This window comes from Aquimarina discodermiae (assembly GCF_040786235.1).
Classification (GTDB): Bacteria; Bacteroidota; Bacteroidia; order Flavobacteriales; family Flavobacteriaceae; genus Aquimarina.
In genome coordinates, this window is the sequence record NZ_JBFMKP010000022.1 from 1 (window position 1) to 57,671 (window position 57,671).

Annotated in this window: 44 protein-coding genes and 1 pseudogene (1 of these 45 running past the window's edge); 25 read left to right on the forward strand and 20 right to left on the reverse strand. The window is 34.4% G+C overall.

Features of this window, described 5'->3' with window-relative positions:
* Window positions 1-162: 162 nt before the first annotated feature.
* Window positions 163-1,524, reverse strand: a complete 1,362-nt coding sequence (locus ABW636_RS14805; RefSeq protein ID WP_367590844.1) for a S28 family serine protease — start codon at window positions 1,522-1,524, stop codon at window positions 163-165.
* 139 nt (window positions 1,525-1,663) lie between these two features.
* Between ABW636_RS14805 and lhpI the strand changes: the two genes are divergently transcribed.
* Both lhpI and ABW636_RS14815 read left to right on the forward strand, forming a co-directional pair.
* Entirely contained in the window at window positions 1,664-2,623 is a 960-nt protein-coding gene (gene lhpI / locus ABW636_RS14810) for a bifunctional Delta(1)-pyrroline-2-carboxylate/Delta(1)-piperideine-2-carboxylate reductase (protein ID WP_367590845.1), read from the forward strand.
* Window positions 2,616-3,674 carry a proline racemase family protein gene (locus ABW636_RS14815; RefSeq protein ID WP_367590846.1) on the forward strand — a complete coding sequence of 353 codons (1,059 nt, stop codon included), beginning with the start codon at window positions 2,616-2,618 and terminating at the stop codon, window positions 3,672-3,674. Before lhpI ends, ABW636_RS14815 begins: the two co-directional genes overlap by 8 nt.
* 64 nt (window positions 3,675-3,738) lie before the next feature.
* On the opposite strand, the gene ABW636_RS14820 is transcribed toward ABW636_RS14815, so the two are convergent.
* The 11 genes and pseudogenes from ABW636_RS14820 to gldJ form a co-directional block, all read right to left on the reverse strand.
* Window positions 3,739-4,968: a M24 family metallopeptidase gene (locus ABW636_RS14820; RefSeq protein ID WP_367590847.1), complete on the reverse strand. Its 1,230-nt coding sequence runs from the start codon at window positions 4,966-4,968 to the stop codon at window positions 3,739-3,741.
* Entirely contained in the window at window positions 4,965-6,278 is a 1,314-nt protein-coding gene (locus ABW636_RS14825) for an aminopeptidase P N-terminal domain-containing protein (protein ID WP_367590848.1), read from the reverse strand. The genes ABW636_RS14820 and ABW636_RS14825 overlap by 4 nt, the downstream gene beginning before the upstream one ends.
* A gap of 1 nt (window position 6,279) precedes the next feature.
* Entirely contained in the window at window positions 6,280-7,527 is a 1,248-nt protein-coding gene (locus ABW636_RS14830; RefSeq protein WP_367590849.1) for an NAD(P)/FAD-dependent oxidoreductase, read from the reverse strand.
* A 5-nt stretch (window positions 7,528-7,532) separates the two neighbouring features.
* Window positions 7,533-8,543 carry a 4-hydroxyproline epimerase gene (locus ABW636_RS14835; RefSeq protein ID WP_367590850.1) on the reverse strand — a complete coding sequence of 337 codons (1,011 nt, stop codon included), beginning with the start codon at window positions 8,541-8,543 and terminating at the stop codon, window positions 7,533-7,535.
* A gap of 14 nt (window positions 8,544-8,557) precedes the next feature.
* The gene (locus ABW636_RS14840; protein WP_367590851.1) at window positions 8,558-10,288 is read right to left on the reverse strand and encodes a DUF885 domain-containing protein; all 1,731 of its coding nucleotides are present in this window, start codon (window positions 10,286-10,288) and stop codon (window positions 8,558-8,560) included.
* Window positions 10,289-10,348: 60 nt separating this feature from the next.
* Window positions 10,349-11,932, reverse strand: coding sequence for an aldehyde dehydrogenase (NADP(+)) (locus ABW636_RS14845; protein ID WP_367590852.1), 1,584 nt, complete (start codon window positions 11,930-11,932; stop codon window positions 10,349-10,351).
* A 173-nt stretch (window positions 11,933-12,105) separates the two neighbouring features.
* Window positions 12,106-12,256: pseudogene (locus tag ABW636_RS14850) on the reverse strand (dihydrodipicolinate synthase family protein); the annotation flags it as partial.
* A gap of 304 nt (window positions 12,257-12,560) precedes the next feature.
* Complete coding sequence (locus tag ABW636_RS14855; RefSeq protein ID WP_367590853.1) at window positions 12,561-14,009, reverse strand: SusD/RagB family nutrient-binding outer membrane lipoprotein; 1,449 nt, start codon at window positions 14,007-14,009, stop codon at window positions 12,561-12,563.
* Window positions 14,010-14,012: 3 nt separating this feature from the next.
* Window positions 14,013-17,306, reverse strand: coding sequence for a SusC/RagA family TonB-linked outer membrane protein (locus tag ABW636_RS14860; RefSeq protein WP_367590854.1), 3,294 nt, complete (start codon window positions 17,304-17,306; stop codon window positions 14,013-14,015).
* A 720-nt stretch (window positions 17,307-18,026) separates the two neighbouring features.
* Window positions 18,027-19,307, reverse strand: a complete 1,281-nt coding sequence (locus ABW636_RS14865) for a UDP-N-acetylmuramoyl-tripeptide--D-alanyl-D-alanine ligase (protein ID WP_367590855.1) — start codon at window positions 19,305-19,307, stop codon at window positions 18,027-18,029.
* Between the two features lie 92 nt (window positions 19,308-19,399).
* Window positions 19,400-21,076, reverse strand: coding sequence for a gliding motility lipoprotein GldJ (gene gldJ, locus ABW636_RS14870; RefSeq protein WP_367590856.1), 1,677 nt, complete (start codon window positions 21,074-21,076; stop codon window positions 19,400-19,402).
* Window positions 21,077-21,930: 854 nt separating this feature from the next.
* Between gldJ and porV the strand changes: the two genes are divergently transcribed.
* The 6 genes from porV to ABW636_RS14900 all read left to right on the forward strand — a co-directional run bounded on the left by porV (window position 21,931) and on the right by ABW636_RS14900 (window position 28,483).
* Window positions 21,931-23,106 (forward strand): type IX secretion system outer membrane channel protein PorV, encoded by a 1,176-nt coding sequence (gene porV / locus ABW636_RS14875; protein WP_367590857.1) that lies wholly within the window; start codon window positions 21,931-21,933, stop codon window positions 23,104-23,106.
* A gap of 265 nt (window positions 23,107-23,371) precedes the next feature.
* The gene (locus ABW636_RS14880) at window positions 23,372-23,854 is read left to right on the forward strand and encodes a cytidine deaminase (protein WP_367590858.1); all 483 of its coding nucleotides are present in this window, start codon (window positions 23,372-23,374) and stop codon (window positions 23,852-23,854) included.
* A gap of 136 nt (window positions 23,855-23,990) precedes the next feature.
* Entirely contained in the window at window positions 23,991-24,989 is a 999-nt protein-coding gene (pdhA, locus tag ABW636_RS14885) for a pyruvate dehydrogenase (acetyl-transferring) E1 component subunit alpha (protein ID WP_367590859.1), read from the forward strand.
* Between the two features lie 6 nt (window positions 24,990-24,995).
* A complete protein-coding gene (locus ABW636_RS14890; protein WP_367590860.1) occupies window positions 24,996-26,609 on the forward strand; it encodes a pyruvate dehydrogenase complex dihydrolipoamide acetyltransferase in 1,614 nt (537 codons plus the stop codon).
* Window positions 26,610-26,802: 193 nt separating this feature from the next.
* Window positions 26,803-27,774, forward strand: coding sequence for a M20/M25/M40 family metallo-hydrolase (locus tag ABW636_RS14895; protein WP_367590861.1), 972 nt, complete (start codon window positions 26,803-26,805; stop codon window positions 27,772-27,774).
* A gap of 28 nt (window positions 27,775-27,802) precedes the next feature.
* Window positions 27,803-28,483, forward strand: coding sequence for an SDR family NAD(P)-dependent oxidoreductase (locus ABW636_RS14900; protein WP_367590862.1), 681 nt, complete (start codon window positions 27,803-27,805; stop codon window positions 28,481-28,483).
* 146 nt (window positions 28,484-28,629) lie between these two features.
* Here ABW636_RS14900 and ABW636_RS14905 read toward each other — a convergent pair whose 3' ends face one another.
* Window positions 28,630-29,007, reverse strand: coding sequence for a hypothetical protein (locus tag ABW636_RS14905; protein ID WP_367590863.1), 378 nt, complete (start codon window positions 29,005-29,007; stop codon window positions 28,630-28,632).
* A gap of 317 nt (window positions 29,008-29,324) precedes the next feature.
* Between ABW636_RS14905 and ABW636_RS14910 the strand changes: the two genes are divergently transcribed.
* The 9 genes from ABW636_RS14910 (at window position 29,325) to ABW636_RS14950 (ending at window position 35,739) form a co-directional block, all read left to right on the forward strand.
* Window positions 29,325-29,921, forward strand: a complete 597-nt coding sequence (locus ABW636_RS14910; RefSeq protein WP_367590864.1) for a SprT-like domain-containing protein — start codon at window positions 29,325-29,327, stop codon at window positions 29,919-29,921.
* Between the two features lie 13 nt (window positions 29,922-29,934).
* Window positions 29,935-30,555 carry a hypothetical protein gene (locus ABW636_RS14915; protein ID WP_367590865.1) on the forward strand — a complete coding sequence of 207 codons (621 nt, stop codon included), beginning with the start codon at window positions 29,935-29,937 and terminating at the stop codon, window positions 30,553-30,555.
* Window positions 30,556-30,560: 5 nt separating this feature from the next.
* A complete protein-coding gene (locus ABW636_RS14920) occupies window positions 30,561-31,640 on the forward strand; it encodes a mannose-1-phosphate guanylyltransferase (RefSeq protein ID WP_367590866.1) in 1,080 nt (359 codons plus the stop codon).
* Window positions 31,641-31,642: 2 nt separating this feature from the next.
* On the forward strand, window positions 31,643-33,100 hold the full coding sequence (locus ABW636_RS14925; protein ID WP_367590867.1) for a DUF389 domain-containing protein: 1,458 nt from the start codon (window positions 31,643-31,645) through the stop codon (window positions 33,098-33,100).
* Between the two features lie 35 nt (window positions 33,101-33,135).
* Window positions 33,136-33,675 (forward strand): GNAT family N-acetyltransferase, encoded by a 540-nt coding sequence (locus tag ABW636_RS14930; protein ID WP_367590868.1) that lies wholly within the window; start codon window positions 33,136-33,138, stop codon window positions 33,673-33,675.
* 40 nt (window positions 33,676-33,715) lie between these two features.
* Window positions 33,716-34,135 carry a GNAT family N-acetyltransferase gene (locus ABW636_RS14935; protein WP_367590869.1) on the forward strand — a complete coding sequence of 140 codons (420 nt, stop codon included), beginning with the start codon at window positions 33,716-33,718 and terminating at the stop codon, window positions 34,133-34,135.
* Window positions 34,136-34,351: 216 nt separating this feature from the next.
* Entirely contained in the window at window positions 34,352-35,032 is a 681-nt protein-coding gene (locus ABW636_RS14940; RefSeq protein WP_367590870.1) for a TapB family protein, read from the forward strand.
* A 98-nt stretch (window positions 35,033-35,130) separates the two neighbouring features.
* A complete protein-coding gene (locus ABW636_RS14945) occupies window positions 35,131-35,490 on the forward strand; it encodes a hypothetical protein (protein ID WP_367590871.1) in 360 nt (119 codons plus the stop codon).
* Window positions 35,491-35,505: 15 nt separating this feature from the next.
* Window positions 35,506-35,739, forward strand: coding sequence for a hypothetical protein (locus ABW636_RS14950; protein ID WP_367590872.1), 234 nt, complete (start codon window positions 35,506-35,508; stop codon window positions 35,737-35,739).
* Window positions 35,740-35,872: 133 nt separating this feature from the next.
* Here the strand turns inward: ABW636_RS14950 and ABW636_RS14955 are convergent, their stop codons facing one another.
* Window positions 35,873-36,763, reverse strand: coding sequence for a M57 family metalloprotease (locus ABW636_RS14955; protein ID WP_367590873.1), 891 nt, complete (start codon window positions 36,761-36,763; stop codon window positions 35,873-35,875).
* 872 nt (window positions 36,764-37,635) lie between these two features.
* Window positions 37,636-38,547: a M57 family metalloprotease gene (locus tag ABW636_RS14960; protein ID WP_367590874.1), complete on the reverse strand. Its 912-nt coding sequence runs from the start codon at window positions 38,545-38,547 to the stop codon at window positions 37,636-37,638.
* A gap of 500 nt (window positions 38,548-39,047) precedes the next feature.
* On the opposite strand from ABW636_RS14960, the gene ABW636_RS14965 reads away from it, so the two are divergent.
* Entirely contained in the window at window positions 39,048-41,357 is a 2,310-nt protein-coding gene (locus ABW636_RS14965; RefSeq protein ID WP_367590875.1) for a LamG-like jellyroll fold domain-containing protein, read from the forward strand.
* Window positions 41,358-41,394: 37 nt separating this feature from the next.
* Window positions 41,395-41,511 carry a T9SS type A sorting domain-containing protein gene (locus tag ABW636_RS14970; protein ID WP_367590876.1) on the forward strand — a complete coding sequence of 39 codons (117 nt, stop codon included), beginning with the start codon at window positions 41,395-41,397 and terminating at the stop codon, window positions 41,509-41,511.
* A gap of 460 nt (window positions 41,512-41,971) precedes the next feature.
* On the opposite strand, the gene ABW636_RS14975 is transcribed toward ABW636_RS14970, so the two are convergent.
* Window positions 41,972-43,084 (reverse strand): helix-turn-helix domain-containing protein, encoded by a 1,113-nt coding sequence (locus ABW636_RS14975; protein WP_367590877.1) that lies wholly within the window; start codon window positions 43,082-43,084, stop codon window positions 41,972-41,974.
* A gap of 639 nt (window positions 43,085-43,723) precedes the next feature.
* Between ABW636_RS14975 and ABW636_RS14980 the strand changes: the two genes are divergently transcribed.
* Together ABW636_RS14980 and ABW636_RS14985 are read left to right on the forward strand one after the other, a co-directional pair.
* Window positions 43,724-44,218 (forward strand): hypothetical protein, encoded by a 495-nt coding sequence (locus tag ABW636_RS14980; RefSeq protein ID WP_367590878.1) that lies wholly within the window; start codon window positions 43,724-43,726, stop codon window positions 44,216-44,218.
* Window positions 44,211-45,182 (forward strand): WD40 repeat domain-containing protein, encoded by a 972-nt coding sequence (locus tag ABW636_RS14985; RefSeq protein WP_367590879.1) that lies wholly within the window; start codon window positions 44,211-44,213, stop codon window positions 45,180-45,182. The genes ABW636_RS14980 and ABW636_RS14985 overlap by 8 nt, the downstream gene beginning before the upstream one ends.
* Before the next feature lie 538 nt (window positions 45,183-45,720).
* Here the strand turns inward: ABW636_RS14985 and ABW636_RS14990 are convergent.
* A complete protein-coding gene (locus ABW636_RS14990) occupies window positions 45,721-46,455 on the reverse strand; it encodes a DUF6261 family protein (protein WP_367590880.1) in 735 nt (244 codons plus the stop codon).
* 589 nt (window positions 46,456-47,044) lie between these two features.
* Here ABW636_RS14990 and ABW636_RS14995 point away from each other — a divergent pair.
* On the forward strand, window positions 47,045-47,785 hold the full coding sequence (locus ABW636_RS14995; protein ID WP_367590881.1) for a hypothetical protein: 741 nt from the start codon (window positions 47,045-47,047) through the stop codon (window positions 47,783-47,785).
* Window positions 47,786-47,882: 97 nt separating this feature from the next.
* The gene (locus ABW636_RS15000) at window positions 47,883-48,701 is read left to right on the forward strand and encodes a DNA alkylation repair protein (RefSeq protein ID WP_367590882.1); all 819 of its coding nucleotides are present in this window, start codon (window positions 47,883-47,885) and stop codon (window positions 48,699-48,701) included.
* Between the two features lie 378 nt (window positions 48,702-49,079).
* On the opposite strand, the gene ABW636_RS15005 is transcribed toward ABW636_RS15000, so the two are convergent.
* Both ABW636_RS15005 and ABW636_RS15010 read right to left on the reverse strand, forming a co-directional pair.
* Window positions 49,080-50,135 (reverse strand): alpha/beta fold hydrolase, encoded by a 1,056-nt coding sequence (locus ABW636_RS15005; RefSeq protein ID WP_367590883.1) that lies wholly within the window; start codon window positions 50,133-50,135, stop codon window positions 49,080-49,082.
* Window positions 50,132-50,782 carry a hypothetical protein gene (locus ABW636_RS15010; protein WP_367590884.1) on the reverse strand — a complete coding sequence of 217 codons (651 nt, stop codon included), beginning with the start codon at window positions 50,780-50,782 and terminating at the stop codon, window positions 50,132-50,134. Before ABW636_RS15010 ends, ABW636_RS15005 begins: the two co-directional genes overlap by 4 nt.
* Before the next feature lie 338 nt (window positions 50,783-51,120).
* Here ABW636_RS15010 and ABW636_RS15015 point away from each other — a divergent pair, with 338 nt between their 5' ends.
* The gene (locus ABW636_RS15015) at window positions 51,121-52,209 is read left to right on the forward strand and encodes a helix-turn-helix domain-containing protein (RefSeq protein WP_367590885.1); all 1,089 of its coding nucleotides are present in this window, start codon (window positions 51,121-51,123) and stop codon (window positions 52,207-52,209) included.
* Between the two features lie 103 nt (window positions 52,210-52,312).
* On the forward strand, window positions 52,313-53,215 hold the full coding sequence (locus tag ABW636_RS15020; protein WP_367590886.1) for a hypothetical protein: 903 nt from the start codon (window positions 52,313-52,315) through the stop codon (window positions 53,213-53,215).
* 179 nt (window positions 53,216-53,394) lie between these two features.
* Here ABW636_RS15020 and ABW636_RS15025 read toward each other — a convergent pair whose 3' ends face one another.
* Window positions 53,395-57,671, reverse strand: the 3' portion of a protein-coding gene (locus ABW636_RS15025; protein ID WP_367590887.1) for an alpha-2-macroglobulin family protein. The gene runs 1,822 nt beyond the window's last position; the window shows 4,277 of its 6,099 coding nt (coding positions 1,823-6,099); its start codon lies beyond the right edge, outside the window — the gene reads right to left on this strand; the stop codon is at window positions 53,395-53,397.

A 57,671-nucleotide genomic window follows, 5' to 3' on the forward strand; every position in this document is an offset into this window, starting at 1 on the left:
AGGTAATAAACTTAACTGATCTTGATCATAGGTCTTAAAAACTACTTTTCTACTCATTCTTAAAGTTAAAAAATAACTCAAAAATCTACAAAAAAAAGACTGCCTTTTTAGACAGCCTCTTATTATAACCCTCGAATATGATCAAAGGTTAATCAAATTTTATTATTTTGATACAGACTCCTCAGGTTTTGATATAGGAGATAATTCTACATCACTTCCTAGCCAACTTTGTAGTTTGTCGTATATTTTTTTCTGATCTTCTTGAGAAAAATGTTTAATTCGGGTTTTATGACTTCCTCCTTTTAAAACCATTTTTAAGGCATCAACGTTGGGTTTAGGAGTTGGAGCACATGCTCCCCAGGTATCATATTCTCCATTTATGTATAAAATGTGATTTCCTTTGTTCTCTACATAATCTCGTACATTTTTGATATACTCTGGATTATAAGTCATTTCGACATCTTTTGGAGCAAATCTCAAATTAGTAGGTTCAAATACGATTTTAATTAAATCTTTTACAGGAGTGGTGTCAAATCCATAATATCCTAACTCTAGCATATGTTGGTAATACGATGGGAGAAGATCGTGATATGTTTTGTCACTATAAAAGCTAATACCTACAATTTTGTCTACATATTTAAAAAGTTCTTCTGCAGAAGCTGATTCTTCTGGAATATCTTCACACTTTCCTCCCCATTGCCAAAATGAAAATGGAAACTCAAGAGCAGCATACTCCAAAGCTTCTTCTTGAGATACTTTCGTAAAGCCCATTTTCTTTTCAGTAGCGTGCTTTTCTATTTCTGCTAAGACTGCTTTTCTGTTAGATAATAATAGGCGTTGAAATTTTGTAACCTTTGCACGACATTCTTCGGTTCCCACACTGTTGATATGCTCTTCTGTTCTTGCATCTTCACGCCCATTAATTAAAGGAGCTACATATGGGACAGCGACATCAATATCTTCTGGATATTTAGATTTGTAGATTAGCACAGTTTCTCCTCCTTTACTAATACCTGTAGAAATCCATTTTTTAGAGTATAAAGATTTTAACTTGGTAACCAATCCATGATAATCTTCAATAGCTTGGTCATTGGTCAGATATTTCCAAGGCATTGGTTCTGGTCTCGATTTACCATAAAAACGATATTCTACAATTACCTGATTTGACTTTAGTATTTTGCTTAGTTCATTGGTTCTCTGTTTTGCAGAGTACCCTTCTGTTACAATTACGGTTGGTTTATTGTAATCCACATGAGATAAGTAAACATAATGATCAAAACTACCCGCAGTCGGATTACTATGGTCCAAAGGTTCTTTTAAGATCATTTGGTATACTTCTGCAAAATGATCACTTTTTTCTAAAGCTGTTATTTCTGCTGTAGGGAAAAGTTCTTTGATTTTTTGTAGAAAACTAACTTCTGTAACAGTTTGATCCGTCTCTTTCGATGCATGCTTAGAATCTTTACAGGATGTTACAGAAAGAATAGTTAAAAGAAAAATAAATAAGTATTTTGTTTGCTTCATTGCATATAAATTTTTAATGCTCCTAAGGTAGTTTAAGACACTTTTATTAGGTAATACTATATTATCTATATGTAATATGATTTTGACCCAAAGGAATGTTAAATTGTATTGAAAAATTAGATTTGATTACTTTTATCCTATGGATAAAATACTACAAATAGACTCGGACTATATAGAGAACAATACTAATTTTGTTGAGCTCATTACAGAACTTAAAAATAAATTTTCTTCTAATTCTACTCAGGTTCCGATGCGGCATCATCATGACTTCCCTAACCCGGTTGTTAAAGAGGATTCGACATTGTTACTAATGCCAGCTTGGAACCCTGGTCAGGAAGCAGGAGTGAAAATTGTAACTGTTAGTCCAGAAAATGGACAATTTGACCTACCGTCGATTCAAGGTACTTATTTATATCTTGATGCAGTAAAAGGAAGTATAAGAGCCATTATGGAAGCAAAAAGCCTAACGGCTAAACGAACGGCTTCTGCATCAGCATTGGCTTCTTCGTACTTATCTAGAATAGATGCTTCTTCTTTATTGATGATTGGTACAGGTGCACTTTCTGTAAATTTGATTAAAGCTCATGCAAGTGTACGCCCAATAAAGAAAGTTTATATATGGGGAAGAAGTGTTGATAAAGCCAAAAAGATTGCAGAAGACTTAAAAAGTGAAGATTTTATTATCGAACCTGTAGAAACAATAGAAGAGAAAATTCGACAAGTCGATATTATTTCTTGTGCTACTTTGTCTAGAACTCCATTGGTTTTTGGCGAGTATTTACAAGAAGGGCAACACCTCGATTTGGTAGGAGCTTATAAAAAGGATACCAGAGAAGCCGATAATAATTGTGTAAAGAAATCCTCGGTATTTATAGATACGTATCAAGGAGGACTTAAAGAAAGTGGGGATATTGTTTTGCCTTTGAAAGAAGGAGTTTTAAAAGAAGAAGATATTAAAGCAGATTTATTTGAATTGTGCTCTGGAGTAAAAAAAGGAAGAACAGATGCCCAAGAAATAACATTTTTTAAGTCTGTAGGACATGCCCTTGAAGATTTGGCTGCAGCAACATACTACTATAATAAATATACAAATGAGTAAAGTGTATCAAAACATTCTTAAGCACACCAAGTTTCAACCAAAAGAAAATTGGTTACAAATTAGGACTATTGATATGCATACAGGTGGAGAACCGTTAAGAGTAATCATCGATGGTTTTCCGGCACTAAAAGGCAATTCCGTATTAGATTATAGAAGGTATTGTAAAGAGAGATATGATCATCTTCGTACAGCATTACTCTTTGAGCCAAGAGGTCATGCAGATATGTACGGTTGTATTTTATTACCGCCAAATGACGATGATGGAGATTTTGGAGTTATATTTTTGCATAATGAAGGTTATAGTACTATGTGTGGTCATGCGATCATTGCAATCTCGACCCTGGCCGTAGAAATGAATTGGATCGATTTTTCTGAAGGAGAGAATATGATAAAAATAGATGCTCCTTGTGGTCGTATAATTTCTTATGTAAATGATAATGAAGTTAGTGGAGTACGCTTTTATTGCGTACCCAGTTTTGTAGTGGCATTAGATAAAAAAGTGGATGTAGATGGAATAGGAGAGGTGGTTTATGATTTGGCCTATGGTGGGGCTTTTTATGCATATATAGATATGTCCAAAAATAATTTTGATTTTGACCTTACACCAGGTTCATACAGGAAGTTGATCACAGCAGGTATGAATATTAAACAAGAGATTATGAAGGTTGATAACGAAATTATACATCCTTTTGAAGAAGATCTTAGTTTTTTATACGGAACCATATTCATTGGTGAAGCATTACATGAAGGAATCAATAGTCGAAATGTATGCGTATTTGCAGAAGGAGAGGTAGATCGTAGTCCTACAGGATCTGGAATTTCTGGTCGTATGGCAATTCATAAAAAAAGAGGTGAGATCGACTTTGGACAAACCATGACTATTGAAAGTATCACCAATTCTATTTTTAAGGGATCAGTGGTGTCGGAAGAAGATTATGGCCCTTTTAAAGCAGTAATCCCACAGGTAGAAGGAACTGCACACATTACAGGAAAACATACCTTTGTAATAGATCCCGATGACCCTATGAAAGATGGATTTATTTTGAGGTAAAAAATAAAATCATCCAAACTTATATAAATTTGGATGATTTTAAGTTGATATACTTTTGTTTGGTTTAGGATACAGAAACTCCTACACCAAAAGGATCTTCGATAGAATGAGCTGGTTCTGTAAACCATTTTGGCCCTTCTTCTGTCATGTAAATATGGTCTTCTAATCGAATTCCAAATTCGTCCGGTACACATATCATTGGTTCATTACTAAAACACATTCCTGATGTAAGAACTGCATCCTCGTGTCTGGCTATATATGGCCATTCATGAATGTCTAATCCAATTCCGTGCCCGGTACGATGTGGTAGACCTGGTAATTCATAATCTGGTCCTAGTCCATTAGCTTCTAATGTTTTTCTAGAAGCATTGTCAATTACAGCACAGGGTTTTCCTAATTGAGCAGCTTCAAAAGCAGCATGCTGTGTCTCTTTTTCAAGATTCCATATTTTTCTTTGTAAATCATTTATTTCACCATATACATAGGTTCTGGTAATATCAGAAATATAGTCGTGTAATACGCACCCTGTATCAATCAATACAATTTCATTTTCCTCTAGGTTTTTTGGTGTTTTTACCCCGTGAGGAAAAGAAGAATCTACTCCAAATAATACAATACAAAAATAAGATCCAGCTGTTGCACCATACCTTTTATGAGCTTCATGGATAAAGTTTGTAACCTCTTTAGAACTAATGCCTGGGCGCAAGATTCTTGCGGCCGCCTTTTGCACCTCCATGGTAATATCCATAGCAACTTGCATGATAGCAATTTCTGCTTTGGATTTGATCATTCTGCATCCTGCAGTTATTGGTTTTGCATTTACAAGCTGATATGATGTTTGTACTTTTAAGATACCATCTATAATAAAGAAAGGAGTAGCCTCGTCCATGGCGATGTTGCCGCTAGTAATATTCTTCTTTTTAAGGATGTCAACAAATAAAGTAAATGGACTTTCATGCTCCTCCCAACAGTGTACAGGCCCTTCTATAAGCATAAAATCTAAAATAGTACCTTCTTCAAATCGTGGGCCAATATAATGCACTTCTCCGTCAGGAAATAATAACGCACCTACCATTCTTTCGCTAGAGTTCCAGCGCGTTCCTGTAAAGTAGTACAAGTTAGTACCTGCATGAAGATAAACGGCAGGGATATTTTGCTCTTTCATAAGCTTACAAGCCTTACTTACTCTTGCTTCGAATTCTTCTTTTTCGATTGGTTTTGCAAGATGAGCTTTTGGTTGTATAGCATTTAATTCTTTCTCGATGGTAGAACCACCTATTCCTAATGTATTCATGATGTTTTTTGTATATAATGCGATGCCTCCATTAGTGTTTCAATTTCATCTATTTCGATGGGCATTGCATGTGTTAGATTTATGTTTCCTGTTTTGGTAATTAGATAGTCATTTTCTAAGCGACATCCTATGCCTTCTTCTGGGATGTAAATTCCAGGTTCGCAGGTGAGTACCATGCCGGCTTCAATAGTTCTGTAAAGCCCGACATCATGCACATCTAACCCAAGGTGATGGGCAGTACCGTGCATAAAATATTTTTTATACAAAGGTTGGTCAGGATTTTGAGTCGCTACATCAGAAGTCTTTAATAATCCAAGTTTGATGAGTTGCTCTTCTACCAATGTAGCCATTTGCTTCTCATACTCTGTAAAATGTACTCCAGGTTTTAAAAGCTTACTACCTTCTTTTAAGCAATGTAATACCGCTGAATAAATTGCTCTTTGTCTATCAGAAAATTTTCCGTTTACAGGGATGCAACGAGTTGTATCACTATTATAATTGGCATAACAGACTCCAAAATCCAATAAAATCATGTCCCCATCTTTACAAACATTATCGTTTGTATTATAATGTAGGGCACAAGCATTTTTTCCCGATGCTACAATGGGTTTAAAAGCGTGCCGAGTACCTCCATTTTTAACCAATGTATAGGTGAGCTCTGCTTCTAACTCATATTCTTTACAGTTAGGTTTTACAGTTTTTAATACTCTATGAAACCCTTCAACACTAATATCCGCTGCTTTTTGAACAAGTTTAACTTCCTGGTCGGACTTAACAGGACGTAACACTCGAGTTATTTTTGCAACCCTATGGTATTGGTGTAAAGGGTACTTTTCTTTACACCAATGAATCATTCTGTCTTGTTGTGTTTGTTGCAAGTTGGTAACTCTTTTGATGTGTTCATTATGTCCTAGATAAAACCCATCTGCTTCGAATGCCATAAGTTGTAGTACTTTTTCAAAGTCATGTACCCATTCGATTCGTTTAACCCCAGAAATTCGATGTGCTTGTTCTTTGGTTAACTTTTCACCATCCCATATTTTTATATGCTCATTGGTTTCTTTTATAAACAGAATTTCTCTGTTTTCGGGTTTAAATGCATGTGGATAAAGCACTAAAATGGTATCCTCTTGATCTATTCCCGATAAATAAAACAAATCATTGTTTTGTGCAAAGCCCATTACATCATCTGCATTGGTATGTTTTATGTCATTAGATGTAAGAATGGCTACTGTATTCTCTTTCATTTTAGAAGAGAAGTTACTTCTGTTTGCTATAAACAGCGTATTGGGTATTGGATCATAACGCATATTAGAATGTCCTATCTGGATTAAATGGATTAAGGTTTAATGATGTTTTTTTGTCAGAAACAACTTCTGAAACTAATTTACCTGTTACAGGACCTAAACTCCATCCCATCATAGCATGACCTGTAGCAATAGTTAGGTTTTTGTATTTTTTGGTTCTACCAATGTATGGCAACCCATCTGGTGAACAAGGTCTAAGGCCGCAATCTGCGTTTTCTATTTCAGGTTGTTTAATTTCTAAACCATTGTAGTAAGATTTTGCAGCATTGGCAATAGCATTTACACGAGCTGGGTTGATATTGTGATTGATACCACCAATCTCCATAGTTCCTGCAAATCGGGTAAATCCATTCATAGGTGTAACAGCAACTTTTGCTTCTAATAGAATGGCAGGAGTTTCAATTCCTGTAGGTCTGTCAACATTAATTCGATATCCTTTACCTGCTTGTACAGGTACATTAACGCCTAATTTTTTAGTTAATAAAGGACTCCAGGAACCAGCGGCAATAACTACTTCGTCGGCTTTTATAGTTCTATTTGCAGTTTGTACTTCACTAATGTTTTGATTAGAAATAGAGATATCTGTTACTTCTTCGTTGGTGTAAAATGTAACTCCTTTCGATTTAAGATATGCCATCATATCCTTCATAAATTCATGAGGAGTCATATGAGCATCAGAGTCATAATATACAGCTCCTTTGATATTAAGGTCAATGTTAGGTTCGTGTTTTTTAACTTCCTCTCTAGATAGGTTGGTTACATTAAGGCCTTCTACAATACCACGTTGCCCTACTTTCCATTCTTCTTCGCCTGCTTTTTCTGTTTGATACATCATAAGCAGTCCTTTACGCTCATAATGAAAATCAAATTCATTCGATTCTTTTAGATCTTCATACAAAGCTCTTCCTAAAAGATTAATGTCTTTTATAACCGGAATTGCCTTTTCTACTTTGGCTTTTGAAGATGATTTTCTAAAGGCCCAGGACCATTTTATAAAATCTTTATCTAATCTTGGTTTTACGTAAAACGGACTAGAAGAATTAAACATCCATTTAATTCCTTTGGTAATCATTCCCGGAGCCGCTAAAGGAATAAAGTGGCTTGGTGTGATATATCCGGCATTCACAAAAGATGCTCCTTTTGTAATATCAGATTTATCAACAACGGTTACGTTGTGTCCCTCTTTTTGTAGGTAATATGCAGAACTCAAACCAATGATTCCGCCTCCTATAATTGTTACTTCTTTTGCCATAATTGTTAAATTACCTGAAATCCATGTGCATATGGATCGTCTTCATCGTCAATAATAATTGTATTGTAGCCATATACTTTTGCCCAACCTTGAACACTAGGAATGATAGCTTTTTTACCATCTAATTCGGTTTCTTCTTCGATTCTTCCGATAAATTTAGACCCAATAAAGCTTTCGTGCACAAACTCATCTCCCTTTTTCAATTTTCCTTTGGCATATAACTGCGCAATTCGTGCAGAAGTTCCTGTGCCACAAGGAGATCTGTCAATAGCTTTATCTCCATAAAAAACCGCATTTCTACCCGAAGAGGTTGGATCGATAGGATCACCTGTCCACAGCATGTGACTTACGTCTCTAATGGTTTCATTTTCTGGGTGAATGAAATGATCGGGATATTTTTCGTTAATTCTTTCTCGTACTACCTGCGAGTATTGAATTAATTTACTGGCCGTAAAATCATGAACACCACTAAAGTTTTTTTGTGGATCTACAATTGCATAGTAATTTCCTCCATAAGCAACATCAAAAGTGATTTCTCCTAATTCTGGACAATCAACAGTTAATCCTTCTGCTGCCAAATAAGATTTAACGTTTGTTAATTTAACCCAGTCAACTTTATTATTAGTTTGTTGATATTCTATTTCTACCAATCCGGCAGGAGCTTCCATTCTAATCTTACCGGGCACTTTTGGAGTAACAAGTCCTTCTTCTACAGCAATAGTGATGGTTCCTATGGTTCCGTGTCCGCACATAGGTAAACATCCAGAGGTTTCTATAAAAAGGATAGCAAAATCATTTTCTGGATTGTGAGGTTCAAATAAAAAACTCCCACTCATCATATCGTGACCTCTAGGTTCGTACATTAACCCTTTTCTGATCCAATCATATTCTTTTAAGAAATGTTGGCGTTTTTCACTCATTGTATTTCCTTTTAGATCAGGTCTACCTGTAGTAACCACTCTTACAGGGTTCCCGCAAGTATGGGCGTCAATACATTTGTACGTTGTTCTACTCATTCTTATATCTTTTTCTAGTATTTTTCTTTCTTGTAATTTATATATTCAATTATTCTTTTTTCTAATATGGGCAACGTTACAGTACCTTGTTCCAGAATAGTTTCATGAAACTCTCGAATATCGAATTTGTCTTTCAGTTCTTCTTGAGCCAGTACTCTTAGTTCGCGTATTTTTAACTCCCCGATTTTATAAGACAATGCCTGTCCTGGCCATGCAATATATCTATCGGTTTCTGTGTTTATCTCGTGCAAAGATAATGCAGTATTAGTAGATAAAAAATCAATAACTTGATCTCTTGACCAGTCTTTTGCATGAATCCCGGTATCTACAACCAGTCTACATGCTCTCCACATTTCATAGGTTAGTTTCCCAAACTGCTCATACGAGTTTGTATATATTCCCATTTCTTCTGCTAGGTATTCTGTATACAGCGCCCAACCTTCGCCGTACGCAGATAAATAAAGATCTTTTCTGAATTGAGGGATAGAATCTCCTAATTCGTTATTAAGTGATCCTTGTAAATGATGTCCAGGAACGGCTTCATGTACACTAAGAGCTGGGAGAGTATACAATGGTCTACTAGATAAGTTGTGCGTATTTACCCAATAGTATCCTGGTTCTGTATCTTGATCAGAGCCTACATATCGCCCGCTGGTGTATTTGGGGGCAATTGCATCAGGAACCGGGGCTACGCCATATGGTTTTCTGGGTAAAGTTTTGAAAAATCGAGGAAGTTGAGCATCTACCTTTTTACATATGTTTCTGGCTTCCTTTAATAATTCATCACCTGTTTTTGCATAAAATTGTTGATCTGTTCTTAAAAATGATATGAATTCTGAAAAGCTTCCCTTGAAATTAGTTTCTTTTATAATGGCTAGCATTTCTTTTTTGATACGTGCAACTTCGTTTAATCCAATAGAGTGTATCTTTTCTGCATTATATTGTATACTGGTGGTATAGTAGTTAATTCTATTTTGATAATAGGCTGCTCCATTTGGTATTTTAGAAACACCAATTTGTTTTCTGGTATTTGGTAAATACTCGGTTTCAAAAAAAGTTTTTATTTTTTTGAATTGTGGGATAACACTATCTGTTAATATTTGTTTAACAACAAGACGTATAGAATCTTTTTGGGTATTGGTAAGATCGATTGGTAGCTTTTTAAAAGGAGAATAAAAAAAACTATTTTCTATAGTGTCTACAATATGTTTGTTGTATGATGACTCATAACCTTTAAAAATAACTTTGGGTTGTGAGATACCTTTAGAAAGCCCTTCTCTAAGTAATACAATGTGTTGGTCTACAAATTGTGGTATTGCTTGTAAGGTAGTAATGTATTTTTTTACCTGATCTTGATTGGTAAGCGGTTTTACTTGATAAATAAGATCATTATGAAAACCAGCGTCAGATAATAATGGATTTAAATAAGATTCGAATTTATAGTGATCTACTTTTTCCTGAAGTGTAAATAAATGAAGATCAAGAGAAATTTGATCTGATTCTGAAAGTCGATCTTTTTCTATAGCGTTTAGCTCCTTAATTTTTTTTTGAGCAAAATCGGCTTCTTGTTGATAATGTTCTTTGGTAAAAAGACCTAAAGGATACGACTCTTCGTCGTATCCTTTTTGGTCATTAATTTCTGTGGAAATATATGCTAATGTTTCGCTTGGAGTTTTCTCCGTTTTTTTTTGGCAGCTAAAACTTATTACTAGGATTAATATTCCAATGGTATTATAAAGTTTCATGCCTTTTAAGAATCATAATTTATAACAACTCTATGTAGAGAACTCTTTTGATAACGAAAATTAGATATTAGTATTAGATTGTTTACTGTTTACCAATCTATATATTCCATCTGGATTTTCATTTTTAAGCGCATCTGGTAATAATTCATTTGGCCAATTCTGGTAGCTAAAAGGTCTTACCCAACGCTTAATAGAATTAATACCTACTGCAGAGAATCTCGAATCTGATGATGCTGGGTATGGTCCACCATGCGTCATAGAAGGTGCAACTTCTACTCCGGTAGGAACACCATTTAAAATGATACGTCCAACTCTATTTTGAAGAGCATCAACAACACCACCTAAATTTTTGTAATCAGATTCTTCAGCCAAAATCGTTCCTGTTAATTGTCCTTCAAGGCTATCGATAATCTCGATAAGCTCAGCTTCATCTTTGCTTCTAACAACCAGTGAGAACGGTCCAAAAACTTCTTGATGCATTTTTGGGTTGGTTAAAAAGTCTGTGCCAGAAACAGCCGAAATTTGAGTAGGAGCATAATTAGGCTCAATCTCTTCGGATACTGCTGCTACAACTTCAACACCAGATTGAGAGGATACAGAGGCACCGTTCTTAACAAAATCTCTTTTGATATTTGGGTGCAACATACATTGTGGTGCAATGGCTGTTGTTTTTTCTGCTAAATCCTTGATGAAATCTCTTGTGTCTTCACCGTCAATAGTAAGGATTAACCCAGGGTTAGTACAGAACTGTCCTGTTCCCATAGTAATAGAACCAGCATAAGTATCTGCAATTTCTGTTGCTCTGGCAGCGATTGCTGCTGGAGTAACTACTACTGGATTAATACTACCCATCTCTGCAAAAACAGGGATTGGCTCTTCTCTTTCTGCGGCAAGGTTAAATAATGCTCTTCCTCCGGCAATACTTCCTGTAAAACCAACAGCTTTCACATTTGGATGTTTTACCAACGCAGCACCAACAACTCTTCCGCTTCCTGCAATATTAGAAAATACACCGTTTGGCATTCCAGTTTTTTCAGCAGCTTTTATAATTGCAGAAGCTACTAACTCACCTGTACCTGCATGCATAGAATGAGATTTAACTATCACTGGGCAACCTGCAGCTAGTGCACTGGCGGTATCTCCTCCTGCAGTAGAAAATGCTAATGGGAAATTACTTGCAGCGAATACTACTACGGGACCTAAAGGAATATTAGTTTTTCTAAGATCTGGTTTGGGAGCTGGCTCACGTTTTGCATCTGCAGTATCAATTACATTTTCTCTCCATCCTTCGTTAGAAACCAACTCGGCAAAGGCTCTTAGTTGAAATACAGTACGACCTCTTTCTCCATTAGCTCTTCCTTCTGGCAATCCAGATTCTGAAGTGTACATTTGTGTCAACTCATCACCTAATGCTAATATTTCATCAGCTATTGCATTTAAGAATTCAGCTCTTTTAGCACCCGATATATTTCTATATTCTTTAAAAGCTTTATTAGCTAATTCTACAGCTTCTTCTACTTCTTCTAAAGTAGCCTCAAAAAAATCACAATCGTTCTCAATATTGAGTTTTGGATTGAATGTTCTATGGGAAACAGATCCTGTCGCGGATAATTTATTTCCTATATAGTTTTTTCCAGTTATCATGTCGATCAATAGTTTTTAAAGTAATTATGTAATGGTAAAGGTAACTTAAATATAAGCAATATTTTGAGGCTTAATATTTATTTAACCTACTACCGTATTTAACTCTTTGTAATTTGGTAAAGTTGGTCTGTTTTTAACACCAGTTTCGATAATTTCAAGAACTCTCTTACGTCCTTCACCAAGTATGCCTTCTAGAATAATACCAGTAACACCAGCATCTAATTGAGCCTTGATGTTTACCGCGAACATTTCTAAATCTAAAGTGTCATCGTCTTTAAATTTTGTTGTAACTGCGGGCATTACACCTTGCCATACTATTGGCATAATCGTTTGTTTATAAATTTTAGCAAATATACTATGAATTTTGAGGTAATGATACTGAGAAATTATCCAAGAGTGATGTTATATTAACTTCTGTGAAAAAAAATATACTTATTTTAAGTAATATTTATTCAGTATAGCGCTAAATTGTTCTATATGTGGTTTGTGAATAAATCAAATTTCACTTTTGTTTTTTTAAGATTTGAAACGATTTTTTGTTAAAAAAATGTAAAAGAAAAATCCCCTCTTAATACTAATATCAAGAGAGGACTGGCTATATAAATAAACTTTAAAGAAATTCTATAAATTAATTTGCATCCCAGAAAACCTTAGTGGTTAATAAGTCACCACCTATTTTTGAAGCGGCTCCAGATACATTGTTGTTGTTTGTGTTGTATTCTCGTATAGGATAGATAACTCTTCTTGGTACTGGGTTACCTCCTGAAGTATTTGGTAGGTCAGGAAAACCTAATCTTCTGTAAGAAGACCAGCCTTCAAATCCTCGATTGAAAAGAGCAATCCATTTCTGTGTTCCTATTTTTTCTTGCCATGTACCTGATGCAGTAGTATATGCTACGCCTGGATTTGCTAGGTATATGGCTACATCATCTGTATTAGGGTCGTTATCAACATCCGTAGCTTCCCAATATTCAAGTGAAGCAGTAATAGCAGCGTTATAATGCGCTTCGGCATCTGTAGAGGTTCCTGCCAAAGATCGTTCAGCAGCTTCGGCAAGTAGGAACTCTACTTCTGCATAGTCCATTATTACTCCTTCTTGAGATGGGTTTAGTACTGCGCTTCCTATATGAGAGAAATCTTCGTATTCATTGATGCTTCCAAAAGGACCTCCTACAAATGGAGATACATTATCATCTAAATAAATAGAGAGTCTAGGGTCGTTAATTGGGAGCATAGTGTTAACTATAATTTCTGAAGCTACATAGTCCGTTCTTCCTCTATTGATGATTTCAAACCAAGCTGGATTTCGATTTGGGCTGGCTTCTTCATATGCTAATGTGGCATTGTCATCATTCGATGAGAAAACTCCACCATTAACAGCTTCAGATGCCATTGTAGAGGCTTTAGTACCATCTACATCGGCAATTCTTAATGCCAATCTTAATTTTAAAGAATTAGCGAATTTGATCCACTTAGAGATATCTCCTTGATACATTACATCAGCTTCACCAAAAGAACCAAAACCAGAATCAAATAGATTAATTGCATTGTCCAGACGGGCAATAATATCTGTGTAAATATCCTTGGCATCGTCATATTTTGGAGTCAAATTTTCAATATCAATGGCTTCGGAATATGGAATATCTCCATAGGAATCAACCAAAACATGATAAGTGAAAATTTTTAAGACTTCTAAAATACTATTTTTGTTTTGAGTAATTTCAACAGGTTCTCCTGTTATTGGATTGTCTGCTAATGTTTGTGAAGCTAATTCTAAGTCACTTAAAACATTTCTGTTTAGTTCAAGCCAAAAATTAGTAGGGAAACTGTTCAAATTGATGAAATTTGTTTGGTCAGATAAGAAATCTGTTCCAGCAAAATATTGCGAAAACAATCTGAAATGATTCTCAAAAACCCCATGAGTTACTAGTGCATCAAATAAGCTTTTTTGAGCGCTTGTGAGTACAAATTCGGGTGGGGCAATTTTTACTTCTTTGCTGCTATCATTTAGATCGTCAATTTTACAAGACATGATAGTGAACATACCTATGAGTATGTATAATATTTTATTTTTCATTTTTTAGAAATTTACTTTTAAGTTTATACCATATTCTTTAGCAGTTGGATATGCTGATGATTGAAACCCTTGAAGGTTACCAGCACTTAATCCTGCTTCTGGGTCAGAGTAAGGAATGTTTTTATCAATAATCCATAAATTTCTTCCAATTGCCGAAATAGTTGCGCCTGTGATAGGAAGTCTAGTTAGTAAAACTTTGGGTAGTGAATAAGATAAAATTACTTCTCTTAATTTAACGTAAGAAGCATCGTATACATGGTACTCATCAGGGGCAACCCAAGCAGTATAAGGGTTGTTGTCATTATATCTGATGCCATTAGAATCAGTAATTCTATTACCGCCGCCGCCGTAGACAGTTCTTACATTGTTTTTAGTTCCATTCGCTAAAACTCCATCCAGGATAATTCCTCCGCTAGTTGAGTCGTTTGTTAAGGGGTCTCTTATAGGGTTTCCTAGGTCATTTAAGCCAACACTATTGTCAAAAATACCGGTAGAGGCACCATAAGCATGATCTAAAGAATAAACATCTCCACCTTTTTGAATATCAATTAGAAAACTAAGACTTAAATTTTTGTATTTAACGGTATTGTTGATACCTCCATTCCAATCTGGAATGATGTTACCTATAATCACATTTTCATCGATAGCACCGTCCTCGGTTAATTGAAATTCGTAACGCCCCCTTATAGGGTCTATAACATTTTGTCCATTTAATTTTCTAAAGGCGGTACCGCGAATGGTCCCGTAAGGTTCTCCTGCAGCAGCATTTACGGTGATGCCATTTTGTAAGGTTCCGCCGCTAATATTTAAATTCGTTGCGCCTGGAGGTAAGGAAACGACTTCACTCGTGTAAGTACTCCAGTTTATGTTGACGGACCATTCGAAATTTTTTGTCTTTATAGGTGAACCTGTAAGGCTAAGCTCAACACCTTTGTTTTCGATTTCTCCAGCATTCACGACTTTTGTAGAATAGCCTGTTGAATAGGATACTTCGAGTGGAGTAATTTGATCTTCAGAATTGGTTTGGTAAGCACTGACGTCAAATCCTAATCTTTTTTTTAAAAAAAGAGCTTCAAGACCTACTTCATAACTTTTGGTAAGTTCTCTTTTTATTTCTGTGTTATTTCTACGGTTTGGCCTAGATATGGTTGCTTGGTCATTAAAGTTGTTGCCAAAACTAAAGTATTCTTGAAGCCTTAAAGGGTCTGGTGATTTACCAACCTCAGCGTAATTTAACCTTAATTTACCGAAATCTAACCAAGGGGTTTCAAGAACGTTTGAAAAGACAAAACTTGTAGAAATAGAAGGGTACCAATAAACATTATCGTTTTTAGGTAATGTTGAAGACTGGTCTCTTCTTAAAGTTGTATCCAAATACAATAAATTATCATATCCAAAAGAAGCACTAGCGTAATATCCATTAATTCCAGATGCATTTTCTCTTTCTGTTGGTAGTCCTAATGGATCTTTTGAGTTTTCCAAAGCATAATATCTAGGTATTTTAAGCCCTCCGTTTGTTTCAGAAAAGATAGAACTGAAATTCTGTCTAACTAAATTTATTCCTAATAAACCTGTGAAATTAAGTTTTTCAGAAAAATCATAGTTAAAGTTACTGATCAAATCATAGTTCATTTCTCTAAATGCGGCATTGTATCTGTTGTATTCGTCTTGATTAAAACTACCTGTATTTACTCTTTCTTCTCGTAGTTCATCAAAACGATCCATCGTTACTCGAGCAGTAAGATTGAACCAGTTGTTTACTTGGTAATTAAGTACTATGTTACCAAATACGCGATCTCTACCGTCCGTTTGATAGTTTTCATAAAGTGTCCAAAATGGATTATCCCAATATTGAGGTCTATTAGTATACGGGTTGTCAGAAGTAAGTTGAGAAGTACGTAAATTCCAAGAAGCATTCTCTCTTGAGTTAAAATATGCTTCTCTTTGACCTTCAATATCAACATTGGTTTGATACCATTGTCTCAAACCGGGTAAAATACTATTTTCATCATATCCGGTAGCAAACCTGCCTCTACTTTCGTTATTGGTATAGGTGATTTTTGTGCTAGCTGTTAGTTTATCGGTTAACTTATGACTTCCGCTAAAAGTAAATGTTCTTCGTTGTATCTTACTATTGGGTAATATACCTGTTTGGTTAACATCGGTAAACCCTAATCTGAAATTTCCTTTATCAGAACTTCCATCTAAACTTATACTATTCGATAGTAAAACTCCTGTTTGGAAGATAGCAGTGGGATCATTTTTTGCAGCAACCCAAGGAGTAGCTTTTCTGTAATTTTTGTTGTCTGGTAAGAATGCATCCCACTGGAATACCGATAAGTTAGGGTTAAACCTTGGTCCAAAAGACGCATCTCTATTGGTGTAAACTACTATGTCATTTGTGCCGTCTCCATCTGCATCGATAGTTCCCTCTCTAAAGGTTTGATTAGTGCCTCCACCATACTCTTTCTGATAACGAGCAAAAGTGTCAGGATCAAATTTACTAAAGGTGACATTGGAATTGATGGTTACACCAATACCATCTTTGGTAATACCTTTTTTAGTAGTGATAATAATTACACCGTTGGCAGCTCTTGATCCATATAGAGCAGAAGCAGCAGCTCCTTTAAGAACGTTAATACTTTCAATATCATCTGGGTTAATATCAGATGCGGCATTACCATAGTCATAACCTCCACGACCCTCTACAGAGTTGCCGCTGTTGTTTAATTGATTACTAATAGGGGTTCCGTCGATCACAAATAAAGGTTGGTTGTTCCCTGTTAATGAAGTATATCCACGAATAATAACATTGGTAGATCCACCAAAGTTATTGTTTCTTGATATATTAACACCGGCAAGTTTACCTGATAAAGAATTTACGAAATTTACGTCTTTTGCAGTGTTCACTTCTTCTGCTTTGATATCTTGTACAGCATACCCTAAAGATTTTTTAGAACGGCTAATACCCAAAGCAGTTACTACTACTTCGTCTAGTGAAGTTTCGTCTTCTTCCATTTGTACGTTAATGGAGGTTCCAGTTCCTAAGGTTATTTCTGTGGATTGAAAACCGATATAGGAAAAAACAAGAATCTGTCCTTCTTCTGCTTCGATAGAATAGTTTCCTTCAAAATCGGATAAAGCCCCAGTATTTGTGTCTTTGATTAAAATATTTACTCCTGGAAGGGGGATGCCAGAAGCTTCTGTTATTGTACCTGATATTGTTTTTACCTGTGCAAAACTTATAGCACAAAAAAATAACATCAGTATAACTGAAATATTAGTCTTTGTATTCATTAGTTTGTAATGTTAAAGTTTAAAATAATTAATTTGATTTTAATTGCTTTCCTAAAATTTCATTTAATGTTTTTTGAAATAGATGAACGTTTTAAAATTGATGTTTGTCTTTTTTCTAATCCTAGTAGATAATGCACTTTTGTTTAGTGTTCGAATGATAAAAAAACACTACTCCTAAAATTAGTTATAAAATGATTAGGATGTGAAATGGTAACTTTTTTTTTAATTCATATTTAACGATTTATTATTAGTAGACATCTAATTTATTCTAGAGATGTGACACTAGCACCATAAAAGTGAATATAATACTACCCATAGGTATTTTAGTATCATCAAAAAGAGCTAATCTTATTTATAAGGCAAATGTTGATATTATATACACACATTCTTGGAAGAATATTAACATTTGTGCTCATAAGGTTATTATGGTTATTTTGCTAATTTTTTTATTTTCCAATGATAAATATTCTTTATTTTTTGGTTGCTTCAATTATTTTGGGATATTATTGAATTATTGATAAATTACTCGTGATAGTATTTTAACAATTTCTGTAAAGTTACTTTGGTTTAAAAAGGCTGGTTATAAGTACGTTCAATAGGGGCTTTCTATGTTGTAAAGACGGGTTTTGGTGTTTGATATTGTGGTAAGACCTTTTTATTGGTAATAAAGGTAAGTGTAGTCCAGTAAACACAATTGTAAAATTTGTGATATGAAATTTTTTATAAAAGGTCTACAATTCTTTCTAATTTCATTCCTCTTGAGCCTTTAATAAGGATGGTGTTATGTTGTAGTTTTACTTGTTTTTCAATTCTAAGTTCTTCAAACGTTTTGAATTTTTTGATACGTGGATCTGTTGATTTGGTGTTGAAAAATAGATTTCCGATTAAGTAGATTTCTTTTGCAGTCGTATTGCAGATTTGATTAACAATTTTTTGGTGTTCTGTCTGTGCTTCTGTGCCTAATTCAAACATATCTCCTAAAAAAGCAATTTTTGATTCTTCTTTTTGGTTGTTAAAATTATCGATAGCTACCTCCATGCTGGATGGGTTTGCGTTGTATGCATCTAGAATAATAGTGTAGTTTTCTTTTTTTATTATTTGAGAACGGTTATTTGAAGGGGTGTATGATTCTATAGCATCCTTTATTTTATTTGAAGGGATTTTGAAATAATCTCCTATGGTTATTGCTGCTGCAATATTTGAATAGTTGTAAGATCCTACTAGGTTGCTTTTAATAATTTCGTTTTTATAGGTAACCTCTACTTTTGAAGATATACTTTTTAGAGTTATTGTAGTGTCACTGTGTTTTTTTGAAGTAGAGAAGCTATAAGTGTTTAGGTTGCTTGAGGCTTTGGTTAATTTGTTGTCGTCAAGGTTTAGAAATGCTAATTTATGATTCTTTTCTAAGTGTCTGTAGAGTTCAGTTTTTCCCTTTAAAACGCCTTCTATGCTTTTAAATCCTTCCAGATGCGCTTTACCAATGTTAGTGATATAGCCATAATCTGGTAGAGCTATATTGCATAAAAAGTCAATTTCACCTATATGATTTGCTCCCATTTCTATAATGCCAATTTGAGTGTTTTTGTCCATTGATAGGAGTGTTAATGGAACACCAATATGGTTGTTTAGGTTGCCAAAAGTTGCTGTGGTGTTAAATTTTGAGGCTAATACGCAATGGATTAGCTCTTTTGTAGTGGTCTTTCCGTTACTGCCAGTAAGGGCAATTATAGGGGTGTTTAAGTATTTTCTGTGATATTGAGCAAGATCTTGAAGTGTTTTTAACGCGTCTTCAACAAGGATGTGTTTTTTAGAAGTGTTAAATTTTGGTTCGTCTATTATAGAATACATAGCGCCTAGTTCTAACGCTTTATTGGCATATTCATTTCCGTTAAAATTTTCTCCTTTCAAGGCAAAGAAGATGTCGTTAGGTTTAATTTTTCTAGTATCGGTACAGATGCTATTGTTTTCTAAGAACAGTTTGTGAATTTGGCTAATGGTCATTGTGGTCTACAAGTATTAAAAAGCCCTGTCATATTTTGTATGCAGGGCTTTCAGTATTTAATTTATAACGAACTTAAGTTTTTAATACGGTGTTATTTTTTAGGTTTTTGGTGTCTAGGCGTTTTTTGCTTTCTTGCTTTTGTTCCTACTCGCGACATTGCGTTTCTAAATCCAATGTAATCTGTAGACATGTCTTGAGGCATGAATCTTCTTTGAGCCGGATCTAACCAGTAGGCTCTGTCTTTCCAAGACCCTCCTTTATAAACTCTGACATTGTCATCTACGATAGTTGTTCTTTTACTTGACTCATCATAACGACGATCCATTTTTAAACTATCTTCTGCATCTGGTCCCACATAATGTATAGGGGCATTGTACATTCTTTTGTTTGGAAGCGTCCCGTCTTGATAAGCTTCATAGTATCTAGATGAACTTTTGTCTCCATCTCTATAGTTTCTATTGTCACTCTGATCAAAATTAGTTCGCATATATGTTTCATTTTCATCTATAGGGACTTGAAGGATACCTCCAGGTAATACACGTGCTACAATTTTACCATTACTTAAAGTGTCATATACTATAGAGTCTGTCATTACAATTTTTACAGTACCATCTGGGTTAATAGCGTTTTTGGTGTAAACATTTCCTCTGTAGTAATTAAAATCATTATACTCGTCATCTACGATTGGTCTGTATACATCAGCTACCCATTCTGCAACATTTCCAGCCATATCGTATAGCCCATAATCATTAGGGTTGTATGATTTTACAGGTGCTGTGATATCAGCACCGTCATCACTCCATCCGGCAATACCACCATAATCACCGTCACCTTGCTTGAAGTTGGCTAATTGATCTCCTCTTGTTCTTCTTTCGCCAGAACGAGTGTATTTTCCGTTCCATGGATATTTTTTTCTTCCTCGGTAAATGTTGTAACTTCTTATTTCGACCAGACCAAGTGCTGCGTATTCCCATTCAGCTTCAGTTGGAAGTCTGTATTTTGGTAAAAGCAATCCATCTTTTCGTTGGATATATAAGCCTGTAGAATCATTATTTTTTTCGTAACGTTGTGAATTTCTTCCTCCACGAATAGCTTCATCATTACCCCCATATGTTTGTGTAGGCACATTTAGGTAGGTCTCTGTGTCAAAAGTACTTTCTGCAGAAACATCTTCAAAAGGAGCATTCTTTTTAATAACGTCTTCTTCTTCAAGAATTCTTTCATTTACTCGGTTTGTTCTCCAATTACTAAATTCAACTGCCTGAATCCAGTTAACTCCAACAACCGGGTAGTTTGCATATGCGGGATGACGTAAATAGTTATTTGTCATCATTTCATTAAAACCAAGTCGGTTTCTCCATACCAGAGTATCTGGAAGCGCTCCATAGTATATGTTTCTGTATTTTGGCTCTGTGGGAGGGTAAACTCCTTTAAGCCAGTCCAGATATTCCAGGTACATTATATTGGTAACTTCTGTTTCGTCCATATAGAAAGACTGAACATGTTGTTGTGTAGGGGTGTTGTTCCAATCATGCATAACATCGTCTTGTACGCGCCCCATGGTGAATGTACCTCCTTCAATAAAAACCAAACCTGGTCCAGTTTCCTGTTCTTTGTAATTTGTAGCTACCTGAAAACCACCATCTTTCGAGTTGTATTTCCAGCCTGTAGCTCTAGAGCTGTTCCCGTAGTCATTTTTGGAACAACTAATAAGTAAAACGCTAACGCAAAGTGCCATTAGCGACTTAATAATAAACACTTTTTTCATAATCTTAAGTTCGTTAAAGTAGAAATTAGGGCTCGCAATATAAATAATAAACGTTAAAGTTCCCCTAAATATTTCAAAATATTACGGATTCATATGTCTTTATATGAATAATAATGATGGTTTAACGGAATATTTTGGTCTTTATTATGCTTTTTTGAATAAAAGCTGAGTTTTTTATGAAAATAGATTTTGATCTATTTGATTTGAGAAGAATAAATGAATTAGTGAATTGGATGTTCCTTTAAAATCAACAGGTAGAGACATTGATTGGTGAGTAGGTTAACAATTTTTTTGACAGATAATTAGATGGAAATAACTATTGGTGTTAGGTTTTGAAGTAGGGGCAATTGGAATGGCCATTAGTTCATTTTAGAAAAATTTAAAATAGTGATTTTTAGATGTTAATTCTTAATAAAAGTGTGTGTTTGTAATTTTTTAGGAAGTTTTTTTTGATGTAAATAAGGTAAAGTGTTTCTTTGTTGTGAGAAATTATGTACAAATACAAATAGGTATTGGTAAATGAAGCGAAGGAAGATAGTTGAAAGTTTTATGTTAAAAAAATTAGTTAAAACGTATACATGTTAATGTAATATTAGTTTATCTTGCGGCGATATTTTTAACCCAAAAGCGTTGTGTACGCTGAGATTAATGAGGTTGTTTGGATAAAATTTATTTGTATTAGAAGTAGAAGAATGAGGATGTTTTTTAAAAAGTAATTTCAAGAAATTAGAGTAAAATATAAGATATCAATAAAATTAACGTTTATAAACAATCAATAATGATAAAATAAGATAATGCTTATTCTTAAGATAACTAAATAACTATATATTTGTCCAACTCAATTTTTAAATGATATGAAAAGAATATTGACCCTTAGTCTTGTATGTGCGATGTTGACATGCAAAATACAGGCTCAGGAAACTAACAGAGCAATTACAACCGCAGTACCGTTTCTATTAATAGCAGCAGATGCTAGAGCAGCAGGTCTTGCGGATCAGGGAGTTGCTACTTCTCCAGATGCTTTTTCTCAACAATGGAACCCCGCAAAATATGCGTTTATAAAAAATAAGCAAGGGGTTGGGGTGAATTATACTCCTTATCTTAGCAATCTGGTAAATGATATATTTTTGGGAAATGTAAGTTATTATAATCGTATAAATGATCGTAGTGCCGTTGCAGCAAGTTTCAAATATTTTAGTTTAGGAGAAATAGAGTTTAGAGAAAATGCTGCTGATGCAGGGTTGATTCAACAGCCAAATGAATTAACTTTTGATTTAACTTATGCGTTGCAATTAAGTGAAAGAACTTCGATGTCTGTAACAGGACGTTATTTGCGTTCTGATCTTAAATTGCAAACTACCGGAAACGATGACGCAACTGCTGGATCTGGTTTTGGAGTAGATATCGCTGGTTTTTATAGAAGTGATGAAATAGCTTTTAGTTCATTTAATGGTAGAGTTAGAGCTGGAGCTGCAATTTCTAATATTGGTCCAAAAATAACATATGGAGATAGTGGTCAGGAAAACTTTATTCCAACTAATTTTAGATTAGGAGGTGCGTTTGACTTTATTCTTAATGAAGAAAATCGCATTACACCTTCTATTGAAATTAGTAAATTGTTAGTGCCAACCCCATTAGATACTTCTTTAGATAGAAATGGTGATAATGTTGTAGATGATTTAGATGTAGATATCGCTAATCAAAAATACAATGATATAAATCCTATTGGAGCTATTTTCTCTTCTTGGGGAGATGCGCCAGATGGGTTTAGCGAAGAGTTACAAGAAATGACATGGTCTTTGGGAGCAGAATATATGTATCAGGATGTATTTGCTTTTAGAGCAGGTTATTTTAATGAAAGTGAAGAAAAAGGAGCTCGTAAGTTTTTATCTTTAGGAGCAGGATTCAAATATAATATTGTTAATCTTGATATCTCATACTTATTCTCTACTTCTGCAGTAAGAAGCCCGCTAGAAGGAACACTTCGTTTTGGACTGTCTTTCAATTTTGGAGACGAATATTATGACTAAATAAAATATACTAGGTGTAATAAAAATATACCTAAACGTAAAAAGCACTTAATTCTGTAAAAGGTTAAGTGCTTTTTGCATTTTTAACTATTTCGGAATGCAGATTTATCTAAATGTATAACAGGCCTATTGTAGAGGAGATATTCATATGAAATAAGGAATTGATTACTTAAATTTATGTTAGAAGAAGTGATGAAAACAGATAGTTTTATTGGTATTAGTTAGTTTTGTGGATGTTTTATTTCTAATTTAAAGAAAACGGTAAGTGAAAAAAGTAGAAATTACCTCGGTTTTAGAAGTGTATGATTCTTGTGATGAATTAGAAGGAAATGTCCAGCAACTCATGAAAGAAGCAACTTTGATTAGGGATAAAGCATATGCTCCCTATTCTAGTTTTTTGGTAGGAGCCGCTCTTTTATTAGAAAATGGTGAAGTTGTTTTAGGTAATAATCAAGAAAACGCTTGTTATCCTTCGGGATTATGTGCAGAAAGAACGGCGATATATGCAGCGGGTGCCAATTTTCCCAAAGTAGCTATTGTCGCAATGGCAATAACTGCTAAATCGTTACATAATGTGTTATTGACCCCGGTGCCTCCTTGTGGAGCTTGCAGGCAATCTATAGCAGAGTATGAATTAAGACAAAAAAGGCCAATAGCTATTTATTTTATGGGTGAAAAAGGAAAGGTTGTTAAATCTTCATCGCTAGAAAATATTCTTCCTTTTACTTTTGATAATTCATATTTGTAATATTTATAGTCAATCTCCTTTTTCCTTAATTTCTAATATGCTATTTTTGCTTTTCGTTCTTTAAGAATGGAAAAATGGAATTAAATGAAAGTTAGTTGTAAACTAGCTTTTTACTCATACATCAGTACAATTATAAATGAAAAAGATAACCAAAGATGTTTACCTAAATTGGTACGAAGAAATGCTTTTCTGGAGAAAATTCGAGGATAAGCTAGCTCAAGTTTATATTCAGCAAAAAGTAAGAGGTTTTTTACACTTGTATAATGGTCAGGAAGCAATTTTGGCAGGAGCATTGCATGCCATGGATCTTACCAAAGATAAGATGATAACCGCATATCGTAATCATGTACAGCCTATTGGTATGGGAGTAGATCCTAAAAGAGTGATGGCAGAACTTTATGGTAAAGGGACTGGTACTTCTCAAGGTTTAGGAGGTTCGATGCATATTTTTTCTAAAGAACACAGGTTTTATGGAGGTCATGGTATTGTAGGTGGACAAATCCCGTTGGGAGCTGGTCTTGCATTTGCAGATAAATATAAGAAGAATGGTGCTGTTACTTTGACGTTTTTTGGTGATGGAGCTGCTCGTCAGGGGTCGTTACATGAAACGTTTAATTTGGCTATGCTTTGGAATCTACCTGTAGTATTTTGTGTAGAGAATAACGGATATGCCATGGGTACCTCTGTAGAACGAACGGCAAATCACACAGATATCTGGAAACTAGGACAAGGGTATGAAATGCCTTCGGGACCTGTAGATGCAATGAATCCAATCAAAGTTGCAGAGGCTATGGATGAAGCTATTACACGTGCAAGAACAGGTGGTGGACCAACATTTTTAGAATTAAAAACATACCGATATAGAGGACATTCTATGAGTGATGCTCAAAAATATCGTACCAAAGAAGAAGTAGCAGAATATCAAAAAATAGATCCGATAACTCAGGTTTTGGATATTATTAAAGAGAAAGAATATGCTACCGAGAAAGAAATTGAAATAATAGACAAAAGAGTGAAAGATAGGGTGGCAGAATGTCAAAAATTTGCCGAAGAATCCCCATTTCCTGAAAAGAATGTAATGTACGATGTCGTATACGATCAGGAAGATTACCCATTTTTATCACACAAACTTTAATAAATTATGGCTACAGTTATTAATATGCCGCGATTGAGCGATACCATGGAAGAAGGCGTGGTTGCAAAATGGCTTGTTAAAAAAGGAGATAAGGTAAGTGAAGGAGATATTCTTGCCGAAATAGAAACTGATAAAGCTACAATGGAGTTTGAATCTTTTTATGAAGGGATATTACTTCATGTAGGGATTCAAGAAGGAGAAACAGCTCCAGTAGATCAACTACTTGCTATTATAGGAGAAGAAGGAGAAGATATTTCTGGATTATTAAACGGAAATTCAACTTCGGGCGAAGAACCATCTAAAGAAGAAAATAAGGAAGAAGAACTTGCCATTTCTGAAGAAGCAGTAGTAACTCCAGAAGGAGTAGAAGTGATTACGATGCCGAGGCTGAGTGATACTATGGAAGAAGGAACCGTGGCAACATGGCTTAAAAAAGTAGGAGACGCTGTAGAAGAAGGGGATATCCTTGCCGAAATAGAGACCGATAAGGCAACAATGGAGTTTGAGTCTTTTTATAATGGAACCTTGTTGCATATTGGAATTGAAGAAGGACAAACTGCTCCTGTAGATGCTTTGTTGGCAATAATTGGCCCGGCGGGAACGGATGTTTCGAACCTAAAAGGTGGAGTGCCTGCAAAGGCTGAGACAAAATCAGTAGCTTCTCCTGTAAAAGAAGAGAAGCAAGCTGTAACCGAAGTAGCATCTGGTAATAGTGAAGCCAAGGGAGGTAGAATATTTGCCTCTCCATTAGCAAAGAAAATTGCAGCAGATAAAGGGATAGATCTTGCTCAGGTAAAAGGTACTGGTGAAAATGGACGTATTATAAAAAAAGATATAGAATCGTTTACACCATCGGCTGCTGTTAGTACTTCTGCACCAGCCAAAGAAAGTGCGCAAGTAGCATCTCCGGCAGTTCAAAGTTTCGCTCCGGCAGGAGAAGAAAGTTTTGAAGAGGTGAAGAATTCGCAAATGCGTAAAGCCATCGCAAAAAGCTTGTCTGCATCAAAATTCACAGCACCTCATTATTATTTGACTATTGAGGTGGATATGGAGAATGCAATGACTTCAAGAAAAAATATTAATGCTATACCAGATACCAAAGTATCCTTTAATGATATGGTGGTTAAGGCATGTGCAATGGCGTTACGTAAACATCCGCAGGTAAATACGCAATGGACAGATACAGAAATCAGATATGCTAAGCATATTAGTGTTGGGGTTGCGGTTGCAGTGCCTGATGGATTGGTAGTGCCTGTATTGCCCTTTACAGATCAAATGTCATTAACTCAAATAGGTGCAAAAGTTAAGGATTTGGCAGGAAGAGCACGTAATAAGAAATTGACACCGCAAGAAATGAGTGGTAGTACATTTACCGTATCTAACTTAGGTATGTTTGGTATTCAAGAATTTACTTCTATTATCAATCAGCCAAATTCAGCTATTTTATCTGTAGGGGCTATTGTAGAGAAACCAGTAGTTAAAAACGGTCAAATTGTAGTAGGTAACACTATGAAAGTTACTTTAGCATGTGATCATAGAACAGTGGATGGAGCAACTGGAGCACAGTTTTTGCAAACATTACAACAATATCTGGAAAACCCGGTTACAATGCTAGCCTAATCTAGAATTACGATAATATTTATAAAAATCCTGTTTCTTACGAAGCAGGATTTTTTATCTTTAGCAAAAACACATTTCTTATGAAACGAGCCATGATAAATTTTTAATAGGTGTTAAAAATGATTATTTGGTGAGTTATATGTTCGTACTGAGCCACGTCGAAGTACAACATTTAAAACAATAGTATAGACATATGAAAAAGAATATTTTTATCAGTATCGTAATTTTGGCTTTGTTCATTAATTGTAAGCAAAGAACAACTGCACAGCTTGTAACTAATAAAGAAAGTGATAAAGCAGAAAAAATTACAGCTTCAGAAGTAGATGGTGTTATCAGTTTTCTGGCAAGTGACGATTTAGGTGGAAGAGATACAGGAAGTGAAGGGTTGGAGAAAGCAGCAGAATTTATAGAAAAGGAGTTTAAGGAATATGGAATTGCTCCTTATTTTGATTCTTATAGAGATTCTTTTGAGGCAAAAGGAGTAAAAACGTTTAATGTAGTTGGTTTTTTGAAGGGTACAGATGTTGTTTTGCAAAAAGAGCTCGTGATTATAGGAGCTCATTTTGATCATATAGGAAAAGGTGAAGAAGTAGACGGAGATTCTATCGCAAATGGTGCAAACGATAATGCAGCCGGTAGTACGGCCGTAATCTTACTGGCCAAACAATTAGCCAAGCTAAAAAATAATAAACGTAGCGTTCTTTTCGTGTTATTTGGAGCAGAAGAAAAAGGATTATTAGGATCAAAGCATTTGGCAAAGGTGTTAAAAGATAAAGAAGTTAATCTGTATGCCATGGTAAATTTTGAAATGATCGGGGTGCCCTTAAATGATAAATCATATAAGGCATATCTTACCGGTTTTGAAAAATCGAATATGGCAAAGAAAATAAATGAATATGTAGGGGCAGAGTTAATAGGTTATTTGCCAAAAGCAAAAGAGTATCAGCTTTTTATGAGAAGTGATAATTATCCCTTTTTCCAACAATTTAATGTGCCATGTCAGACCATATCAACATTCGATTTCACAAATTATAAGTATTACCATCATGTAGATGATGAAGTTTCTGAAATGAATTTTGAATTTATGGCAGAATTGATAAATGGATGCACTCCTGCAATCACTAAAATGTTAAACACTCCAACCAAAGAAATCAAATTAAATTGATTTTTTTAAACCAATTGGTTAATAGTCTATGAAAAATATTATTATAACAGGGGCAAGCAGAGGTATAGGATATGAGATGGCAAAGTTGTTTGCAGATGACGGTCATCAAGTATTAGCATTATCCAGAAATGAAACTCCTATCAAAGCACTTCAGCATGAAAATATTCATACTTTTTCATTTGACATTTGTGATGTAGACAGTTTGAAAAAGATGATAGACTATATCTCAACTGCCTGGAAGAAAGTAGATATTTTAATTAATAATGCCGGACGGTTACTAAATAAACCTTTTTCAGAAATAACAACTACCGATTTTGAAGAAGTATATAAGGTGAATGTTTTTGGTGTAGCAGAAATTACACGGTTGGTTTTACCTTTTATGTCATCAGGAAGTCATGTGGTTACGGTAAGTAGCATGGGTGGGATTCAAGGTAGTATGAAGTTTCCTGGATTGGCTGCATATAGTTCTAGTAAAGGTGCCGTGATTACCTTAAGTGAGTTATTGGCAGAGGAGTATAAAGAAAGTGGTATCGCTTTTAATGTTTTGGCATTGGGGGCGGTACAGACAGAAATGTTAGAAGAGGCATTTCCTGGGTATCAAGCACCATTAAACGCGATAGAAATGGCAACATACATCAAGGACTTTTCTCTTACACAACATAAATTTTATAACGGGAAAGTGCTTCAGGTATCTAGTAGTACACCATAAATGTTTACCATAGTTTTATATGGTTATATAGGTGTTGTAAAGTGTGTTCTATAAATTGAAATATACATTTTACACCATTTATGTAACAATGGTATTGATGTTATTTTCGAGATTGATTTAGTAAGTAAACACAATGAAGGATTGTTTTATTTTAAATTTATATACCTATAAAATTGATCAACTGTAAGAAACCTTTTAAATTCTTCATTTTGAAAATAAATGATATTGCTTAAGCTTTTTGTTTTTTCTTTTTTTGGTAAACCTGATTGTAAAACTTTATCTGCCTGAATAGAGTATTTTAGAATTGCTTTTTTTACTTGATAACTCGCATGATTATTAAGATTAAGTTCTCTTTGTAGAAAAGACACCCTTTGGTCGGCAAGTTTTTCTAAGCTTTTGCTTTTAGATTTTTGTTTCTTTAGAACTATTTTTAATTCTTTTTTAGAATAGTGATTTTGAGGCTCTGATTGTGCGATACAAAAAGTATGTAAAAGCAGCATGGTCAGTATCATAATTGTCTTCATAGTATCGATAAATTATATTTTTGTTAAAATACGGACTAACAAAAATATAAATAACTGTTAATCAGTCGTTTGTTTGGCTTAAATATTCGATGAAGTTGATGATCTATTCGTTGAAAAGCCTATTTTTGATGGTTTTTTTATTGTTTTTTTGCGGTAAAACCTTGGTTTTTATTGTTTTTTGCAAGCTTTCTGAGGAGATTAATCAGTTCGGGGAGTAACTTTATGCTAGGATTTTAAAAAGGTGTTTTTTAAATATTTCAATGATTAATTAGAAACTATCATTTAGTATAATACACTTAATTTTGTATTTTGCAATCGTGAAAGAAATACTCGCCAAATACATTCCTGAAAGAGCAGTAGAACAAGCATTTGGTCTCATTATAAAATGCAATGTACACCTAAAAATTGTTAATGAACGAGTAACGCGTCATGGAGATTATCGAAAAATGCCTGATGGACGACATCAGATTACTGTAAATGCATCGCTCAATAAATATCGTTTTTTGATTACTTTGATACATGAAATTGCACATCTGGTAGCTTTTGAAAAGTACGGCCGTTTTATAAAACCTCATGGAGTGGAGTGGAAAAGTACCTTTCAGAAATTGATGTTACCGTACATAAATCCTGAAGTTTTTCCTTCGAAAGTGTTGCCAGTAGTAGCACATCATTTTAAAAATCCAAGAGCGAGTAGTGATACCGATGAAAAACTGTCATTAGCACTTAAACAATATGACCCTGCTAATGATAAAAATTATATATTTGAGATACCCTTAGGAAGTGTTTTTCGGTTATATAATGGAAAAATTTTTAAAAAAGGTAATAAGAGAGTAAAGCGCTATGAGTGTGTAGAATTACATTCTGGTAAAGTTTATCTTTTTAACCCCAATGCCGAAGTCGAATTATTAAATTAGAAATAAAAAAATAGTGAAAAGAATATTCTTTTTCTTAGCAATATTAACGATTCTGTCTTGCAAAAAAGTTGATGAAAATAATAATGATGTACAAGCGCATGAAAATACCTTCGATAATGAAGAGGATCAAAATAATATAAGTGAAGAAGAAGATGATACTGTTGTGGTTGATGAATTTATTGAAACTGAAATACGTCAAATAACAGGAATTGCTTTAAAAGAAGAAGCATATGATGAACCTATAATACTTGGAAACCCTAATGTAAAGTCTTACCAAGTTACTGCGACTCCCAACCCTGTAAATGATTTTGTTAGCATTCGCTCTGTTTTTATAGGAAATTATCCACAAATCAGTGATGTTTGGGTTATAAAGGCAGAACTTAAAAAAGTGTCTCAAGATATTGACTTTGAAAAAGAACTAGAAGACACAAACTTTGAAATAAAAAATTTGGATGCTATTGCAGAATTGAAAATTTCTGATTTGAATAAGGATAAAGTGTTGATTGATTTAACAGATTTTGATCCTGGATATTATAAGGTATTTGCTCTAATGGATGGAGAACAGTATTGGGATAATATTTTTATTCAAGATGGGAATACATCAATTAACGACTTAGAGTCTTTTTGGAAATAAACATTATGAACAAAAATTATTATGCCATACTCATGGCCGGAGGTGTAGGATCTAGATTCTGGCCTGTTAGTACTACAGAGTTTCCCAAACAATTTCATGATATGTTAGGAACTGGAGAAACATTGATTCAGCGTACGTTTTCGAGGTTGGCAAAAATTGTCCCCAAAGAAAATATTCTCATTCTTACTAATGAGCGATATAATGACTTGGTTTTAGAGCAATTACCAGAGACGACACAAAAACAGGTCGTGACCGAACCGGCAATGCGCAATACTGCGCCATGTATTCTTTATGCAGCCCTCAAAATACAGAAAGAGAATCCAGATGCTGTTATGGTCGTAGCGCCAAGTGACCATTGGATCGAGGATGAAGATGCTTTTATTACAAATCTAGAGCAAAGCTTTAAAGCGTGTTCAGAAAATGATATTTTAATGACTCTTGGAATCGAACCTACGTTTCCTAATACTGGGTATGGTTACATTCAATATGATAAAAAAGATTCTGGAGAAGGTAAAAAAGTAATTCAATTTACCGAAAAACCAAATTATAATAAGGCCAAGGAATTTCTAAAGGAAGGAAATTACTTATGGAATGCAGGGATATTTATTTGGAGTGTTCGAAGTATTGTAAGTGCGTTTTCAAAATTTCAGAAAGAAATGACTTCATTGTTCGAAAAAGGTTCGTTTGTCTATAATACAGAGCGGGAGAACGATTTTATTCAGATTAATTATCCATTGACAGAGAATATTTCTATCGATTATGCTATTTTAGAAAAAGCAAATAATGTTTATGTATTACCAGCTATTTTCGACTGGAATGACTTAGGAACCTGGGGATCATTGTATGATAAGTTGAATAAGACAGATGCTAATAATGCTATTGTAAATGCCAAGGTTATAGCAAATGAAGCATCTGGTAATATGATAAGAACTTCTAGGGATAAAGTAGTGGTCGTAGATGGATTGAAAGACTATATTGTTGTTGATAAAAATGAAGTGCTATTAATTTATCCAAAAGCCAAAGAGCAGGACATAAAACAAGTGCTTAAAAAGGTAAAAGAAACATACGGAGAACAATACGGATAACTATGTCAGAAAATACTCAAGGGTCTAACGAACCAACTCAGGACCAAAAAGTAGAGCAGCAAAAGGAAGCCATAAAACAAGATGCTAAAGGACTTTTTAAAAGTGCATCAAGATTTTTGAAAGAATTGCTCGATTTTAGAGAAGATACAGATCGAGAAAGTACGATCGAGTTGATTAAAGCAGATATTCCTTTTAAAGGAGCAACTGCTTGGATTTTGATCTGTTCTATTTTTATCGCATCGATTGGACTTAATGCGAATTCTATTCCTGTAGTTATTGGAGCCATGTTAATCTCTCCCCTAATGGGACCAATTCTGGGTATAGGTATGTCAATTGCTGTAAATGATATCGATACACTTAGAAAATCTCTCATTAATTTTGGTGTCATGGTATTGCTAAGTGTGTTTACTGCATGGTTATTCTTTCTTTTGTTTCCGCTTAAAGAAGAATCTTCAGAATTGTTGGCAAGAACCAAACCAGATATTCGGGACGTATTGATTGCATTTTTTGGAGGACTGGCATTGATTATTGCCAGAACTAAAAAAGGAACGATTGCCAGTGTGATTTTTGGGGTAGCGATTGCAACTGCTTTAATGCCTCCGTTGTGTACCGTTGGATTTGGATTAGCAATTTGGAACCCTGGATATGCTTTAGGAGCAATGTACCTTTTTATTATTAATACAATATTCATTGCTTTAGCAACCTTTTTGGTATTAAAATTACTTAAATTCCCAATGCTTCGTTATGCTAATTCTGCCAAACGTAAGCGCACGGCAAGATTGGCATCGTTTGTGGCTTTTATGGTAATGATACCTGCTGTTTATACCTTTTGGGTGACATTGAATGAAAGTAGGGCACAAGGAGATTACGAAAACTTTATGGCACAGGAAATAGAAGCTAATGAAAACCTGTATTTACGTAAAGATATCTATAGCTATGACAATAAGACGCTTAAGTTATTTTTTGATGGTGAAATTAGTGATGCTACAATAAGTGATTTGCAAAATGAAATTTTAAACTATCCAAAAATAAGTGATTTTCAACTGATGGTAAGGGGAAATAAATCAAGAGGTATTGATCAGGTTTCTAAGGCCTATGACCGTGCTATAGAAGAGTTGGATAGATTGCAAAACACCAATGAGGCTTTAAATACCCAGGTGACCGAGTTAAAATCAAAAATTGCAGAATTAGAAGAGCAAATCGAGAAGAATAATATGGTAGCATCTAGTGCATTTTCGTATAAAAACGTGGCTAAAGATGCAAAAATTCGCTTTCCAGATTTAGAAGCATTGGGTTATGGAAAAGTATTAAAATCTAATTTCCTAAAAGTGGATACCGTACAGGTTATTTTTCCGAAATGGAAGTTTAGAGTATCAGATAGCTTACACGGTCTTCGCGAGAGAGCTTTAAGAGAATGGATAACCAAGGAGATCAAAGCAGATACATTGCATGTAGAGTAGCAGGTCTTATAGAAATACATTAAAAGTCATAATTCATGAAACATAGTTTTGTGCCTTTTCCGACATTAGTTACGCAAAGGCTTCAGTTAAGAGAAACCATCGATGAGGATCATAAAGGAATTTTTTTCCTTAGATCTGATGTCGAGGTAAATAAATATATTGATCGACCTGTTCCTAAAAGTATGAAAGATGTCGAAGATTTTGTACAGATGATTAACAAGGGTACTGAGAATGGCGAGAATATCAATTGGACGATCACTTTAAAAGAAGAACCAACCAAAATGATAGGTTCGATTTGTTTGTGGAATTTTTCTGAAGATGGAAAAGTGGCAGAAGTAGGATATGTGTTGCACCCTACATTTCAAAATAGAGGAATCATGACAGAAGCCATGCAAAGTACAATAGAATATGGTTTCAAAAATCTAAAACTAGATAAAATTGAAGCCTATACTCATCGCGACAATGAAAGCTCTAAATACATGCTTCTCAAAAACGGATTTACTCTTGTAGAAAACAAAAAAGATAAAGATTTTCCCGATAATATTATTCTTGAAATACAAAATACAGCTATTTAGCCTGTAGCTATTTATAACGAGGGTAGTAAATTGAATGCTGATGAGATTACATTTTTTAAATAAAGACCATATTGACGAAATGGTTTCTTTGACTAAAGAGTTAAACCCAAATCTATCAATTGATATTCTAAAAGAAAGACATGAAAAAATGTTTAGTTTTCAGAATTACCAATGTTTTGGAATGTATGAAAATGAAAAGCTTATTGCATTATCGAGTGGTTGGATCACCGTGAAGCTCTATTCTGGAAAACAATTAGAAATAGACAATGTTATTGTAGACCCTTCTACCCAATCCAAGGGATACGGAAACATATTTATAGACCTTATTGAAGACTGGGCGCGTAAAGAAGATTGTGAAACCGTAGAACTAAATGCATATTCTGCAAACGGAAGAGCGCACAAGTTTTATTACAAGCGGGATTATCAAATTGTTGGGTTTCATTTTCAGAAAAAAATATGATAATACCAATTATGAGTTTAAAAAAGCTAAAAGACCGAAGTTGCTTTCTTTTATTATATACAACGCTGTGATTGTTTTTCATAGCAGCCTATGAAAAATATGAATAAGACTATTAAGTTCGTTTTAACTTATAATTGAAATAAGACCTTGATCGATCCAAAATAAGGGATCGTAGTATAAATACACACTTTTAACTAATTACTTAAGTCATTACCAATGAAAAAAATACTTTTTATCCTAAGTGTATTGTTATTTCAGATAACGAGCGCTCAAAATTGCGAAGCTATTTCTCCCTATCAACAAGGAATGCTGCTAGAATATACGGATTATAATAAAAAAGGAAAAGTTAAATCTATAGAAGAGTACACCATAGAATCTGTAAAAAATGAAGATGGAGCGTTAAAGATTAAAATCAAAACAGAAGTTAAAAAAGGTAAAAATTCTCAAGCAAGGTATCAAACACTTAAGTGTGTAGATGGTAATTTCTACATTGATATGTCTAATTATATGGCACATCAAAACCAGAATCAAAACAGTGGAACCGAGATTAAGGCAGTAGGGGACTTTTTAGAATTTCCGTCAGACCTAGCAGAAGGAACAATATTACCCGATGGAGCTATAGAAATACAGATGGGAAATAGCGAAGCCTCGTTGGCATTGGCAAATATGACCGTGTCTAATAGAAAAGTATTAGAAAACTCATCACTTACCACCAAAGCTGGTACGTTCGAAGGGTATAAAATAGCTTTTGATTACCTATTCACAATGGGATTTATAAAATTTAGAGGTTCGGGGGTAGAATGGTATGTAAAAGGCATTGGTATTGTAAAAACAGAAAGTTATAATAAGAAAGGGGCTCTGCGATGGACAAGAGAGTTGACAAAAATGAGTAAGTGATAAGATATCATTTGCAATGATGTTACAATTTTATCTTGTATGCCATAAAATTTTTACCGATGTACTTGTTTAACTGTTTAAGACTACTTGTTTATGTAATGATAGTTGTTTTTGTGTCATGTGCTCAAAGAGAAAAACTTTTTTCAGAAGAGGATTTAGAAGCACAACAAGCTTTTATTGATCTTATCGAAGTTACTCTTAATCGAGTAGATAAAACAGTTTTGATAGATTCGATAAAAACATTAAAACTTCCGGCCAAAGAAGTAACTATTAAGTCGTATGAGAAAGGAGGGTATGTAGAGAAACCTATAAAGCTTTCTGAAGAAGATCGTCGAATACATATGTATCATGATGTGATAGCTTTTATACATGTTAATAAAGGAGAATGTTTTTTAGCTTCTGCAGATATAAAATTTAGTTCGGATGATATTATATACAATATAAAACATTGTTTATAAGAGTTATATCCAAAAATGAAAGATGAATTCTGGAGCAAGCTTTCTAATCAATTTTCTTTTAGTGAGGTAGTAAATAGGTTGCTTGCATTATACGAAGCCGAAATGGGTATTGTCGAACTCTATACTGATAGTTATTACTTTGTTTTTTTTGAAAAAAGAAACAAAACCAAGGTCTATGCTATTTTTAAACGCTTAGGAATTCAGATAGGTGACCATGCTACCATATTTAAAGAGCATAAACCAGCTTGATACCTCGTGATTTTTTTTGTAATACCAAACAAAAAAAATATTATGTTAATTAAAAACAGAGTTTGTTTTGATATAATTTCTTTACAAAAAAAACTCTGCTATAAAAATTGTGAATTTAGGAACGTTTTTTAATTTAGTTGCAGACAGGATCATTGTTTCCTGCAAGTTCGTATGCCCAATCTATGATATATCTGTCAGTAAGGGTCCATCCTTTATTTCTAGAAGCCCATTGTGCTACTGAGATGTTTTGAGAGGGCCAATTTCCCCAAGGAAGAGCCGAGTTCATAACACTGCCCGCTGGATTGTTTTGATGCCATTGTTGACTTCCTGCGCAGGGTATTGCCACACCACCACCCTGATTAGGGTGTCTAAATCCTAAAGTATGTCCTATTTCATGAATAGTAAGTAATATTTTCCAAGAATTAAAAGTGTTTCTGAAACTAGATTCATTAAAAGATATTCTATTTCCAATATTACCATTTCCAGTAGGGAAAGTAGCAAATGCACCTGAGCCAGAATTATCAACTCGGGCATAGTCGGCGGCGTTAAGAAAAGAAATAGTTAAATCAATCCCATTTGCATTATTAGAAACACGAGTAAAATTAATATTTGGACTCATGTTTTCCCAAGCTTGTGCTGCCTGGTCTATAGCTGCAATATAATTAGCACTATTTACTCCTCTTACGGTGTAGTTGATATTTCTGCTGTTTGCTCTACTAACACGTCTATTGTGCCAATGAGCTTTTTCAATATTTTCATCAGAATTGGTGTCTGCGCTATACAAAATATCACCGTGAGCAATAGCATCAAGGGATTCTATGTAACGTACTTCGTTTGCATCCAAAGATAAATCGGTTAACAATTTTGAAAACTTTTCAGGAATTGTGCTAACTTCTTGTAAATCCTCATTCAGATCTAAACTCTCGTTTGAACATGAGGAGCAAATTAGCAAAGAAAAAATCAAAAGATTAGTGAAAAAAAACGCATTACGAACATTAAATGTTCTTTCTTTTTTTTGTTTCATAATGTTTGAGTTTGTGTTAAAAAATTTTTCGAATATACAAATCAACTTACAAAAAAAATGTTAATTATGGTTAAAACTATGTTTTAAGCGTAATTAAAGTATGGATTTATTGTGTTTTAAGCATGTTTTTAACACATGTTTTGTAAGGTGTGAATTTTTTGAAAAATGATTCAATACAAACCAGCATATCTAGTGTTACAGTCTTTTTTGCCTTTATGGATATAGTGTAAAAGAAACTAACTATATGCGAAAGTTTTATGCGTAAATCGTATTAGCATTCTTAAAGAAAGACATGAAAAAATGTTTAGTTTTTATAATTATAGATGTTTCGGAATTTTTGAAAGCAAAAAACTTGCAGCAATATCCAGTGGTTGAATAACTGTTAAGTTGTATTCTGGCAAACAATTAGAAGTAGATCCTTCTGCGTAACCCAAGGGATACTGAAATATTTTTTTAGACCTTATCGAAGACTGGGCGCATAAAGAAAATTGTGAAACAGTAGAGTTAAACGCATATTCGGCAAACCGAAGAGCGCACAAGTTTTATTTCAAGAGAGACCACCAAATTGTCGGGTTTCATTTTTTGAAAAAAATGAGATAAGATCTTAATCGATCCAAAATACGTGATCGTAGTATGAATACACACTTTTAACTAATTATTTAAGTCATCAACAATGAAAAAAAACTTTTTATCCTATAGCAATTCTTACCATATTTAAAGAGTATAAACCGGCTTGATATCCCATGTTTTTTTGTAATACCAAACCAAAAAAAATATTATGTTAAATAAAACAGAGTTTGTTTTGATATGACTTCTTTACAAAACAAACTCTGTTATAGAAATAGATAAATTTAAGGAGCGTTTTTTTAAGTTTAGTTGCAGGCGGGGTCGTTTTCTCCTGCTAGTTCATATGCCCAATCGATAACATACCTATCGGTAAGTGTCCATCCATTTGCTCCCTCTCTAAACTGTTGTATCGTAGTTGCTTCGTTAGGCCAGTTACAGCCATTAACTGTACTATTCATCAAAGATCCACAAGTATTGTTAGAATGCCATTCTCTTGTTCCTGCACATGGGATATTAGTACCCCCATTATATACTTGATTTGGGTGTGTAAAACCTAGAATATGCCCAACCTCATGAATTACCAAAAGGACTTTTATAACAAAAGGCAGGTTGAACCTTCTTAGTTCTATTTCTCTTATATAAATATTGCTTCCTGGACTGTTGTTTCTAGGAAATGTAGCATAAGCTCCACTACCTATAGCACTTGGGTTCGTGTTGTTAAACGTAGCTGTATTTTGTAAAGTAATAGTGAGATCAGTATCTGCATTTGCATCGTTAACCCTGGTAAAACCAATATTGGGGCTTATATCTTCCCATTCTTGCAAGGCGTGATCTATCAGGTCATCATGTGCGTCAACGTTTAGCCCAACTATTTTATAACTAATGTTTTGTGAGTTTTCCCAACTTACTCTACGGTTGGCCCAGTGTTCTTTTGTGGTATCTTTTGATATTGATGCATCGGCATGATACAAAATATCTCCATGTGCGATTACATCAAGGGATTCGATATAGTGAACACTATTTTGATCCAATGACAAATTGTTTAGCAACTTGTAGAATTTTTTTGGGATTATAGTTACTTCTTCCGAAGTTTCAACTTGTTCTATGTCTTCTTTGGTACATGAAGAGGTGAAGTACATTAGTGACGAACAAAGTAAAACTTTTGCAAAAAAGATTCCCTTACAAGCATTATATGCTCTTTTGTTTTTTGTTTCCATACAATTGAGTTTGTGTTAAAAAAATTTTTCAAATATATAAAAGCCTATTTACTTAAAGTGTTTAATTGTAGGAAGTGAATGATTTATTGTGTAAACGGTATGTTTGAGTGTGTAAACGGTATGTTTTGATGTATAAAATACATTTTAATATATTTATTAAAGCTGTTTTGTAAGATTTTTGTAGTGTTTTATTGATAAAAATATGTTGATAAAATGAAATAATGGTTGCTTTATCGCTTTTGAGTGTTTATTGATTGTAATTCCTACATTGTGATTATAGGACAATTGTTTTTAATCCATATGGTGGGATTTAATTCTCCTATCCTTACCCCGAAATACTAAAAGAGGTTTTTTTTGAATAATTATTTATGATATGGAGATGATTATTCAATTTTACAAATAGTTAATATTTAGGTGTTTTTTTTACAAATGGTTAAAAAGGTGTAGATGATAGCATAACAATGCGGTACTATTTTTATCAAAAACAAATCATCCACATTATGAAAAAAATAGTACTATTTATTACGCTTGTAGCAAACATTGCTTTTGGGCAGGTTTTGACTTCAGAAAATGAAGTCATCTCATTTTATAAACTAGATGGAGATGCAAATGATGCTTCGGGATACCTTAAACATGGCGCAATATCTGGAGTCACATTTAAAAACGATGCCGTAAGAGAACAGGTAGGAGTTTTTAATAATTCGGCTTATATCGATATCCAAACTGGAACGTCTGCATCATCGGGATTACCTAATCAGGACATAACAGTTGCCAGTTGGGTAAAAGTAGATGATTATGATACCTGGGGAGGTTTTATTGGTTGTATACAAGACAACGGATCAGATGAGTCGGGTTGGGCATTAGGTACCCGAGGGCAACGTTTTAGTATAGGGTTGGCTTCTGTAAACAATGGGCAATTAACCTATCTAGAGGATACAGAAGATTTTACTTTGGGACGATGGTATCATGTAGCTGCTACTTATAACGGTTCGTCTCTAAAACTGTTTGTTAACGGAATAGAAAAAGCATCCTCCAATGCACAATCAGGAGCGATAGAATATCCAACAAGTAGTTGGTTTACTATTGGGCGTTATAAAGATGATAATGAAGATAACAGGCATTACGGAGATCTGGATAATGTACTGGTATGGAAAAAAGCGTTAACTGCATCAGATATTCAAAACCTGGCTGCCGAGAGTCCTTCTGGAAGTACTTCTTTACGTGTTTTAACCTATAATACGTATTATGTTTTTAATCAAGGAACAGAAGAAACCAACGGCATCAATTTTGTAAAATCTCAGAATGCCGATGTTGTAGCACTACAGGAACTTACCGATATTTCGCATAGTAAGTTACGAGGATTAGCACAGGGTTGGAGTCATAATTATTCTGAACTGCTTAAGACATCAGGATTTTCTGTTGGTTTGACATCAAAATGGCCTATACAGGTGATCGAAAGAAGAACATCTGGGATGCACCATGGGTATTTACATGCCAAAATCAATAATGTACATTACTTTACGGTGCATTTATCGCCTTTTAAATGGCAAGTGCGTCAAAACGAATTGGAAATTGTGCTATCAAAAGTACGTCCGCTTAGGGATGCAGGAGAGAAGGTGATTGTATTAGGTGATTTTAATGCACATTCTATAGATGATAAAGCATGGATCGATGCACTCCCAACACTGCTTCAAAGTTATAGAAATAGTGATGCTACCCATGGTCACGTGCAGAATTTAAAAAATGGAGCGTTTGATTATGGCGTATTAGATAAGTGTTTTGATGCAGGATTGTCTGATGTAACCATAAAGTTTTTGGGCAATCAGGCCAAAGATAGATTGAGTTATCCTGCTGCTGTATTTGGTGATAAAGTAACTCCTCCTACCCGTGGAGAACGCATTGATTATATACTATGCTCAAAAAACCTTTACAAAGATGTGGTCTCCTCTAGCATTATTACCCAAGGAATTGTAAACAGAACTTCTGATCACTATCCTATTGTGGCTGATTTTGAAATTAACGATACTCCAGGAAGCGGAACAGGGGATGCCACTCATCAATATGCTTTTAACAGAAATGCCGATGATGCTTCATCCTATGCAAATCACGGTACCGATGTTGGAGTTACCTATACTAATGATCCTGTACGTGGGCAAGTGGCTGATTTTAATAATACGGGTTATATAAGTGTAGAGACAGGAACGAATGCAGTACAAAACCTCCCAAGCAATCAACTTACCGTTGCTACATGGGTAAAGGTAAATACTGCCGATACCTGGGGAGGATATATAGGATATGTTCAGGATAATGGAGCCTATGAAAAAGGATGGGTCTTAGGAAACTATAATCGAGAGTTTAGCATTGCGCTTAAGTCAGAAGGAAATAGCAGGCTAACCTTTTTAAAACAAGAGAACACCTTTACTTCAGGAGAGTGGTATCATGTTGCGGCGACTTATGACGGAGCTACACTAAAATTATACATTAATGGAGAAGAGAAGGCTTCGTCGACTGCACAATCGGGTGCTATTGACTATCCAACTACCGGTTGGTTTACCATAGGGCGCTATAAAGATAATGATGAAGACTATAGACATGATGGAGCCCTTGATGATATCATCGTATTAAAAAAAGCAATGACCAGTAACGAAATAGCAGGATTATATACTATGCAGCCAAAAAATAGTAAACTTTCTAATGAAGTCCCGTTTGCAATTTCTCATTATGAGATGCAGATATTTCCTAATCCTGTGTGTCAGGGAGTGATAAATGTAGTACTACCTTCTGCAACAATAGAGAATATATATATATGATAGCAATGGTAAGTTGGTAAAACAACTTTCTAAGCATATGGTTATAGACAGTATGCTAAAAATAGATGTCAATGATTTAGAAAAGGGGGTATACATGATGAGTACAAAAGATCAAAATGGAAATAAGGTTGCTACAAAGTTTGTAGTTGATTAGTACTTTAGTCGCTAGAGTATAAAACTATTGAATCCAAATAATGTACAGAATTTTCTGACGCATCATTTGGATTCAATACTAAAAGTTGAAACTAGTTTTATGAGTGTTAACCTGAGTTCGATTAATCTGAAATGCGTTAGTTTGAGACATCCAATAAAAATTTTATCCAATATTTAAACTGCCATTCGTTGTATTTACAGCCTCTACTTCCTCCTTTGGAGGAGGATTGAGGAGGATGTTTTTAAAGAAACACCCATCTTGTGCATCGCTTCGACTCGCCTACAACTAACGTTGTATCGTCCTCAAGGGAAGGAGTTATAAAGCTTAAATATAATTGTTTATAAAATACGTCAATGGTAGTGAAATCCCAAATGATGTACTGGATTTTCTGATGCATCATTTGGGGTCAATGCTAAAAGTAGAAAGCAGTTTTTTGTATTTGCAGCTTCTTCTTGTATCATTACAAGGGACTGGTTTGTTGTTTAAATTGATTAGGAGTAATGCCTTCATGTTGTTTGAAAACTCTATAAAAAGTAGATTTGGACTTGAAGCCACATTCGAGTGATAATCCAACTAAGTCATAATGCGCGTATTTTTCGTCTTTCACCAGCATTTTGTATTCTTCGATTCTAAGTGTATTTACATAATCGATAAATGATCCTTTATGGGTTAGTTTGAGAAAATCTAAAACTTCTTTTTTGGTAATTCCAAGTTTGCCTGCAAAAGAATCAACCGTTAGATGGGTATCCAAAAACATTTTTTGATCAATCAAATTAACATCAATCAAACTACTCATCATATCAACTTTGTTAACCAAGCTTTTACTTAGAGATGAATTGTTGGGCAATAAGAGTTGCCTTATAAAAGATAATTCTGTTAATGCATATAAGAAAAGAAAGTAACTTGTTAAATAGATGTAAAAGTATATGAGGTTTTCTAGGTGTTGGAAAATAAGTTGATACAGTAAAGGATTGCGTGATGGTATATCATAAACCAGAATTCTAGAATCTACTAATGATTTAATCATATCGTAAATAGGTACTATTAACAAGAAAAAGTAGAAAGAATAAAACAAAAAAGTAAATCGATGATAAACTTTTGGGAGTAAAAACTTCTTCAGGTTGTTTTTTAGTTCTTTACGAGTTATAAAGAAGTAATACCAAAAAATTGCAATAACAGATAAAAAGAAAAAAGGAATCTTTTTGTTTTCGAAAGAAGGCCATGCATCGGGAAAATAAAATCGTATAATTAATGAAGACAAGTAGACAAGAAATGGGATCGCAAGGTGTTTGAGGATATATGTTTTGCTAAGTCTTTCATGAAAAGATTTAAAATAAAAAAGCAAAAAGGCAGATAAGAATAGCGTTTTATCAGGGCCTATTAAAATCGCTAACCCTATGTTATTAATCCAATATTGACGAAATACATAACAAAAATACCAAAGTCCAACAATAGCACAGATAAATGCAAGAGGAATTGCTTTATGGTTAGATTTATGATAAAAATGCAATAATGCAACTGCTACTAGTTGTAATCCAATAAAAAATAATATGCCTTCCAGAAATAATTCCATATCACGGATGAGTAAGCTCGAAAAAAGTGGTAAAGTTAACATATATTAATGAGGAATTTTAACCAAGATGATACAATAGAGACTCTAGTACCTCTTAAAAATGATTCAAAATAGATCGCAACACTGTATAGTTAATTCAATAGTATTTGTCTTGCTGAACTCGATTCAGCATCTTATTTAATATACAAATAACCTCGAAATATGAAATCCCAAATCTAGTTCGGGATGACATGATAAGCTGATTCAGCTATATTTTCAAATTTTACCATAATCCTTCTTCGAATTTAGCATGAACCGCAAAGTAGAAACTTGCAAAGTATCAGGTCTTATGATGCTTTCAATAGTGATGATGAATTTTATTCCATAATCTGGTTTTGTATAGTATAGACAGCAAGTAGTATGGTCCCAAAATTGATTTTGGGACTTGTTTTATCAATTCTGAAACAAAATTTGCAGTAGGTTTGAACCATTCTAATACCATTGTAGATGCAAAATACAACCTGCTTCAAAATAGAACAAAGTAGCTGTATTCATATGGTGAACGATACTCTGGTATTGAAAATAACAGGCCCAAACCTTTTTATGTAATTAAACAAGTAAGAGACATTTGTCTTTTACTACCTATATATTATTTATACAATGAAAAAAGTAATACTAATGCTACTCATAGGAAATATATGTTTTACAGCCTATGTGTTTTTAAGTCTAAGATCCTACAAAGATGTGGGTAAGGATTATTCAAAAGATGTTCTAAAAGTACGGGGAATCGTTGTGGTAGATTCGTTAGGAGTAGAACGCGCTATACTAGGAGCGCATTTACCAGAAGCACAACGAGAGGGAGGTAGAATGTATTCTTCGAGAAGTCAAACTGCTGTTTCTGGTTTGATGTTATACGATAGTGAAGGGATAGAACGAGGAGGGTACGTAACCGACGATGATTATGGAAACATATTTTTTACGCTCGACGGAAAAACAGATCAAACAGTACTGTTTTTGGCAGAACCACAAGGAGCAACAACATTACGCCTATGGTCACAATCAGGTAGTACAGTAAGTTTATCGACTTCAGAAATTGGATCAGATATCGAATTAGTAGACAAGGGGAAAACAATTAAACTTAAAAGTGATGAATAATTTAAAGGAGGTTGTGTTGATGGTGGTTGTGTTGCTATTTGTTTCTTGCAACACAACAAGTAATAAGACACAAAAATTAACTGGGGTAAACCCTATTTCGTATACAGATGTTGCATATATTTCAGAAAAGGATACGGTGATTGTTTCAACATATTCTGGCAGAATTGCAAAGAGAATTAAAGGAGATAAAAAAGAAGAAGTACTTGCGCAAATTAACGATGAAATTTATTCATTGGCGTATTCTGAAAAAACAAACGAAATTATAGCCAGCACATTGGCCTCAGGAATTCTTATTCTGGATGCTAAAAGCCGAAATATAAAAAGGAGATTGGCCACGGGAGAATCCTGGATCAATAATATACAACTATCTAACGACAGAAAATATCTTATGGGATATAATGGTAAAGGAGAGAATTTTGTTTGGGATATTTATACTAACTATGAAAGGATGATCTATCCAGAAAGTTTTACTGGCGGTTTAATTAGATTTGGTAAATCTAATAAGCTATATCATTCATACTATGATAAGATGGTTATATGGAATCTCGAAAATCATACCATTACTACCCAAAAAATTAACCAGGGGAGGTTGGTAGATGTAGATGACGCAAATAATAAGCTACTGATTCATCGCAATAAATTTACAATACAATCTGCTACGGGAGATACGACAAAAACGATGTCTAAAAAGCATCCGGATTGGCCCTATTACCAGTCTGGTAAAGATACGATTTATCGAATTCCTATACAGATGGAATTGACTGTTGGTTGTTTTGCAAAAAATACAATTTGTACCGGTGGTTTTGATCGATCTATACGATTTTGGAATAAAACAACGGGAGACCTCGAAGGAGAATTGCTTACACATCGTGCAACGATCAGTAGTATAAAGGTGTCTAAAGATCAAAATCAAATGGTTTCTGTAGACCTAAAAGGGGGAATACATTTTACAGATATCAACTGATTTGTTTTTGGTGAGGTTGATAAGGATTCTATTTATAAACCTGAGTTCGGTTCATCTGAAATGCGTCAGTTTGAGACATCCGATACAATTTTATCCTGTGCTTTAACTGACGTTTCAAAGCAGAGCTTTGAGCATCTTTTTTCACCAGTATAAGATTTGTTTTGCGTTAAAAAATCTTGAAGCCTTGGAAAGATTTTAGCAAAAGAAATCTGGTTTTCAATAAAATTGAAAAATACCTTGAAAAAAGCGCCTTTTCTTTTGGTTCGTTTTCTTTGGGTGAGCAAAGAAAATGAACAGAAAGCTAAATCAAAGGAAGTTAGGTGAAATTTAATGACATATAAACTTTTGAAAAACAAAGTATTATGAAATACATCAATGACGGTAAAATTCTGTTAAGAATTTTTGCCCTTCGATAGGCTATTAGTTTAGCATTTAATAATTACCGAGAATTCATGGTGTTAAACCCAAATGATGTACTGGATTTTCTAATGCATCATTTGGGTTTAATACTAAAAGTAGAAACCAGTGTTATGACTTATTAGCTATCTGTAGACACTTCTTCTGCTACAGTATTGCTTTTAGAACGATTATCAACGACCTGATTGTATTGCCCGGCAAGAATATCGATTTGACTAAGGATGGTTTGATACGCTTTGGTACGAGTTAGGGTGGCATAAGCTTGCACATGGTCGACAAGCGTTCTGTAACTTTGGGTAGTTTGCTTTCTAAGCTCCAGAATATTTGCTGATGGGTTGGCTGCAGTTTCTCCTACACGAGCCAGGTACTTATCTGCAAAAGCAGTATTGGCATTTTTTAGTTCTAAAACCCATTTGGTCAGTCCCAGCGTCATAATAGAAGATTTTACATTGGGTGCTGTTTCAAAATCTTTAATAATACTATCTAATAGGGCAGTCTCTTCCTGATAACTTGCTCGGTAAATATTATTGCCATGAGCGTTAATGGTTGTAAGCACAGTATTGGCAGCTTCTGCAACGTCCCGTTCAAAATGATAAGTAAAAGCTTCGCTAACCGTTTTAATACCAACTATTGCACGGTCACGGCGCTCATCAAGAGCTGTGATTTCTTTGGTAATATCACTTCCTTGTGCTTGTAAGAATACATCGTTAATAGCATCTACAAGAGGTACAAGTTCATTTTTTTGATGAGTTAGCCGCAATTCTTCTACATCTTGTTTGTTTACTAGTTCCAATATATCTTTCATATATTGTAAATACTCACTATTACGATAGCGATTTAAATAGGGTGTGGTCATACACATAATGTTAAATTAAACGTTTGTTTTATTTGCGATTATGCGATGTGTTTACGTTATGTGGGGTGCTAAGTTTGGTTATAACGAGGTACTTGTAATATTATTTTATTAGCGAAACATTATTTTGAAAAGTTGGCACTCTTTATTGAACACTACCACTAACGAAACCTTCCTGCAGATTGCTGGGCGTTTTCGTTGAGTTGAGAAACCTTCCTGCAAGTTGCATGGCGTTTTCGTCGTGTTGAGAAACCTTCCTGCAGGTTGCATGACGTTTTCGTTGTGTTGAGAAACCTTCCTGCAGGTTGCAGGGCACTTTTGTTATGTTGTGAAACCCTCCTGCAGGTTGCAGGACGTTTTTGTTATGTTGCGAAACCTTCCTGCCTGACGTGGGGTGCTTTTGTTAAATAATACTAACCTAGTTTCTAAGCAATCAGGAAGTTTTTATAAGGTGTATTTAGGGTGAATCGTTAAAAACTACCAAAATGTTTATTTAGATTGTGATGAAAATGATAGATTTATAGTGGATATAATGACAATTGCGATTGCCATTATACTATTGTTGTACGTAATTTAAAAACTCGTATTAAGGATGTCAGTAAGTAGTTATAGAAATAAAGTAAGTCAACTTAATTCTCAAATAGCAGATTTGATGAAAAAACAAACTGCGGAGAGAAAAAAGGAGGTTGATTCGAATTCTAAAATTAATGACTTGACCAAAAGAATGTTGTCTGCCAAAAATTTTTCGACTGCTCAAAGCTATCAAAGGCAGATTGACTCAAAATCAAAAGAATTAATTCGAATAAGTACGAAAGTTGCGGATTTTGAAAAGAAGTTAGCTGATAAACGAAAAGAACTTTCTCGAAATCAGGATTATTTAACTAAAGCACTTGACAGCGAAACAAAGAAAAGGCAAAATCAAGAATTAAGTTTCTTGAAAGAAAAAGAGAGAATAAACAGGTCTGAATTAAATAATATCAGAAACATAAATCACGAAATTCAAAGACAACAGAGTATTTTTCAAGATTACCAAGTACCAGAAAATGAATTAACAAAAAATGACGTTGAATATTCCTTAAAAGAGCTTACCGAATTGCATCAGAGAATTGATTCTGTGTTGGAACGACTAGATAAACTTGGCTTCGGACAAGAAATAATATTTGAGGAAATCAAAGAACTTAAAGGGAAAAGTAAAAAAATTAGTAAGAAGGATTTAAAAATGATGCTTATTGGAAAAATTGTAAGCTTCGGAATGGGAAAAATAGATACTGAATTAGCTGCTCAAATCTTTGAGGAAATTACAAACGTTGACTTAACTAAATTAATTGAATAAAAAGCTACCTATAACAATAGCTATAATTCATTGAGATTTTGCGTCACACCAAAATCATAGCAGAGACTGTTGTTACAACCAATGAAAATAGAAACAAATGACATCAGAAATACTAAATAGAAAGGGAGTAAGAAAGGCTCAGGATATTCCTGCTGAGGTGATGGAGTTACTAAATACGGGACAAATTGAAACCGTAAACTTGACAGAATGGTTGGCAGTCGATCACGTACAGCTCATAAAAGCTACTTTTCTAGCGTTTGGAATTGACGAGAGCCATATAAATTTGATTGTTAAAGAAATAGCAGCACAGAAAAAACCTTCTGCAATGAACACCACCAAATTGGTAGGGTCGGCACTGTACCAGTTGTATGCAGGCACCGATACTCTAGAAGAAATATTCAAAAAAACAAGTACCCATTTGTCTGACTCTATTCGGTGTTATGCGCCTTATCTAATTGGATTAAATGAACAACTGACCATAAAAGAAAAACTAACAACATCACAAAAATTGGTCGCAGACAAACATTTTGGGGTGAGAGAAGTAGTTTGGATGGCACTACGACCAGAAATTAATACCCATTTAGAAGAATCCATCAAGATGTTAACCGACTGGACAGATAACGAAGACGAAAATATAAGACGGTTTACCACAGAAGCGACACGACCAAGAGGAGTCTGGTGTAAGCATATCGAAAGGTTAAAAGAACACCCAGAAATAGCGTTACCTATCTTAGAAAACCTAATCTCTGATCCCTCAAAATATGTTCAGGATAGTGTGGGTAATTGGCTAAATGACGCCAGTAAATCGCAACCAGAGTTTGTTAGCGAGTTTTGTAATACGTGGCAAAAGAAGTCGCCAATAAAAGAAACAGAAAAAATCATCAAAAGAGCACTAAGAACCATTGCAAAAAAGTAATTGCTTGTTTTATCTTGGCAGTTCTACAAAGTTTGTAATTTCGTAGTATAAACCCATAAAAAAGGCTATCTATAAAAACCCAGACAGCCTCGTTTTTTCCTTCAACACTTTCGTTTTTTATTTGATAGGCACTCGAACCCCTTCAGAATGGCTGCGAAATTAAGACGCATACATACATTATGCGGTAGTGATACCGTTAGAGAAATCTCCTTTATTATTTACACAAAAATCATATTCAAAGAACAACACGTTGGAATGTCAATTTTGTCTAAAATCCTTCAAATGGTATTGATAAAAGGGGTGAAATAAGTATAAAAAATTGTCCAATCCAAGATTGAAGAGTTACCTTATTGCTTATAAATCTATACTAATGAAGTGCTATTTATGTGTGCTTATAAAGTTAAGGACTTCTGCGGCAAACCGCTCGGGTTCGCTAAAATTTGGAGAATGCCCCGATCTCTCGAATATTTTGAAGCTTTTAATTTCTGAACCTATAATTTCATAGGCGTTTTGGGCAGAAGCTATAGGTACTCGCAAATCGTATTGCCCAGAGATGAATAGTGCGGGTATCGTTATTTTTGAAAGTTGACTTGTGAAATCTAGAGTAGTAAATTGACCATTATTATAGATAAGTATATCTTCTACTTGATTAAGATTCCAATATCGAGTTAAGCGGTTATATACTAAGAAGCTATTGTTATCTTCTATTCCATTTTCAACCGAATCAATAAAACCATCTTCAACTAATTTTATTTCAGCCTCAAAACCTTTAAAATTAAGCAAATCACCATCTTGTACATTAGGAATTGGATCTACTTGAGCGACAAGTGCTAACGCCGACTCCCAAAAATCTATACTATTTCCTAATGCTATTTGATTGTTTGCAGTAGTTGTTAATGCTTCTTTGTTGAGATTATATAATCCAGCAGGATTATTTGCGCCGCCCACTTCTATCCATCCTTTAAAATCACTTTGATTTTTTAGTAAAGTTGCTGTGCCGAGTGTTCCTCCCCAGCTAGCTCCTAATAAAAAGAAACGCGAATCAATACCAAATTTGTGCCTAATCACTTTCACCAACGCTAAGACATCTTCTGCCATGATATCGATATTCAATTCATTTTTAGAGTAATGTCCTTGTGAATTTCCTGAGCCACGCTGATCAAAATAGACAACGCCATATTTATGTTCAATATCACTAAATGCAGTTCCTAAAAAATCAAATCCAAGACCTCCTGGACCACCATGTAATGTAATTAAGAAAACTTTTTCACTAGCATTTCCTTTAATATATGCAGGCATATCTGCATTTTTATGACGAACAAATATCGTTTCGTTTAGGTTATCAAGATCATAATCATTTGAACAAGCAGTTACTAAACATAGTGTAATTGCAATAGATACTATTTTTAAGAATGACTTATTAAACTGATTCATTGTTTTTTGTTTTTAAAATTAAAGCGGAAACCATATTGTAAAGAAAACGTAGGGAGTGTACCTGTATTGAAATTAAAGCGTGGACTATAGGTGACATTAAAATAACTGCCAGAGCGTACTTTTCCTTTGCGCTGTCTACCTATTCCAACAGAAAGGGAAGGGCTATAATAACCACGTCCAGGCAGAAACACTTTGTCTACATTATCTCCATTTACTTCATATGTTTCAGGTAAGAACGAACGATAGTACCCAAGAGGATTTAACTCAATACTAAACTGCTTTCTTTTTTTGTTGGTTCGTCTCCAAATGATTCCTAAACTCACAAAACCACCAGTATCTGTTTTGGTAGCAAAATTCGTTGCGAAGCCTAGATTTCCGTTAAAAATAAACTGATGCGTATTGGTACGCTGGAGACCTCTTCTTTCTTTTTCTTTTTCTATTTCCTTCCAGAGATATTCAGTCCCAACGGTAATGCCGTTACTCCAAAGAATAGTTCCAGAATATCCTATCTTGAATTCTGTTTTGCTCAAGAATGTTTTAGAAAATCGACTTGTTTGGTTTTTCTCTTCTTCTTGTTCATTTTGCCCGTATCCAACTTTTATAAATAATAGTGTACAAAGCATTAGTAATCGTATTCTAATTCTCATATTAATTACTTAGTAGATGAAACTGGATGATACTATTTTGGGTAGATATTGAAGTGTCTGTAATTAAAAGGTAAAGCCTTTTCAAAAAATGACAAAAATGGATTTGGTAGTTTGTAAAATGTAATAAGGATTGATTCATTTAATATATTTTTTTGATTTAGGTATGTAAAAGTAGTAGGATTAACGCGGTTTGGATATGAATCGATCAGAGTAGAAGTTCTGAAACAGTGGGATTAGACGAATTAGGACATTTATATACAAAAAACATATTTAATTGCGTGAAAGAATTAGTTTTGCTATTACAAGAAGGCATTTTAATATAATTAATTTCACACAGATTGGATAAAACACTACTAGACTTTGCAATGATTGTAAGTGTTCTTATAGGATACTTTGTTAGTATCTCTCTTGTTACGACATCTTTTTATAAAAGTCGTGCCAATAACTACCTGTCGTTATCAATATCCTTGTTAGCCAGTATGATACTTATGGATATGCTAATTACGAAAGTAGACAGTATAGCCTTGGATATTTTAAATCTTTTTATGTTAGATTTTTTGTTTGCGGCTACTTTATTCACCTATTTTTTAATTCAAATTCAGCATAAGTTTCTAGATAGTCCACGATATAAATGGATTTATTTTCCTTTCATTGGTTCTATTATTCTTGAAATATCTTTACTTTTCTTAGACCTTTATGGTTCAATTTACGATATCATAATATATTACCTTAAAGATTTTGCATCCATTATTTTTAATGTCATTTTAATTTTTTTAGGCAGACAATTAATACTAAAATCTAATACAGTTTCACAAGAGAAAAAACCTTGGCTCCTTCGATTAAATCTTTTTATTGTATGCATTATTATAATTTGGATTCTAACTAGGGTAGAGGTTAGCGTATTTAATTCAATGTATACTACGTACATACTATGGGTGCTACTTTCTTTATTCCTTTGGTGGGTTTTGTATCATGGTGTGTTTAAACTACAAATAATTGTTCAAAAAGAAGAAATACATGATTATTTAGTTTTAAAAAAGACAACTAGTAGTCCGATAAAAAGGAAAATAAATAGTACTACTACTACCAAAATCATTACCCAACTTTATACATTAATGGAAGATGAAGAGGTATATAAAAATCCACTTTTGAGCAGGTTGGATTTAGCAATTCGATTAGATACAAGTGAAAGTTACCTATCTCAAATTATTAATCAGGAACTTAATAAAAGTGTTACCCAATTTGTAAATGAGTATCGCATTGAAGCTGCTAAAAACCTATTGAATGATTCGGTTTTTAATAAATATTCTATTGAAGCGATAGGAATGGAAGCTGGTTTTAAGTCCAAGAGTGCGTTCTATAGTGCTTTTAATCAGAGTTTGAAAATGTCGCCCGGCGCTTATAGAAAGCTTCAGAAAAAGTCCTAATTCGTCTACTTTTATTGTTTCAGAACTTCTTCAATACATAAAAAATCGTATTTATTTATGTGAGACTATACTTTTACCTCATTAAATCAAAAAGCATAAATTAATGAAAAGAGTATTCTCAAAATTGACACGGACTAATTATTATTCTGTTTCAAACTTAATTCTAATTACATTTTTCGCAATTACTATATCCTCTTGTAATAATGATGACGAACCGCCATCTGTGGCTATTAAAGAAATTTCGCAAGACATTAAAAATTTGATTTATTTCAGAGGAGATGAAAAGGCTTCTACTGTTTTGATTAATGCACAAGCAGGACCAGCAACTATGCTCGATGAGGAGTTGGTAGATTACCTTTCTGGATTTTTAAGCACAAGAGGTATTTTAACTGTGAATGTGCATCAAACCCAGACACTAAATCCGAGTATATTAGAAGAAAATGATATCACCTTAGATCAAGCGGTTAACTTTAATTTGCAAAGTGTAGAAACACTGTATCGAGTTGTTAAGTATTTTAAAGATGAGGGTAGGACAGTCTATGTTCTAGGGCTTTCATTTGGAGCATTTATAACACAAGAACTTATTGCCCAAAATGGAATAGATGTAGCTGACAACTATCTAATTATTACTGGTAGATTGAATATTAATGACGTTTTTTGGCAAGGACTTGCTGAAGGAAAAGGAGGTTTTTTTGAAAATGGTATTACTCCTATTTTAGATGAAAATCCAGATATGGATGTATTTAGAAGAAATGAAGCTAGATTGTTTGCTGGATTGGCAATGAATAGATATGCTCAACAATTCAATGCTATTGAGAGCTTATCTAGCATAACTTATATTTATGGAGCGACAGATGAAGCTCTTGGTAGTCTTACAACTGAAGAAATTCAGTTTTTGGAGTCAAAAAATGCAAATATCCTTAGAGGCAGTGGAGGTCATGATGAGCCCTTTGAGGGTTTTCTTGAAGAGGGGTTTAGAGAGGCATTTGGGATAGAGGTAGAGTAATACCATTTACACTTTAAATCTAATAAATAAAATGTTCTTTTTTTATCTCACTTTCAGAATAAAAATAAACCAGTTCAGTAGGTGACAAAATTGATTTTGTAGTATCGACCTATAAAAAGACTGTCTATGTTTTCATAGACAGTCTGATTTATCCAAATATTCTTTTTATTAGAATACTATTATTTAACAAGCACTCGAACTCCTTCAGAATGACTAGAAAACTCTGGGGCATACATACTCTGTATGGTAGTGATGCCGTTAGAGAAATCTCCTTTATTATTTACACGTAAATCATATTCAAAAACAAAGACTCCTTTGGGTAAATAATCAAAGAAAAAGTTGGTAGAAGCGTCACGGGTACTTTCGTAATACCCCAGTCCATCTTGCCATTTGTATTGAGAAAGCACATTGATAGGTTCTAGACCAGATGCTCTCATATCTTTCATATGTACAAATTCCATCACTCTATCTGATCGCAATTCGATCCGTACTCTGATCAAATCACCAAGTGCTAACGGGGTATCTTTAGTGATTTCTGTAATTTTTTCTCCTGTATCGGTATTCTTCTTTAAGAATAACTTTTTCTTAAGTGACAAAGGTGTTTCTGCCGAAGTTATTTTGTCCAGATCCTCGAAATATTGCCAATAAAATGCGCCCCAGGCAATACCTTTTCCTTTTTTGGTGATTTTTGCGGTAGCCATAGCAGGTTGTATTTCACCACGAGACCATGAGGTTTTAAAATAACCGGTTCCGGCTTCTACTTTTATATCATCGATAGTGCTAGGATCAATTTTTTGATCTCCCAGAGAAATGTCCACCATATCGGTTACCGATAGCCAATCACTACCTTGTAGTAAAAGTGCATATACGGCATCGGCGGTGGCTTTGGTAGTTTCCCAACGATTGGTTTGTTTATTTTTGAGCAACCAGATTTTTAGATTATCGACAATTTCTGTGCGTTTAGGCTCTTTTTCTATTTCGGCAAACGCTTCAATGAGCAAGGATTGCGTTTCTATAGGAGCCTGATACCAATACCAACTAGCAGTGTTTGATTTCCAATACATTCCTAGCTCTTCGTTAGTGATGCTTTTTTCATCCAATGATCTAAGGATTTTAGAGGCTGTAGCACTATCTCCATTTCTATGGGTGATTAAAGCTAGCATTCCCTGCGAGTATAACCCTTGTTTTAACCAATATTTTTGAGCTTGTCCCAGGTAATATTTCCACGCTTCATTGGTGTTTTGTGGTCTTTTGATACTAGAGAAAAAGCTTCGCATATACAAATAATGAATTTGTGTATAGCTTAAATGGTTTTTGTTAATATCGATTTTATTTTTTTTACAATATCGTTTTAGATCTTCATATTCTTTTACAAATTCGGTATCCAGAAAACGTATCGCATTTTGCAGCATATTCTTTGCGTCACCCTCTAATCGCGTTGCACCTAATTTATCTAAATGACCAAATCCTGTAGCGATATGCTGTGTGATAAATCGATTTTCACGTCCCCCAGAGAACCACGGGAATCCACCAGAACTATATTGCATCTGCATCAATTGTTGCAAAGAGGATTGTAACTCGGTATTCATTTTATTAAGATCAAAAAGAAGCGCAATTCGTTTCTTTTGCTCAGTTTCACTTTGAGCATCTCTAAGCCACGGAGTTTCTTGTATGATTAATGATTTTAATTCCTGATTTTTCTCAAGATTGCTCAATAACGCATCGCTAGATCGCCACTGGTCGAATACTTGTTTGATTCTAGGTGTTGAATTTGCAATATGACTTGCCAGGTTGTTTGCATAATATCTCGAGAATATCTGTTCTGAGCTTGGGTATTGTGGCTCCATTAAGTATGGTAAAGCCTGTACCGCGTACCAGGCAGGGTTCGAGGTCATTTCTAAAGTTAGCTTGTGATGTTTTAGAGTACTCGATGTAGTGTTTTTTAATTTGTCTAATGTAAATGTCTTTGTTTGGTTAGAGCGTATCCACATCGGTAGTGTTTCTGTAACCAGCATTCTATTGCTAAGGACCGGTAGTACATTTTGCTCCCCATCAGAATAACTACCCGCTTTGGCGATAATTTTATATTGTACGGTTTGTATATTGTCGGGAATCTTTAACTCCCAGGAAACATTTGTATTTCCTTTTGCTGTTACCGTAAAACTTTGTTGTGCATTGGTGTTTTGCAGTTCACTATCAATGGGGTTGTTGGTAAATGCATCTACTAATTGAAGTGCTACCGTTCCGTTCAGTTCTTTTGAGGTTAGATTAGATATTTTAGAGCTAATAATAATCTGATCCCCTTCTCTCAGAAATCGTGGTGGATTGGGTGATACCATCAATTCTTTTTGGGTTACGGTTTCGAGAGATGTCACTGCCGAATTCATACTTTTTGTATGTGCCAGAAGCTGTAATTTCCATTGGGTTAATGCTTCTGGAGCTATAAAGTTAAAACTAACATTGCCCTCTTTGTCGGTAGTAAGCTTTGGAAAGAAAAAAGCGGTTTCTTGCAGGTTTTTTCTGATTTTAACCCCTTTTAAGGAAGGTTTTTTGACAGCTTGACTTTTGTTTTCTACAGTATCATTACTCATTGAGTCAGTTACAGCTTCATTGGCAACAACAGATTCTTCCATTTCTGCATCATCTAATGCGGCACCTTCTGCTGCTTCAGATTTCATCATCATAGGGGCGGGTTGTTCTAGTCTCGCACTACTACGATCTTTAATACGTCCAAGTACCCCTCTATAATATTGTTGTCCAAAATAGAGTCCAAACCAATTTAATTGATCAAACTTAGGGTCGTTATAATAGTGATTTAGCGTACTTTGATTTTGCAGCCTAAAAGATACCGTACCAAAACTTTGATTTGCATTTCGTCTGCTTAAAAGACTATATGCAGGTTGATTAATAGGATCGAAATACCAGTCATGAGGTTTAAATTGATCTAATGAAGCGTCATACATACTAGCCAGTAGTTCTGCACTTACTTTTTCGCCTTTAGGACCTTTTATAGAAAAGCTCCATGTTTCATCCTGCCCCGGTTGTAGTTTGTCTCTAAAAGTTTTGGTTTCTATACTAAGGGTTGTAGGTTCGTAAGGAACACGAATAGCAATGGCACCACTTTGATAATCGTTGTAGTTGCCATAGCTATAGTTGATAGCAAAACCGCCAAGATCTTCTTTTAGCACTGGGATTTTAATGGTTTTGCTATTTTTAGAAAGTTTGATTAATCGGGTTTCTATAGTTTTATAATCTTTTTCAATATCTACCGTGATAGTTATATCGTCTGATGCGGAACTAAACTTTATAATTGCATCTTCGCCTATTTTGTAAGTGTCTTTATTTGTTGAAACTTCAAAAAGTTGATTGTCACTGCTAGTTTGATCTTGTTGGCTGTAAATAGAAGTGTATTGTATGTCTTTTACATCTTGACCAAACCTGTCTTTAGCAGTAAGTTCGATAATATATTTTCCAGATTCCCAGGACTTGATTGTGCCTAGAGGGAGTGATTGTGTTCCTACTGTCTGGTTCTTGGTGGCTGATGTATAGAAGGGTTTGTCTAATACCTGTGTTCCTTTTTCCCATGTTCTGTAATCATGCTCATCCTTATAGGCATCATGTGGAAACAACTTGGCAAATTCCTCTTTCTTGTATCCTTCATAATCAGGAGCTTTCCATGGGCGTGTACGTAAAGGTTTATCAGGAGCCTTTAACTTAAAAATTTTAATAGTACCCGTAGCTGCTACAGGTTCATTATTAAGGTTTCTTGTATCTATAGTAAGCGTATGATTACTTTTGCTCTTATCGATTTTGCTATCTGTGTTGACACTAGCAATTAATGCATGATATCCTACATTAACAATGGTAGTAGTACTTCTGGTTTCTCCATTAATATCGGTTACATCTGCAATAACTTCATAATTAAAAGTAGGAGCATCTTCTTTAGGCACATTAAGATCAGGAATTGCTTTAAAATCTATGATATATGCACCTTTATCATCGGTTTTGGTTTCCCCATGAGTAATTTCCTGAGGTTGTGAAAAATGCCTTGGATACCAATAGCACCATCGTGGATACCTAACTTTTCTATGTACCCGATACACAACTTTTGCATTACTGATAACACTACCCGAATAAGCAGTTGCAGTACCCTTAAGCGTAATATTGTCATTTATTTTATATGTTTTGGTCACAGGATCAAATGTTGTTTCGAACTTGGGACGTTTGTATTCTTCTACCGAAATAGAAGTGGTTTCATAAGTATTGGTTTGTAGGGTATAGTTTCCAGTTAGCCCAGAAGACGTTAAGATAAACTCTCCGCTATAAGAACCATACTCATTAGTGGTAAAGTTTAAAACTTTTATTTCTTGATTATTAGCATCTCTTAGAGTCACTACGGCAGATTGATTAGGAGCTGCTTTAAATTGATCTACACCATTAGAGGACATCATGATTC

Coding starts and splice junctions, on each gene's coding strand:
- ABW636_RS14805 (WP_367590844.1), bottom strand. CDS start 1,524: ATGAAGCAAACAAAATACTTATTTATTTTTCTTTTAACTATTCTTTCT.
- lhpI (WP_367590845.1), top strand. CDS start 1,664: ATGGATAAAATACTACAAATAGACTCGGACTATATAGAGAACAATACT.
- ABW636_RS14815 (WP_367590846.1), top strand. CDS start 2,616: ATGAGTAAAGTGTATCAAAACATTCTTAAGCACACCAAGTTTCAACCA.
- ABW636_RS14820 (WP_367590847.1), bottom strand. CDS start 4,968: ATGAATACATTAGGAATAGGTGGTTCTACCATCGAGAAAGAATTAAAT.
- ABW636_RS14825 (WP_367590848.1), bottom strand. CDS start 6,278: ATGCGTTATGATCCAATACCCAATACGCTGTTTATAGCAAACAGAAGT.
- ABW636_RS14830 (WP_367590849.1), bottom strand. CDS start 7,527: ATGGCAAAAGAAGTAACAATTATAGGAGGCGGAATCATTGGTTTGAGT.
- ABW636_RS14835 (WP_367590850.1), bottom strand. CDS start 8,543: ATGAGTAGAACAACGTACAAATGTATTGACGCCCATACTTGCGGGAAC.
- ABW636_RS14840 (WP_367590851.1), bottom strand. CDS start 10,288: ATGAAACTTTATAATACCATTGGAATATTAATCCTAGTAATAAGTTTT.
- ABW636_RS14845 (WP_367590852.1), bottom strand. CDS start 11,932: ATGATAACTGGAAAAAACTATATAGGAAATAAATTATCCGCGACAGGA.
- ABW636_RS14855 (WP_367590853.1), bottom strand. CDS start 14,009: ATGAAAAATAAAATATTATACATACTCATAGGTATGTTCACTATCATG.
- ABW636_RS14860 (WP_367590854.1), bottom strand. CDS start 17,306: ATGAATACAAAGACTAATATTTCAGTTATACTGATGTTATTTTTTTGT.
- ABW636_RS14865 (WP_367590855.1), bottom strand. CDS start 19,307: ATGACCATTAGCCAAATTCACAAACTGTTCTTAGAAAACAATAGCATC.
- gldJ (WP_367590856.1), bottom strand. CDS start 21,076: ATGAAAAAAGTGTTTATTATTAAGTCGCTAATGGCACTTTGCGTTAGC.
- porV (WP_367590857.1), top strand. CDS start 21,931: ATGAAAAGAATATTGACCCTTAGTCTTGTATGTGCGATGTTGACATGC.
- pdhA (WP_367590859.1), top strand. CDS start 23,991: ATGAAAAAGATAACCAAAGATGTTTACCTAAATTGGTACGAAGAAATG.
- ABW636_RS14890 (WP_367590860.1), top strand. CDS start 24,996: ATGGCTACAGTTATTAATATGCCGCGATTGAGCGATACCATGGAAGAA.
- ABW636_RS14895 (WP_367590861.1), top strand. CDS start 26,803: ATGAAAAAGAATATTTTTATCAGTATCGTAATTTTGGCTTTGTTCATT.
- ABW636_RS14900 (WP_367590862.1), top strand. CDS start 27,803: ATGAAAAATATTATTATAACAGGGGCAAGCAGAGGTATAGGATATGAG.
- ABW636_RS14905 (WP_367590863.1), bottom strand. CDS start 29,007: ATGAAGACAATTATGATACTGACCATGCTGCTTTTACATACTTTTTGT.
- ABW636_RS14920 (WP_367590866.1), top strand. CDS start 30,561: ATGAACAAAAATTATTATGCCATACTCATGGCCGGAGGTGTAGGATCT.
- ABW636_RS14925 (WP_367590867.1), top strand. CDS start 31,643: ATGTCAGAAAATACTCAAGGGTCTAACGAACCAACTCAGGACCAAAAA.
- ABW636_RS14930 (WP_367590868.1), top strand. CDS start 33,136: ATGAAACATAGTTTTGTGCCTTTTCCGACATTAGTTACGCAAAGGCTT.
- ABW636_RS14935 (WP_367590869.1), top strand. CDS start 33,716: ATGAGATTACATTTTTTAAATAAAGACCATATTGACGAAATGGTTTCT.
- ABW636_RS14940 (WP_367590870.1), top strand. CDS start 34,352: ATGAAAAAAATACTTTTTATCCTAAGTGTATTGTTATTTCAGATAACG.
- ABW636_RS14945 (WP_367590871.1), top strand. CDS start 35,131: ATGATAGTTGTTTTTGTGTCATGTGCTCAAAGAGAAAAACTTTTTTCA.
- ABW636_RS14950 (WP_367590872.1), top strand. CDS start 35,506: ATGAAAGATGAATTCTGGAGCAAGCTTTCTAATCAATTTTCTTTTAGT.
- ABW636_RS14955 (WP_367590873.1), bottom strand. CDS start 36,763: ATGAAACAAAAAAAAGAAAGAACATTTAATGTTCGTAATGCGTTTTTT.
- ABW636_RS14960 (WP_367590874.1), bottom strand. CDS start 38,547: ATGGAAACAAAAAACAAAAGAGCATATAATGCTTGTAAGGGAATCTTT.
- ABW636_RS14965 (WP_367590875.1), top strand. CDS start 39,048: ATGAAAAAAATAGTACTATTTATTACGCTTGTAGCAAACATTGCTTTT.
- ABW636_RS14970 (WP_367590876.1), top strand. CDS start 41,395: ATGGTTATAGACAGTATGCTAAAAATAGATGTCAATGATTTAGAAAAG.
- ABW636_RS14975 (WP_367590877.1), bottom strand. CDS start 43,084: ATGGAATTATTTCTGGAAGGCATATTATTTTTTATTGGATTACAACTA.
- ABW636_RS14980 (WP_367590878.1), top strand. CDS start 43,724: ATGAAAAAAGTAATACTAATGCTACTCATAGGAAATATATGTTTTACA.
- ABW636_RS14985 (WP_367590879.1), top strand. CDS start 44,211: ATGAATAATTTAAAGGAGGTTGTGTTGATGGTGGTTGTGTTGCTATTT.
- ABW636_RS14990 (WP_367590880.1), bottom strand. CDS start 46,455: ATGACCACACCCTATTTAAATCGCTATCGTAATAGTGAGTATTTACAA.
- ABW636_RS14995 (WP_367590881.1), top strand. CDS start 47,045: ATGTCAGTAAGTAGTTATAGAAATAAAGTAAGTCAACTTAATTCTCAA.
- ABW636_RS15000 (WP_367590882.1), top strand. CDS start 47,883: ATGACATCAGAAATACTAAATAGAAAGGGAGTAAGAAAGGCTCAGGAT.
- ABW636_RS15005 (WP_367590883.1), bottom strand. CDS start 50,135: ATGAATCAGTTTAATAAGTCATTCTTAAAAATAGTATCTATTGCAATT.
- ABW636_RS15010 (WP_367590884.1), bottom strand. CDS start 50,782: ATGAGAATTAGAATACGATTACTAATGCTTTGTACACTATTATTTATA.
- ABW636_RS15020 (WP_367590886.1), top strand. CDS start 52,313: ATGAAAAGAGTATTCTCAAAATTGACACGGACTAATTATTATTCTGTT.